The sequence below is a fragment of the Xanthomonas melonis genome (assembly GCF_020783655.1).
In the GTDB taxonomy this organism is placed as follows: Bacteria; Pseudomonadota; Gammaproteobacteria; order Xanthomonadales; family Xanthomonadaceae; genus Xanthomonas; species Xanthomonas melonis.
This window is the reverse complement of the sequence record NZ_JAJGQH010000005.1, coordinates 115,344-173,014: the sequence shown is the minus strand read 5'-3', so window position 1 is coordinate 173,014 and position 57,671 is coordinate 115,344. Positions and strand designations below refer to the sequence as shown.

At 65.6% G+C, this 57,671-nt stretch carries 47 protein-coding genes and 1 pseudogene (2 of these 48 cut by a window edge); 27 read left to right on the top strand and 21 right to left on the bottom strand.

The genetic code is table 11. The features are described 5' to 3' along the window. The 5 genes from mtnC to LL964_RS06880 form a co-directional block, all read right to left on the bottom strand. A protein-coding gene (gene mtnC / locus LL964_RS06900; protein ID WP_104588853.1) for an acireductone synthase crosses the window boundary here: on the bottom strand, positions 1-579 show its 5' portion. Its footprint begins 120 nt before the window's first position; 579 of the gene's 699 nt are visible here — the first part of the coding sequence; it begins with the start codon at positions 577-579; the stop codon falls past the left edge of the window. Between the two features lie 2 nt (positions 580-581). After that, entirely contained in the window at positions 582-1,148 is a 567-nt protein-coding gene (locus LL964_RS06895) for a 1,2-dihydroxy-3-keto-5-methylthiopentene dioxygenase (RefSeq protein ID WP_104588852.1), read from the bottom strand. Positions 1,149-1,182: 34 nt separating this feature from the next. Next, positions 1,183-1,836 (bottom strand): methylthioribulose 1-phosphate dehydratase, encoded by a 654-nt coding sequence (locus LL964_RS06890; RefSeq protein ID WP_104588851.1) that lies wholly within the window; start codon positions 1,834-1,836, stop codon positions 1,183-1,185. Positions 1,837-1,919: 83 nt separating this feature from the next. After that, the gene (locus LL964_RS06885) at positions 1,920-3,350 is read right to left on the bottom strand and encodes an amino acid permease (protein ID WP_104588850.1); all 1,431 of its coding nucleotides are present in this window, start codon (positions 3,348-3,350) and stop codon (positions 1,920-1,922) included. Between the two features lie 75 nt (positions 3,351-3,425). Then, complete coding sequence (locus LL964_RS06880) at positions 3,426-4,901, bottom strand: amino acid permease (RefSeq protein WP_167395455.1); 1,476 nt, start codon at positions 4,899-4,901, stop codon at positions 3,426-3,428. Positions 4,902-5,077: 176 nt separating this feature from the next. Between LL964_RS06880 and LL964_RS06875 the strand changes: the two genes are divergently transcribed. Then, a complete protein-coding gene (locus tag LL964_RS06875) occupies positions 5,078-5,626 on the top strand; it encodes an NUDIX hydrolase (protein ID WP_104588848.1) in 549 nt (182 codons plus the stop codon). Between the two features lie 244 nt (positions 5,627-5,870). On the opposite strand, the gene serA is transcribed toward LL964_RS06875, so the two are convergent. Next, positions 5,871-7,112: a phosphoglycerate dehydrogenase gene (gene serA, locus LL964_RS06870; RefSeq protein WP_104588847.1), complete on the bottom strand. Its 1,242-nt coding sequence runs from the start codon at positions 7,110-7,112 to the stop codon at positions 5,871-5,873. A 208-nt stretch (positions 7,113-7,320) separates the two neighbouring features. On the opposite strand from serA, the gene LL964_RS06865 reads away from it, so the two are divergent. The 3 genes from LL964_RS06865 to LL964_RS06855 are packed head-to-tail and all read left to right on the top strand — an operon-like array spanning position 7,321 to position 10,947. Next, positions 7,321-8,739, top strand: a complete 1,419-nt coding sequence (locus tag LL964_RS06865) for an FAD-binding oxidoreductase (protein WP_104588846.1) — start codon at positions 7,321-7,323, stop codon at positions 8,737-8,739. Between the two features lie 34 nt (positions 8,740-8,773). Further along, positions 8,774-9,067 (top strand): DUF2388 domain-containing protein, encoded by a 294-nt coding sequence (locus tag LL964_RS06860; RefSeq protein ID WP_104588845.1) that lies wholly within the window; start codon positions 8,774-8,776, stop codon positions 9,065-9,067. Then, a complete protein-coding gene (locus LL964_RS06855) occupies positions 9,064-10,947 on the top strand; it encodes a DUF7844 domain-containing protein (protein WP_104588844.1) in 1,884 nt (627 codons plus the stop codon). Before LL964_RS06860 ends, LL964_RS06855 begins: the two co-directional genes overlap by 4 nt. A 330-nt stretch (positions 10,948-11,277) precedes the next feature. Here the strand turns inward: LL964_RS06855 and LL964_RS06850 are convergent, their stop codons facing one another. The 5 genes from LL964_RS06850 to LL964_RS06830 form a co-directional block, all read right to left on the bottom strand. Then, the gene (locus LL964_RS06850) at positions 11,278-11,670 is read right to left on the bottom strand and encodes a hypothetical protein (RefSeq protein ID WP_104588843.1); all 393 of its coding nucleotides are present in this window, start codon (positions 11,668-11,670) and stop codon (positions 11,278-11,280) included. After that, positions 11,670-12,236, bottom strand: a complete 567-nt coding sequence (gene yeiP / locus LL964_RS06845; RefSeq protein ID WP_104588842.1) for an elongation factor P-like protein YeiP — start codon at positions 12,234-12,236, stop codon at positions 11,670-11,672. Before yeiP ends, LL964_RS06850 begins: the two co-directional genes overlap by 1 nt. Positions 12,237-12,356: 120 nt before the next feature. Beyond that, the gene (locus LL964_RS06840; RefSeq protein WP_104588841.1) at positions 12,357-13,127 is read right to left on the bottom strand and encodes an SDR family NAD(P)-dependent oxidoreductase; all 771 of its coding nucleotides are present in this window, start codon (positions 13,125-13,127) and stop codon (positions 12,357-12,359) included. Positions 13,128-13,237: 110 nt separating this feature from the next. Continuing rightward, complete coding sequence (locus LL964_RS06835) at positions 13,238-14,134, bottom strand: hydroxymethylglutaryl-CoA lyase (RefSeq protein WP_104588840.1); 897 nt, start codon at positions 14,132-14,134, stop codon at positions 13,238-13,240. 55 nt (positions 14,135-14,189) lie between these two features. Then, positions 14,190-14,987, bottom strand: a complete 798-nt coding sequence (locus LL964_RS06830) for an enoyl-CoA hydratase-related protein (protein WP_104588839.1) — start codon at positions 14,985-14,987, stop codon at positions 14,190-14,192. A gap of 116 nt (positions 14,988-15,103) precedes the next feature. Between LL964_RS06830 and LL964_RS06825 the strand changes: the two genes are divergently transcribed. The 13 genes from LL964_RS06825 to recJ all read left to right on the top strand — a co-directional run bounded on the left by LL964_RS06825 (position 15,104) and on the right by recJ (position 29,276). Further along, a complete protein-coding gene (locus LL964_RS06825) occupies positions 15,104-15,352 on the top strand; it encodes a FeoA family protein (protein WP_104588838.1) in 249 nt (82 codons plus the stop codon). After that, positions 15,349-17,208: a ferrous iron transporter B gene (feoB, locus tag LL964_RS06820; RefSeq protein ID WP_104588837.1), complete on the top strand. Its 1,860-nt coding sequence runs from the start codon at positions 15,349-15,351 to the stop codon at positions 17,206-17,208. Before LL964_RS06825 ends, feoB begins: the two co-directional genes overlap by 4 nt. Position 17,209: 1 nt before the next feature. Next, positions 17,210-17,464, top strand: a complete 255-nt coding sequence (locus tag LL964_RS06815; RefSeq protein WP_104588836.1) for a DUF6587 family protein — start codon at positions 17,210-17,212, stop codon at positions 17,462-17,464. Between the two features lie 60 nt (positions 17,465-17,524). Then, the gene (locus tag LL964_RS06810; RefSeq protein WP_104588835.1) at positions 17,525-18,025 is read left to right on the top strand and encodes a hypothetical protein; all 501 of its coding nucleotides are present in this window, start codon (positions 17,525-17,527) and stop codon (positions 18,023-18,025) included. A gap of 163 nt (positions 18,026-18,188) precedes the next feature. After that, complete coding sequence (locus tag LL964_RS06805; RefSeq protein ID WP_104588834.1) at positions 18,189-19,391, top strand: aminotransferase-like domain-containing protein; 1,203 nt, start codon at positions 18,189-18,191, stop codon at positions 19,389-19,391. Positions 19,392-19,393: 2 nt separating this feature from the next. Then, positions 19,394-20,107 (top strand): MOSC domain-containing protein, encoded by a 714-nt coding sequence (locus tag LL964_RS06800; protein WP_425478217.1) that lies wholly within the window; start codon positions 19,394-19,396, stop codon positions 20,105-20,107. A gap of 179 nt (positions 20,108-20,286) precedes the next feature. Then, positions 20,287-21,003, top strand: coding sequence for a 4-hydroxy-tetrahydrodipicolinate reductase (gene dapB, locus LL964_RS06795; RefSeq protein WP_104588832.1), 717 nt, complete (start codon positions 20,287-20,289; stop codon positions 21,001-21,003). Positions 21,004-21,241: 238 nt separating this feature from the next. Beyond that, the gene (gene carA / locus LL964_RS06790) at positions 21,242-22,462 is read left to right on the top strand and encodes a glutamine-hydrolyzing carbamoyl-phosphate synthase small subunit (protein ID WP_104588831.1); all 1,221 of its coding nucleotides are present in this window, start codon (positions 21,242-21,244) and stop codon (positions 22,460-22,462) included. Beyond that, entirely contained in the window at positions 22,462-22,887 is a 426-nt protein-coding gene (locus tag LL964_RS06785) for a four helix bundle protein (RefSeq protein WP_104588830.1), read from the top strand. The genes carA and LL964_RS06785 overlap by 1 nt, the downstream gene beginning before the upstream one ends. Positions 22,888-22,890: 3 nt before the next feature. Beyond that, entirely contained in the window at positions 22,891-26,133 is a 3,243-nt protein-coding gene (gene carB / locus LL964_RS06780) for a carbamoyl-phosphate synthase large subunit (RefSeq protein WP_104588829.1), read from the top strand. An 8-nt stretch (positions 26,134-26,141) separates the two neighbouring features. Further along, positions 26,142-26,606 carry a transcription elongation factor GreA gene (greA, locus tag LL964_RS06775; RefSeq protein ID WP_208621496.1) on the top strand — a complete coding sequence of 155 codons (465 nt, stop codon included), beginning with the start codon at positions 26,142-26,144 and terminating at the stop codon, positions 26,604-26,606. A 19-nt stretch (positions 26,607-26,625) separates the two neighbouring features. Beyond that, positions 26,626-27,546, top strand: coding sequence for a phosphoglycerate mutase (locus tag LL964_RS06770; RefSeq protein ID WP_104588827.1), 921 nt, complete (start codon positions 26,626-26,628; stop codon positions 27,544-27,546). Continuing rightward, complete coding sequence (recJ, locus tag LL964_RS06765; RefSeq protein ID WP_104588826.1) at positions 27,543-29,276, top strand: single-stranded-DNA-specific exonuclease RecJ; 1,734 nt, start codon at positions 27,543-27,545, stop codon at positions 29,274-29,276. Before LL964_RS06770 ends, recJ begins: the two co-directional genes overlap by 4 nt. Positions 29,277-29,623: 347 nt before the next feature. Here the strand turns inward: recJ and LL964_RS06760 are convergent, their stop codons facing one another. Then, positions 29,624-30,661 (bottom strand): DUF1176 domain-containing protein, encoded by a 1,038-nt coding sequence (locus tag LL964_RS06760; RefSeq protein ID WP_104588825.1) that lies wholly within the window; start codon positions 30,659-30,661, stop codon positions 29,624-29,626. 274 nt (positions 30,662-30,935) lie between these two features. After that, positions 30,936-32,144 (bottom strand): acyltransferase family protein, encoded by a 1,209-nt coding sequence (locus LL964_RS06755; RefSeq protein WP_104588824.1) that lies wholly within the window; start codon positions 32,142-32,144, stop codon positions 30,936-30,938. Between the two features lie 158 nt (positions 32,145-32,302). On the opposite strand from LL964_RS06755, the gene LL964_RS06750 reads away from it, so the two are divergent. From LL964_RS06750 to LL964_RS06730, 5 genes are all read left to right on the top strand, one after another. After that, the gene (locus tag LL964_RS06750; RefSeq protein WP_104588823.1) at positions 32,303-33,250 is read left to right on the top strand and encodes a LytTR family DNA-binding domain-containing protein; all 948 of its coding nucleotides are present in this window, start codon (positions 32,303-32,305) and stop codon (positions 33,248-33,250) included. A 290-nt stretch (positions 33,251-33,540) separates the two neighbouring features. Next, positions 33,541-34,666 (top strand): peptide chain release factor 2 gene (gene prfB / locus LL964_RS06745; RefSeq protein ID WP_104588822.1). Its coding sequence is split into 2 segments (ribosomal slippage): positions 33,541-33,615 and positions 33,617-34,666, totalling 1,125 coding nucleotides; the frame shifts between segments, so codons are not numbered across the junction. Between the two features lie 172 nt (positions 34,667-34,838). After that, complete coding sequence (gene lysS / locus LL964_RS06740) at positions 34,839-36,356, top strand: lysine--tRNA ligase (RefSeq protein WP_104588821.1); 1,518 nt, start codon at positions 34,839-34,841, stop codon at positions 36,354-36,356. A 141-nt stretch (positions 36,357-36,497) separates the two neighbouring features. Then, positions 36,498-37,634 carry a cyclic di-GMP phosphodiesterase response regulator RpfG gene (gene rpfG, locus LL964_RS06735; protein ID WP_104588820.1) on the top strand — a complete coding sequence of 379 codons (1,137 nt, stop codon included), beginning with the start codon at positions 36,498-36,500 and terminating at the stop codon, positions 37,632-37,634. Between the two features lie 2 nt (positions 37,635-37,636). Next, complete coding sequence (locus tag LL964_RS06730; protein WP_104588819.1) at positions 37,637-39,802, top strand: ATP-binding protein; 2,166 nt, start codon at positions 37,637-37,639, stop codon at positions 39,800-39,802. 55 nt (positions 39,803-39,857) lie between these two features. Here LL964_RS06730 and LL964_RS06725 read toward each other — a convergent pair whose 3' ends face one another. The 7 genes and pseudogenes from LL964_RS06725 to rpfB all read right to left on the bottom strand — a co-directional run bounded on the left by LL964_RS06725 (position 39,858) and on the right by rpfB (position 50,011). After that, positions 39,858-40,724, bottom strand: coding sequence for a crotonase/enoyl-CoA hydratase family protein (locus tag LL964_RS06725; protein ID WP_033480510.1), 867 nt, complete (start codon positions 40,722-40,724; stop codon positions 39,858-39,860). Positions 40,725-41,285: 561 nt separating this feature from the next. Beyond that, a complete protein-coding gene (locus LL964_RS06720; protein WP_104588870.1) occupies positions 41,286-41,921 on the bottom strand; it encodes a hypothetical protein in 636 nt (211 codons plus the stop codon). Between the two features lie 40 nt (positions 41,922-41,961). Then, positions 41,962-45,810 carry a hypothetical protein gene (locus LL964_RS06715; RefSeq protein ID WP_267190372.1) on the bottom strand — a complete coding sequence of 1,283 codons (3,849 nt, stop codon included), beginning with the start codon at positions 45,808-45,810 and terminating at the stop codon, positions 41,962-41,964. A gap of 114 nt (positions 45,811-45,924) precedes the next feature. Beyond that, positions 45,925-46,557: an imm11 family protein gene (locus LL964_RS06710; RefSeq protein ID WP_104588654.1), complete on the bottom strand. Its 633-nt coding sequence runs from the start codon at positions 46,555-46,557 to the stop codon at positions 45,925-45,927. 240 nt (positions 46,558-46,797) lie between these two features. After that, positions 46,798-47,427 (bottom strand): imm11 family protein, encoded by a 630-nt coding sequence (locus LL964_RS06705; protein ID WP_104588655.1) that lies wholly within the window; start codon positions 47,425-47,427, stop codon positions 46,798-46,800. 43 nt (positions 47,428-47,470) lie between these two features. Further along, positions 47,471-48,190 (bottom strand): annotated as a pseudogene (locus LL964_RS06700) (hypothetical protein); the annotation flags it as partial. Positions 48,191-48,328: 138 nt separating this feature from the next. Then, the gene (gene rpfB, locus LL964_RS06695) at positions 48,329-50,011 is read right to left on the bottom strand and encodes a fatty acyl-CoA ligase RpfB (RefSeq protein ID WP_104588579.1); all 1,683 of its coding nucleotides are present in this window, start codon (positions 50,009-50,011) and stop codon (positions 48,329-48,331) included. Positions 50,012-50,108: 97 nt separating this feature from the next. Here rpfB and LL964_RS06690 point away from each other — a divergent pair, with 97 nt between their 5' ends. Further along, on the top strand, positions 50,109-50,555 hold the full coding sequence (locus LL964_RS06690; RefSeq protein ID WP_104588580.1) for a hypothetical protein: 447 nt from the start codon (positions 50,109-50,111) through the stop codon (positions 50,553-50,555). Between the two features lie 210 nt (positions 50,556-50,765). Here LL964_RS06690 and acnA read toward each other — a convergent pair whose 3' ends face one another. Continuing rightward, on the bottom strand, positions 50,766-53,534 hold the full coding sequence (gene acnA / locus LL964_RS06685; RefSeq protein ID WP_104588581.1) for an aconitate hydratase AcnA: 2,769 nt from the start codon (positions 53,532-53,534) through the stop codon (positions 50,766-50,768). Positions 53,535-53,681: 147 nt separating this feature from the next. On the opposite strand from acnA, the gene LL964_RS06680 reads away from it, so the two are divergent. The 4 genes from LL964_RS06680 to LL964_RS06665 all read left to right on the top strand — a co-directional run. Next, positions 53,682-53,930, top strand: coding sequence for an AbrB/MazE/SpoVT family DNA-binding domain-containing protein (locus LL964_RS06680; RefSeq protein ID WP_005930012.1), 249 nt, complete (start codon positions 53,682-53,684; stop codon positions 53,928-53,930). Further along, positions 53,927-54,337: a type II toxin-antitoxin system VapC family toxin gene (locus tag LL964_RS06675; protein ID WP_104588582.1), complete on the top strand. Its 411-nt coding sequence runs from the start codon at positions 53,927-53,929 to the stop codon at positions 54,335-54,337. Before LL964_RS06680 ends, LL964_RS06675 begins: the two co-directional genes overlap by 4 nt. Positions 54,338-54,402: 65 nt before the next feature. After that, positions 54,403-56,994, top strand: coding sequence for a bifunctional aconitate hydratase 2/2-methylisocitrate dehydratase (gene acnB / locus LL964_RS06670; protein WP_104588583.1), 2,592 nt, complete (start codon positions 54,403-54,405; stop codon positions 56,992-56,994). Between the two features lie 194 nt (positions 56,995-57,188). Further along, positions 57,189-57,671, top strand: partial view of an alpha/beta fold hydrolase gene (locus LL964_RS06665; protein ID WP_104588584.1) — the 5' portion only. It continues 363 nt past the right edge of the window; only the first 483 of its 846 coding nucleotides appear in the window; its start codon is at positions 57,189-57,191; its stop codon lies beyond the right edge, outside the window.

The window sequence follows — 57,671 nt, the reverse complement described above, 5'->3', positions numbered from 1 at the left end:
GGCCGCATCCAGTTCTTCGATCACGTCCGACAGGAACAGGATATCCGCAGCCGGCACACCGATGCGTTCGGCGATACGGCGATAGCTGGCGCTCTCGCGCTTGGAGCCCACTTCGGTATCGAACCAGTCGGTGACCAGCCCGCTCAGATCGCCGGCATCGCTATGGGCGAAGAACAGCTTCTGCGCTGGCACCGAGCCGGACGAATACACGTACAGCGGAATCCCCTGCGCATGCCAGGCCTGCAACTGGATCGCTGCATCGGCATAGATGTGCGCCGTGAAGTCGGCGGTCTTGTAGCCGTCGCCCCAGATCAGCCCCTGCAATGCCTTGAGCGCGGTGTGCTTGCGATCCTCGTCGATCCAGGTCTGCAGCGTGGCGATCAACACCTCGTCCGGCACGTCCTCGCCGATCTCGTCGGCCACCTGGTTGAGCCAGTGGCGTACCTGCGGATGATTGCCGTGTTCGCGCACGTAGGCGGGCATCGCACGGCGTGCATATGGGAACAGCACGTCCTTGACGAACGAGATGCTGCTGGTCGTACCTTCGATATCGGTGAGGATCGCTTGCGGTCGTGTCATCGTCAGCTGGCCTTCTGAGGTTTCTCGGGGGCGTAGCGGGGGAATTGTTGGGCGATCTCGGTGCCGGTGAAGTGGCCGACCCAGCCGTCCGGCTCGGTGAAGAAGCGGATCGCCACGAAATGCGGCTCCGGCCCCATGTCGAACCAGTGCAAGGTGCCGTCGGGTACGGCGATCAGGTCGTCCTTGACGCACTCGATCTCGTAGACCTTGTCCTGCACGTGCAGGGTGAACAGGCCCGAGCCAGCGACGAAGAACCGCACCTCGTCTTCCTTGTGGAAATGCTCGTCGAGGAACTTGGCGCGCATCTCCTCGCGCTTGGGGTTGTCAGGCGCGATGCTCACCACGTCCACGGTCTTGAACCCGCGCTCGGCGCTGATACGGTCGATGTCGGCGCGGTAGGCCTCCATCACCTGTTCGGGCGTGGCGCCTGGCTCCACCGGCTGGCTGGCGTGCCAGCGTTCGAAGGTCACGCCGATCTTCTTCAGCTCGGTGGCGATGGCGTCGCCGTCGCGGCTGTCGAACTGGGCAGTGGCAGGATTGGTGTCGGCGAAGATTCGCAGTCTGCTCATGGCGGTCTGGCTCACGTAGGGGGACGGGCGGAACTCAGCGCGGGCCGCGCAGTTTCAGCAGTTCGAGTTCGCAGTGCAGCAGGAATTCGAAGGCCTCCAGATGACGACGTGCCTCGGCCATGTTGCGGCCCCAGGCATACAGGCCGTGTCCCTCGATGAGATACCCCCACATGCTCTGTTTGTCCAGCAGCGCCTCCACCTGCGCGGCCAGCACCTGCATGTTCTGGGTGTTGGCGAACACCGGCACGTCTACCGCGGTGTCGTGGGTGGTGTTGCCATCGAAGGCCTTGAGCAGCTCGTAGCCTTCCAGCCGGATCACCCCGCTGCCTGCATACAGGCGGGAAGCAATCGTCTGCACCGGCGAATGGGTGTGCAGGACGCAGCCAATCTCCGGAAACCGTCGATACAGCTGGGTATGCAGCAGGGTTTCCGCAGACGGGCGCAACGGGCGGCCGACGGCCTGGCCATCAAAGTCCACCACCATGATGTCTTCTTCGACCAGGCGGCCCTTGTCGCGGCCGGACACAGTGATCGCCGCGTGCTGTTCGTCCAGGCGGTGGGAAAAATTGCTGCTGGTGGCCGGTGTCCAGCCGGACTGGGCCAGCTCGCGGATGTTGCCGATCAGCAACTGCGCCAGCTCGTGCAAACGCGCGGCGCTATAGGGAAGGGGGGCAGTGGTCGCATTCATGCAGCTATTCTACTGCCCCATCCGGTTACGGCCAGATGGACGCGGGCCGGTGGTGCGCAACGGCCGGCCTGCTTAGTGCATGCTCAGCGCCGGTCGCGCAGGCGGCTGTGGCGATAGCCGTAGCCGAAGTAGACCACCAGCCCGGCGAGCGTCCACAACCCCATCAGCATCCAGTTGTGCAAAGTCATGGCCGACAGCAGCGCCAGGCAGCTCAATACGCCGGCAATGCAGATCAGCCACGCCGCCGGCATACGGAACGGGCGCGGCAGCTCCGGGTGGGTGTGGCGCAGGATCAGCACGCCGGCACACACCGCCGCGAATGCGATCAGGGTACCCATCGAGGTCAACTCGCCCAGTACATCCAGCGGAAACACCGCCGCCAGCAACGCGATGCCCACGCCGGTGATCACGGTATTGATGTGCGGCGTACGGTACTTGGGATGGATGCGGGTGAAGACCGACGGCAGCAGCCCGTCGCGCGCAATGATCATGAAGATGCGCGGTTGCCCGATCACCATCACCAGGATCACCGACGACAGGCCGATCAGCGCACCCACCTCCACCACCACGCGCAGCCAGGCCAGCTGCGGATGCGCGGCCACCGCGGTCACCACCGGCTCGTCGGTGCCCAGCAGGGTGTAGGGCACCAGGCCGGTCATCACCGCCGCCATGGCGATGTAGAGCACGGTGCAGATCAGCAGCGAAAGCATCATGCCGATCGGCAGGTCGCGTTGCGGGCGGTGCGATTCCTGCGCAGCCACCGACACCGCCTCGAAGCCGATATAGGCGAAGAACACCATCGCCGCGCCGCGCAGCACGCCCTCCATGCCGTACTTGCCGGGGCCTTCGTTGGCCGGGATGAAAGGCTGCCAATTGGCGGTATCCACGTACTTCCAGCCCACCGCGATCACCAGCAGGATCAGCCCGGTCTTCAGGATCACCATGGCCATGTTCATGGCCGAGGACTTGCGGATCCCCACGTAGCACAGCCAGGTCAGCAGCAGGACAATGCCGGCGGCGGGCAGGTTGGCGATGGCGCCGGTGGGTTGCAGCTTGCCGTCCAGGGGCGCGCTGACCAGCGCCGCCGGCAGGTGGATATCGAAATGCTCCAGCAGGCTGAGGAAGTAGCCGGTCCAGCTGACCGCCACCGCCGAAGCCGACACGCCGTATTCCAGCACCAGCATCCACCCGATGAACCAGGCGGCCAGTTCGCCGAAGGTGGCGTAGGTATAGGTGTAGGCGCTGCCGGACACCGGCACCATCGCGGCGAACTCGGCATAGGCCATGGCGCAGAATGCGCAGCAGATCGCGGCCAGCACGAACGACAGCACGATGGCCGGGCCGGCATGATCGGCCGCGGCCTGGCCGGTGATGACGAAGATGCCGCCGCCGATCACTGCGCCGATGCCCAGTGCGGTCAGCCCCCAGGGACCGAGCGCGCGTTGCAGGCCCAGCCCGTCGGCCGCCTCATGGCTGGCGTGAGGATGCTTGGTGGCCCAGAGTTGTTTGAACATGAAGCGGTTCCGGCTTGGCGCTGCGCGCGGTCGTTGAACGAGAAGACCGGCGCGCTGCGCCGGTCTGGGAAAGGATCAGGCCCGGCTGCCCAGCCGGCTGTGGCGGATGCCGTAGCCGAAATAGATCACCAGGCCGAGTACCGTCCAGCCCACGAACACCTTCCAGTGTTCCTGGAACGCCTGGAAGAACAGGAACAGGCAGGCCACGGCGCCCAGCGGGCAGATCAGCATGGCCAGCGGCACCCGGAACGGACGCGGCAGGTCGGGCTTGGTGAAGCGCAGCACCATCACGCCGGCACAGACGGTGGCGAAGGCGAGCAGGGTGCCCATTGATACCAGCTCGCCGAGCACGTTCAACGGAATCATCCCTGCCAGCAGCGCGGCGATCACGCCGACGAACAGCGTGCCGACATACGGCGTGTGGAACTTGGGATGCACCTTGCCGAACAGCTTGGGCATCAAACCGTCCTTGGCCATGGTGTAGAAGATGCGCGGCTGCGCCATCAGCATCACCAGCACCACCGAGGACAGGCCGGCGATCGCACCGATCTCCACTGCGGTCTTGAGCCAGGTCAGTTGCGGGTGCGCTTCCAGTGCGGTGGCGACCGGCTTGGCGGTGCCCAGCTGGGTGTAGGGAAGTAGCCCGGTCAGCACCGCGCAGACGATGATGTAGATGACCGTGCAGATCGCCAGCGACACCAGGATGCCGATCGGCATGTTCTTCTGCGGGTCCTTGGTTTCGCCCGCCGAGGTCGAGACCGCGTCGAAACCGATGTAGGAGAAGAACACGATGGAGGCGGCACGGAACACCCCATCCCAGCCGAACTTGCCGGGGCCGGCGTTTTCCGGGATGAAGGGATGCCAGTTGGCCGGGTCGATATAGGCGATGCCGAAGCCGACGAACAGGCAGATCACCACGACCTTGATCGCCACCACGATCGCATTGGCGAACGCCGACTGGGTGACGCCGACGTAGCACAGCATGCTCACCGCCGCGACGATCAGCACTGCCGGCAGGTTGATGAGATTGCCGGAGCTGACGAAGCCGTGCCCGTCCCATGTCAGCGGCGCACCGGCCAGTTCTGCCGGAAACGGCAGACCGAGCGTGCCGGTCAGGAAGCTGATGAGATAGGCCGACCAGCCGACGGCCACGCTGGCACCGGCGAACAGATACTCCAGCACCAGGCACCAGCCGATGAACCAGGCGATGCCCTCGCCGAGGGTGGCGTAAGAATACGAATAGGCACTGCCGGATACCGGCATCATCGCCGCGAACTCGGCGTAGCACAGGCCGGCGAAGGCGCAGGCGACGCCGGCGAAGACGAAACTCAGCATCACTGCCGGGCCGGCATGATTGGCGGCAGCCTGACCAGTCAGCACAAAGATGCCGGCGCCGATCACTGCGCCGATGCCGAGCATGATCAGGTGCTTGGCGGTGAGGGTCCGTCGCAGCGTGGCCTCGCCTTGCAGGCTGCTGCCTTCGACCGGTTCGCCCGCATCGACGTGTGCGGCGGGCTCGATCGGTTTGACCCTCAACAGAGACTTCAGCATTCGGTACATCCCCAAGTGGCAGGCGTCGGGCGCTGGCGCCCAGGCAAAGGTGTGCGCCGCGTCCCGATAGGACAGGCAAGCGGCCTACCTTGCCAAAGCTACACGCTCACGACAAGCGCAAACGCAGCATGAATGGCGATAATGGCCGTTTGGCGACGAGCGACCGAGAGCGACAGATGGCAGATGCAACCCTGCGGCAGCAACTGGCCGCCTACCGCGCGCGCTGGCCCGACGAGGCCGTGGTGGCTGATCAGTTCGCACAGTTGCTGGACGATGCCGGCGATCCGTTCGTGCGCGAGCGGGTCGAAGGTCATTTCACCGGCTCGGCCTGGGTGGTGAGCGCCGATGGCGCCCGCACCCTGCTCACGCACCACCGCAAACTGCAGCGCTGGCTGCAGCTGGGCGGGCACGCCGATGGCGACCGTGACCTGGCGCAGGTGGCCTTGCGCGAAGCCGAAGAAGAGTCCGGTCTGACCGGTTTGCGGTTGGCGGACGCCGACTTGTTCGATCTGGACCGCCACTGGATCCCCGCGCGCGGCGAGGTGGCCGGGCACTGGCATTACGACGCGCGCTATGTGGTGGTCGCGGGTGTGGATGAGACCTTCAAGGTCAGCGAAGAGTCGCTCGCTTTGGCGTGGCGGCCGATCGCCGACCTATTGGCCGAGCCTGAGCTGGATCCGTCGATGCGGCGCATGGCCGAGAAGTGGATGGCCCGAGGCGTGTGATGGGTGCTGGGCGCGCGCCCTCATCCGCCCTGCGGGCACCTTCTCCCGCAGGCGGGAGAAGGGAGTAGGCCGGAGAAGGAGCTAGCGGCAGAAGGGCGACCTGCACTGCCTTCTCCCGCAAGCGGGAGAAGGGAGTTGGACGGGGAGGGGGCTAGCGGCAGAAGGGCGACCTGCATTGCCTTCTCCCGCCTGCGGGAGAAGGTGGCGCAACGCGCCGGATGAGGGGCACTCTTGCATCAACGGATCAATACAAGATCCGCGTCCGCAAGGTCCCTTCGATCAAGGCCAAGCCTTCCTTCATCGCGGTGGCCTGCGCTTCGCTGGCGCTTACATCGATTACCACGTAGCCCACCTTGGGATCGGTGCGCAGGAACTGGCCGTCGATGTTGACGTTGTGGCGCGAGAACAGTTCGTTGATCTGCGACAGCACGCCCGGCACGTTGCGATGGATGTGCAGCAGGCGCAGGCTGTCGGCATGCTCGGGTAGCGTCACCTCGGGGAAGTTCACTGCCGATAGCGTGCTGCCGTTGTCGCTGTAGCGCACCAGTTTGGCGGCCACTTCGACGCCGATGTTGTCTTGCGCTTCCAGCGTGCTGCCGCCCACGTGCGGAGTCAGGATCACGTTGTCGTGCGCGGTCAGCGGCGACTCGAACGCGTCGCCATTGCCCTTGGGCTCGATCGGGAACACGTCCACCGCCGCGCCGCCGATCTGGCCGGAGCGCAGTGCCGCATCCAGCGCCGCGATATCGATGACGGTGCCGCGCGAGGCGTTGATCAGGTGTGCACCGGGCTTCATGCGGGCGATTTCGGCCGCGCCGATCATGTCCCTGGTGGACGGCGTTTCCGGCACGTGCAGCGTCACCACGTCTGCGCGGCCGAGCAGGTCGTCCAGGTCGATGGCCGCGCGTGCGTTGCCCAGCGACAGCTTGGTTTCGATGTCGTGGAAGATCACCTGCATGCCCAGCGACTCGGCCAGCACGCCGACCTGGGTGCCGATATGCCCGTAGCCAATGATGCCAAGCACCTTCCCGCGCGTTTCGTGACTGCCGGCGGCAGACTTGGACCAGCCGCCGCGATGGCATTCGGCATTCTTCTGCGGAATGCCGCGCAACAGCAGGATCGCTTCGGCGATGACCAGTTCGGCCACGCTGCGCGTGTTGGAGTAGGGCGCATTGAACACCGGAATGCCGGCCAGCTCGGCCGCCTCCAGGTCCACCTGGTTGGTGCCGATGCAGAAGCAGCCGATGGCGATCAGGCGCTTGGCATGCGCCAGCACCTCGGCGCTCAGCTGGGTGCGCGAGCGGATACCGACGATATGCGCTTCGGCGATGCGCGCGATCAGTTCGTCTTCCGGCAACGACTTGGCGTGCAGCTCGATCTGCGAATAACCGGCGGCGCGGAACACATCCACGGCGGTCGGGCTGATGCCTTCCAGCAACAGGACGCGAATGTCCTGTTTGGGAAACGAGGTTCTCTTCGGCGACATGGGGGAGCGCACTGCAGCAATCGGGCCGGCAACTATGCCAGATGGGGTGCCGGATTTGGCAGTCGCAGCGACCGCGCCAATGCGTTGCGGCCCTTGCGCTGCAACGGTTTCAGCTGAATCCAACACCGCGCCGGCGCAGCGCATCGCAGCTGGACGGGGCCGACGCACACTGGCACGCTGTGCGGTTCCTACCGCCGTGCCGCGCGCCATGACCGATCCCCGCATTGTTTCCTTGCAACAGGCCGTGCCCGCGTTGCGTTTGAAAACCGAGCCGGCCGACCTGGAGCACTACGGGCGCGACTGGACCCGGCGCTGGACACCCAACCCGTTGGCCATCGCGCTGCCGGGATCGGTGGACGAGGTGCAGGCTGTGATGCGCTGGGCGAATGCGCAGGACGTGGCCGTGGTGCCCTCGGGCGGCCGCACCGGTCTCTCCGGCGGCGCAGTGGCCGCCAACGGCGAGCTGGTGCTGAGCCTGGAACGCCTGAACAAGCCGCTGGACTTCAACGCGGTGGATCGCACGCTCACCGTGCAGGCGGGCATGCCGCTGGAAGCGGTGCACAACGCCGCCCGCGAACACGGGTTGATCTACCCGGTGGATTTCGCTGCCCGCGGTTCGTGTTCGATCGGCGGCAACATCGCCACCAATGCCGGCGGCATCCGGGTGATCCGCTACGGCAACACGCGCGAGTGGGTGGCCGGCCTGAAAGTGGTCACCGGTGCCGGCGAGGTGATCGAGCTCAATCACGCGCTGATCAAGAACTCCAGCGGCTACGATTTCCGGCATCTGATGATCGGCTCGGAAGGGACCCTCGGCATCGTGGTGGAAGCGACCCTGCGGCTGACCGATCCGCCGCCGCCCGGCAGTGTGATGCTGCTGGCATTGCCGTCGTTCGACGTGCTGATGCAGGTGTTCGCCGCATTCCGCGCGCAATTGCGTCTGGAGGCATTCGAGTTCTTCACCGATCGTGCGCTGGAGCATGTGCTGGCGCACGGCGCGCAGGCGCCTTTCGCGCAGGTCCATCCGTACTACGTGGTCACCGAGTTCGCTGCTGGCGACGAGGCACAGGAAGCGGCCGCGATGGCGGCCTTCGAGACCTGCATGGAGCAGGGCTGGGTCAGCGACGGGGTGATCAGCCAGAGCGATGCGCAGGCCGCGCAGTTGTGGCGGCTGCGCGAGGGCATCACCGAAGCGCTGGCGCGCTACACGCCGTACAAGAACGACGTATCGGTGCGCATTTCGGCGATGCCCGCGTTCCTGGCCGATACCCAGGCCTTGCTGGGCGAGGCGTATCCGCACTTCGACGTGGTGTGGTTCGGTCATATCGGTGACGGCAATCTGCATATCAATGTGCTCAAGCCCGATGCCACCAGCCAGGCCGACTTCGTGTCCGCCTGCGATCAGGTCACCAAGCTGCTGGCGCAGGCCCTGCAGCGCTGCGGTGGCAGTATTTCGGCCGAGCACGGCATCGGTCTGGTCAAGAAGCCGTATCTGTGGAGCACGCGCTCGGCCGCGGAAATCGCGCTGATGCGCGGCATCAAGCAGGTGCTGGACCCGCGTCTGTTGCTGAATCCAGGCAAGCTGTTCGAGATGCATGACGCGCCCGGAAGCGCGCCCGCCGGTTAGTCTTCCCGCACCTTCACATGGAAACGACATGCCGATGATGCGCTCTCTTGTGTTCTGTGCATTGACCGTGCTGCCGCTGGCAGCGTTCGCCTCCAGCCTGGCCGGCACCTCGGCTGGCGCCTCGTCGGCCGGTTCGTCCAATAGCAGCAGTTCCGGCGATGACAAGGTGGTTGCCGACGCGCGCGAAGACGCCGCCGGCTTCGTCGCCAGCAACGGCGCCATCCGTGGCGCGCGCCTGGAAGCGGCACTGCTGCAACTGCGCGCGCGCAGCGATGCGGCGCGCCTGGCCAGCGATCTGGAACTGGCGCAGTCCATCCTGGCGCAGTGAAGCGCCGCCGCTGGCGTCGGTGGCTGTGGCTGGCCGCAGTGATCGCAGCGGCGTCGCAGGTGCACGCGCAGGAGCAGCAGCGGCCCACGCTGCAACTCGTGCCGGCATCGGCCGACCTGAGTGAGGCCGAGCGCGCCGCCAGCGAGGCTCTGGTGACGCTGGTGCTGCGACGCTTGCCGCCGCAGTGGTCGCAGCGCAGCGTGGCGCCGATCCAGCTGGAATGGCGTCACGATCTGCCCGCGCGGGTGCATGGCCGCGCGATCGGCAAGCGTGTTCTGCTGGATCGGGCCTTGTTGCAGGCCTGGAGCGCGCAGCCGGCCGGCGATCGCGACGATGCGGCCATGCCGGCCACGCGCGCGGCAATGGCCGCCATGGTGCACGAGCTGGCGCATGTGCTCGACCGTGGTGCCGGCAGCGTGTTGTCGCGCGATCCGCGTCTGCGCGATCTGGCGGGCTGGCAGGTGCGGCCCTGGCGCATCGGGCGTGGCGCCAACAACTTCAGCGATCGCAGTCCCGACGACTATGAGCGGCAGAATCCGGCCGAGTTCGTCGCGGTCAATCTCGAACATTTCGTGCTGGATCCGGACTATGCCTGCCGGCGTCCTGCACTGGCGGCCTGGTTTTCGCAGCAGTTGGGGTCGCCGCAGGGAAGCGCTCGCTGCGCCGCGGCGCTACCGTACCTGCAGGCCGACAACGATGCCGGCGCGATGTCGTTGCTGATGCTGGACCCGGCGCGTGTCTATGCCGTGGACTACCTGCTTGCCGAAGGCAACCAGCAGCCGATGAGCCGCTGGGGCCACAGCATGCTGCGGCTGGTGATCTGCGCGCCCGGTCGCGCGCCGGGGCCGGCGTGCCGGCTGGACCTGCAATACCACCGGGTGCTGTCGTTCCGCGCCTTCGTCGGCGATGTGCAGATTTCCAGCTGGCGCGGGCTCACCGGCGCGTACCCCTCGCGCTTGTTCGTGCTGCCGTTGAATCAGGTGGTGGACGAATACACCAAGGTGGAACTGCGTGCCCTGTCCTCGGTGCCACTGGCGCTGACGCCTGCAGAGATCGCGGAGCTACTCGCACGCGCTGCACAGGTGCATTGGAATTACGACGGACGCTATTACTTCGTCAGCAACAACTGCGCGGTGGAAACCTACAAGCTGCTGCACGATGGCGTGCCGCGGCTGGCCGCAGCCGATCTGTCCTCGATCACGCCGCGCGGTGTGCGCAAGCGCCTGCAACGTGCGGGCATCGCCGACCTGCGCGTGCTGGACGACCGTGCGCAGGCGACGCGCCAGGGCTATTACTTCGAGTCGGCCGCCGCGCATTACCAGGCGATGTTCGATGTGCTCCGGCGCGGCTGGCCGGTGCCGCAGACGCGTGTGGCGCAGTGGCTGGATGCGTCGCCACAGGCGCGCGCGCAGTGGTTCGATCGCGGCGGCCTGCGCGCGACCGCGGCGGCACTGCTGCTGGAGCAGGCGGCCCTGCGTCGCCAGGAGTTGCTGGCACGCGATGCGCTCAAGCGTCTGCTGAGACCCGGCGCGACCGGACGTGACTCGGTGCAGGGTCAGCTGCAGTCGCTGTTCGCGCGGCAGGCCCAGCTCAGTCATCCGGCCACGCTATTGGGTAGCGCCGGCTACGGACTGCCGCAAGCAGATGAGCAGAAGGACCTGAGCGCACGCGTGGCACAGGAAACCGGCGTACTGGTCGACGGCTGGAAACAACTGCAGGCGCTGGGGCGGCAGCAACTGCCGGCCGACGTCCGCACTGGATTGGAGCAGGGCGAGGCGAATGTGCAGCGCCTGCGCGCACGCCTGCGCGAGCTAGCGCGCGGTGATGCGGCTGCCGACAAAGTGCGGTCGGATATGGGGATGCCTCTGCAGGCGCAATAGCGATTCGGACCACGCCGGGGGAGGGAGGTACCAGCCTCTCTCCCTGTGGGGCGAGAAGTCACTGCTTGCGCGCCACTGGCGCGCGTGGTTTGGAGCGCCCGCGCTGCTGGCGCGGGCCGGGGCGCGGAGCTGAGGGTACGGGGCGGGGGTCTTGTCCAGGTCGCACCGCATGAGGCTTCGCCCGCGGTCTCACCCGGCGCTTTGTGCCACCTTCTCCCGATGGGGGGAAGGAATGCGCTATCGCCTGCAGCTGTAAGTCCCAGTCCCCGGCGCTCTTGCCAGGGGCGACGCAACGCACCAACTGCTACCTATCACGGCAGCCGGCGCACCTCAGCGAGCCGGTTGCAGATCCGCCTGCACCGAATACTTGCGCAGCCAGTCGCTGACCTGCGCGTTGTTGCGATACTGCTTCACTAGCTTTGCAAGCCGTGCCGGTGCCGGCGTGCAGAACTGCGCGATCGCCACTTCGATCTCGTGGCGACGATCGGCGTCGTACGGCTCCTCGCCCGCGAAGTGCGCGCAGGTGTCGTAGTCCTCCACCAGCGTGCGCACATCCTCCGGCATGCTGCACAGGCCGGGCGGATGTTGCAGCCACTCCTCTTCCACCTTGGCATCGGTGCAGGCCGTCGGCGCAGGTGCGGGTGTGGATGTCGGCGCCGGGGCTGGTTGCGCCGTGCAGGCGCCCAGCAGCCCCAGCGTCACCACAACGACCAGCTTGCGCATCAGTCGGCGCGGCCTGCGAACTCGCCGGTGGTGGTGTTGACCAGCACGCGCTCGCCGTTGCTGATGTACTCGGGCACCATGATTTCCATGCCGGTGTTGAGCTTGGCCGGCTTCGGGCGCTTGGTGGCGGTGCCGCCCTTGAGCTCGGGCGGGGTTTCCACCACTTCCAGCGTCACCGTCTGCGGCAGCTGCACGGCCACCGGCTGGTCGTCGATCACCTGCACATAGATGCCGGTCAGGCCATCGGTGATGTAGCCGGCATCGGTGCCGATCACGTCCGCGTCCAGCGTGTATGGGGTGAAGTCTTCGTCGTCCATGAACACGAACGCCTCGCCATCCTTGTACGAGAACGTCGACTGACGGCGCAGCAGTTCGACCTCGGGCAGGTTGTCGTCGGCATCGAAGCTGGCGTCCAGCTTGGCGCCGCCGGGCACGCTGTACATGATGAAACGGAATCGCACATTGCCGCCGCGCCCCTGCGGGGAGCTACGCTCGATGTCGCGGATCTGGTAGATGCCGCCGTTGTATTCGACGACGTTGCCTTTCTTGATGTCGTTGGCTTTCATGGGTTGAGTCAGGGATTGGGGAGTGGGGATTCGGGATTGGCAAAAGCAGGATTGCAGGAGGCGGGAAGGGTGCGGGGTTCTTGCTGTGACGAATCCCAAATCCCGAATTCCCAATCCCGGCTACTTGGGCGCCAACCGCACGCCGCCATCCAGGCGAATGACCTCGCCGTTGAGGTAGCGGTTACGCAGGATGAAGGCGACGGTGTCGGCGTATTCGTCGGGTTGGCCCAGACGCGAAGGGAACGGGATCGCCGCGGACAGCGACTGCTGTACCGCTTCGGGCATGCCGTCGACCATCGGGGTCCAGAACACGCCAGGGGCAATCGTCATCACGCGGATGCCGAAGCGCGCCAGCTCGCGCGCCATCGGCAGGGTCATGCCGACCACGCCGCCCTTGCTGGCGGCATAGGCGGCCTGGCCGATCTGGCCCTCGAACGCAGCCACCGATGCGGTATTGATGATCACGCCGCGCTCGCCATCCTCGCCAGCGGGGTTGTGCTGCATCACATCGGCCGCAGCCTTGGCGACATTGAAGCTGCCGACCAGATTGACCAGCACGGTGGTACGGAAGGTCGCCAGCGGCATTGGCGCCTCCTTGCCCAGTACGCGGCCGGCGCCCAGGATGCCGGCGCAATTCACCACCAGGTTGAGTCCGCCCAGTACCTGCGCAGCCTGCGCGATATTGGCCGACACCTGCGCCTCGTCGGTGACATCGGTGGCGAAGTAGTGCGCATTGCCGGAACCGAGCAGGGCCAACGCCGCGTCGGCCTTGTCGGCATTGACGTCGAACAACGCCACCTTGCCGCCATCGGCCACGATGCGTTGCGCCACCGCCAGGCCCAGGCCGGACACGCCGCCGGTGATGACGGCAAGGACAGAAGCTGGCTGCATGGCATGGTTCCCTGTAGAAGCGTTGAGCTCGCGGATGGAGCGCGCGCGGCCGGCAATTCTAGCCGAAGCCTTTGCGCGATCGTGGTGGTGATACCTGCGCGGCGAAGACCTCAGTCAGCCGCCGCCAGCGCCTTGCCCGCTTTGCTGCCGGTCTCGCGGCCCAGCAGTTGCGCCAGCCAGCGGCCGGTGCGGGCGAGGGCAGGCAGGTCGATGCCGGTGGGCATGCCCAGGCCCTGCAGCAGGTACGCCACGTCTTCGCTGGCGACATTACCGCTGGCGCCCTTGGCGTACGGGCAGCCGCCGGCACCGGACACGGCGGCATCGACCACGCGCACGCCCTGCTCCAGGCAGGCGGCGATATTGGCCAGCGCCTGGCCGTAGGTGTCATGGAAATGCACGGCCAGTGCCTGCATCGGCACCTCCTGCGCCACGGCGGCGAGCATCTGGCGCGCCTTGCGCGGGGTGCCGACGCCGATGGTGTCGCCCAGCGAGATTTCGTAGCAGCCAAGCGCATGCAGCCGTTGCGCGACATTCACCACGTCGGCCACCGGCACCTCGCCCTGGTAGGGGCAGCCCAGCACCGTGGACACGTAGCCGCGTACCCGCACGCCGTCGATACCGGCCCGCTCCAGGATCGGCCGGAACCGTTCGATCGATTCGTCGATGCCGGCATTGGTGTTGGTGCGATTGAACGTCTCCGATGCGGCAGTGAACACCGCCACCTCGCGCGCGCCGGCGGCATGCGCACGCGTGTAACCCTGCAGATTCGGCACCAGCACCGGATAGGCGATGTCAGGCGTCTGTGCGATGCCGGCGAACACCTCGGCGGCGTCGGCCAGTTGCGGCACCCAGCGCGGGCTGACGAAGCTGGTGGCTTCGATGGTGCGCAGACCGGTGGCCGACAAGCGATCGATCAGCGCGATCTTGTCGGCGGTAGCGATCGGTTGCGCCTCGTTCTGCAGTCCATCGCGTGGGCTCACTTCGACGATGCGGACGAAGTCGCTCATGCGACCGGGTCGCCGTGCAGGTTGCCGCAGGCGAGCTCGAGATGGTCGGTTGCGCTCACGCCACGCTCTCCGGCATCCAGGCGGGAGTGCGCTTGTCGAGAAACGCGCCCAGGCCCTCCTGGCCCTCGGGCGAGACGCGCAGGCGCGCGATCCAGGCGGCGTTGGCGGCATCGACGGCATCGCGATCGGCGGCCGGCAGGACCGAACGCACCAAGGCCTTGGCACTGCTGGCGGCCAGCGGCGCAACCGCCAGCAGCAGCCGGACCTGGCGTTCCACCGCCGTGTCCAGCTGATCGGCCGCCACCAGCTGATGCAGCAGGCCCAGTTGCTGTGCGGTGCCGGCATCGAAGATTTCGGCGGTGGCGAACCAGCGCCGCGCCTGGCGCGCGCCGATGGTGGCGACCACGTAGGGCGAAATCACGGCCGGCAGCAATCCGAGCTTGCTCTCGGTCAGGCCGAAACGCGCTTCGGTGCAACCAATGGCGATATCGCAACAGGCCACCAGGCCCACGCCGCCACCGAAGGCGGCGCCGTTGACGCGCGCAATCGTGGGTTTGGCAAGTTCGTCGAGCGTGCGCATCAGGCGCGCCAGCGCCAGCGCATCGGCGGCGTTCTCCGCCTCGCTGGCGTTGGCCATGCCGCGCATCCAGTTCAGGTCTGCGCCTGCGGAGAATGCATCGCCGGCACCGGTCAGCACCACCACGCGAATCTGCGGGGCACTGCCGGCCTGCTGCAAGGCTTCGGTGAGCGCGGCGATCAGTGTCGCATCGAAGGCGTTGTGCACGGCGGGGCGATGCAACCGCAAGGTGCGGACCGGTCCCTGGTCCTCGACGATCAAGCCGGTGTCCTGCATTGCGCATGCGTCCATGAATGGGATGCGAACCATGATAACGGCACGGCTGGCCGGAGCCATGACGCGGTGCGTCGATGCTAGAATTGAGAACCATTCCTAACAATCAGGCCGTCTTTGTGACGTTGTCCGACATGCCCCTGCACCGTGCCGCCATCGTGGACTCCGTGGAGGATCGTCTCCCCAACGACACGATCGCGCGGCGCCTGCGCGAGCTCGGCTTCGTCGCCGGGGAAGAGGTCACCGTGCTGGCGACCGGACCGGTCGGTCGTGAACCCTTGTTGGTGCAGGTGGGCTACACGCGCTTCGCCCTGCGGCGCAGCGAGGCCGCTCGGGTGCAGGTGCGCGAACAAGGGGGGTCGGCATGAACGCGGCCGCGGTTCCGTTGCGCCTGGCGCTGGTGGGCAACCCCAACAGCGGCAAGACCGCATTGTTCAACCAGCTCACCGGCAGTCGGCAGAAGGTCGCCAATTACACCGGCGTCACCGTCGAACGTAAGGAAGGGCATTTTCGCGCACCGTCCGGGCGCGACTTCGCGGTACTGGATCTGCCAGGCGCCTACAGCCTGCAACCGGCCAGCCTGGACGAGGCGATCACCCGCGATCTGTGCCGCGGCTTCTACCCGGGCGAGCCCGCACCGGACGTGCTGGTGTGCGTGATGGACGCGACCAATCTGCGCCTGCACCTGCGCTTTGCGCTGGAGTTGCGCGAGTTGGGCCGGCCGATGATCGTGGCGCTGAACATGGTCGACGCCGCGCAGCGGCGCGGCATCGTCATCGATCTGCCGGCGCTGGAGCAGGCGCTGGGTGTGCCGGTGGTCGAAACCGTGGCGGTACGGCGTGGCGGCGCGAAGGCGCTGGTGGAGCGGCTGGATGCGCAGGCGAGCAGCCTGGCCGTGCCGACCGCCACCCCGCCGGCCGACGGCAATTATCACGCGCTGGTACGGCAGATACTGGATGCGGCAGTGACCATGCCCGCACGCACCTCGCGGGTGGACGACGCGCTGGATCGCTGGTTGCTGCATCCGCTCTGGGGGTTGGTGACGCTGGCGGTGGTGATGTTCCTGATCTTCCAGGCGGTGTATGCCTGGGCCACGCCGGTGATGGACCTGATCGATGCCGGCACCGCTGCGCTGGGCGAATGGGTCGGCACCACCTTGCCGGAAGGCCCGCTCAACAGCCTGCTCAAGGACGGCATCATCGCCGGCCTGGGCGGGGTGATTATTTTCCTGCCGCAGATCCTGATCCTGTTCGCCTTCATCCTGGCGCTGGAGGAATCCGGTTACCTGCCGCGTGCGGCCTTCCTGCTGGACCGCATGATGGCTGCGGCCGGGTTGTCCGGGCGTTCGTTCATTCCGCTGCTGTCGAGCTTCGCCTGCGCGGTGCCGGGCATCATGTCCACGCGCAGCATCCAGGACCCCCGCGACCGGCTCGCCACCATCATGGTCGCGCCGTTGATGACGTGCTCGGCGCGCCTGCCGGTGTACGCGCTGCTGATCGGTGCCTTCATTCCGCAGAAGACGGTATGGGGCATCTTCAACCAGCAGGGGCTGGTGCTGTTCGGGCTGTATGCCGCGGCCATCGTCAGTGCGCTGCTGGTGTCGTGGACGATGAAGAAATGGCGCCGTGACAAGAGCGAGCACCCGCTGATGCTGGAGCTGCCGTCCTACCGCGTGCCGCAGTTGCGCGATATGGCCCTGGGGCTGTGGGAGCGCGCCTGGATCTTCCTCAAGCGCGTGGGCGGCATCATCCTGGCGCTGACCATCCTGCTGTGGTTCCTGCTGTCGTTCCCGGCGGCGCCGGCCAATGCCACCTTGCCGGCGATCGACTACAGCTTCGCCGGTCGCATCGGTCACGCAATGGCGGTGTTCTTCGCGCCACTGGGCTTCAACTGGCAGATCTGCATCGCGCTGATCCCAGGCCTGGCCGCACGCGAAGTGGCAGTGGCCTCGCTGGCCACGGTGTATGCGCTGTCGGCCGCCGACGACGATGCCGCCGCGCAGGCCTTGTCGCCGTTGATCAGCGACGGTTGGTCGCTGGCCACCGCGTTGTCGCTGCTGGTCTGGTACATCTATGCGCCGATGTGCATCTCCACCCTGGCCACGATCAAGCGCGAAACCAACTCGTGGAAACAGATGACCGTCAGCGCGGTATACCTGTTCGCGCTGGCCTATATCGCCTCGCTGGTGACCTACCAGCTTGCGGTTGCGCTCGGTGCCGGCTGAGATGGAACTCTCGCTCACCCTGCAGTACCTGGTCATCGCCGTCGCGGTCCTGATCAGCGTATGGGTGGTGATGAAGAAGCAGTTCCCCGGTACGGTGCGGCGCCTGCGCGGTGCGCTCGCGCTCGCGCTGGTGCGCGAAGGGCGGCCCGCTTGGCTGCAGGCGCTTGGCCGCCGCGTCGCGCCGCCGGCCAGCCAGGGCGGTGCGTCCTGCGGTGGTTGCGACAACTGCGGCCCGACGCCGCCCCGCAAGCACTGAGCTACGCAAGCTCGGCTACACTTGCGCGGCCGCAGGACGCGGCATGACAGGGGATGGCAGATGCGTTTGCTGGTGTTGCTGGCGATCCTGGCCGCTGTGGCCGGGCTGTACAACTATGGCGGTAACTCGCTGGATGAAAAACAGGTGCGCGAGTTCTACGCCGCGCAGGACAAGGCGATGATGGGCCAGGATGGCGAGGCCCTGTGCGGGATGACGGCGCCGGAATTCGAAATGGTGGTGCTGTACCGCATGGATTCCCATCAGAAGCGCGAGACCACCAACCGCGCCAAGTACTGCAAATCCAACGGCGAATGGGCGCAGGTGCTGAGCCAGATGCGCCATGTCGCAGAGCCGGAAGAACTGATCGACTACAAGCAGACGATCACAAAGATCGAGATCGCGCCCGACGAGCGATCGGCGCTGGTGGAAACGCGCGCCACGCTCGGCCTGCCGGGCCTGCGCATGACCTTCCGCGCGCGCGACAAGCTGATCCGTCAGCGCTGGAAGACACTGATTGCGCGCAGCGAAGGCACGGCCTGGGTAGGGCCGGCCTACAACTAGCCCGGCGCGCGCGATAACCGCGCGCTCGGAGTACGCGTGACCGATCCAGGTCTGCGTCGATGGCCAGGGCCGTCGACTTCCCGATGCCATCTGCAACTGCTGCATGCAAATGCACGCTGCGGTGCACAGCGTGCACGCAATAGTGGTTGGGTATGCTTGTGCCATGACCACTTCCTTCCAGATCTCCCGACGTGCGCAGGCGCTGACCAGTTCGGCGATTCGCGAAATCCTCAAGGTGACCGAGCGGCCGGAGGTCATCTCCTTCGCCGGTGGCCTGCCATCGCCGGCGACCTTCCCGGTGGAGCGCATGCGCGCGGCCAGCGACCAGGTGCTGCGCGATGTGCCGCAGGCCGCGCTGCAATACGGCCCGACCGAAGGCTATGCGCCGCTGCGCGAATGGGTGGCCGCGCGGCTGAGCCGCGATGGCGCCAGCATCCGGCCCAGCCAGGTCTTGATCACCACTGGCTCGCAGCAGGGCCTGGATCTGCTGGGCAAGGTATTCATCGACGAAGGCAGCAAGGTGTTGGTGGAGACGCCGAGCTATCTCGGAGCCTTGCAGGCGTTCTCGCTGTTCCAGCCGAGCTTCGTCGGCATGCCCTCCGACGATGAGGGCGTGGTGGCCGAAGCGCTGGATCCGGCACTGCTGGCCGATGCGCGTTTCCTGTACTGCCTGCCGAATTTCCAGAATCCCACCGGGCGCCGCTTGCCCTTGGCGCGGCGCCAGATGCTGGTGGAGCGCGCAGCGCAGGCGGGCGTGCCCATCGTCGAAGACGACCCCTACGGCGAGCTGTACTACAGCGGGCAACCGTTGCCGAGCCTGTTGTCGATGAATCCCGAGGGCGTCGTCTACATGGGCTCGTTCTCCAAGGTGCTCGCGCCCGGTCTGCGGCTGGGCTACGTGGTCGCACCGGAAGCGGTACTGGGCAAGTTGATCCAGGCCAAGCAGGCGGCCGATCTGCACACGCCATCGTTCACTCAGCGCGTGGTGTACCAGACCCTGCAGGACGATTTTCTCCAGACCCATATCCCGCAGATCCGCGCCCTGTACGCACGCCAGTGCAGCCTGATGCTGGAAGCGCTGGACCGGCATTTCCCGGCTCAGGTGCGGTGGAACCGCCCCGAAGGCGGGATGTTCCTGTGGGTGAGCCTGCCGCCGGGGCTGGATGGCACCGCGCTGTTGGCGCGGGCGATCGCGCGCAATGTCGCGTTCGTGCCCGGCGCGCCGTTCTTCGCCACCTTGCCGCAGGCCAATACCTTGCGCCTGTCGTTCGTCACGGTACCGGGCGAGAAGATCGATGCCGGCATTCGCGTGCTGGGCGAGGTAGTGCGTGAAGCGCTGGCCGAGATGCCGGGGCAGGGCGCGTGATGGTGCAGGAGACAGTCCTGCAGGCGCCGGTCGCCACGTTGATCGACAGCGTCGCCATCGGCATCGCGCGCGATTTCACCCGTCCGGACACCCGCAGTGCGATCGACAAGCGCGTGGTGCCCGGGCCGGTGCGCGTGGATGTGAGCGGGCTGGAGGGCGACGAGCAAGGCGACCGCCGGGTGCATGGCGGGCCGGACAAGGCAATCCATCATTACCCGCGCGACCACTATGCCGCCTGGTGCGACGAACTTGGTGCGCATGCGCTGCTCGAGGCGGCCGGCGCGTTCGGCGAAAACCTCAGCAGCACCGGGTTGACCGAAGCCGACGTCTGCCTGGCCGATCGCTTCGCGCTGGGCACGGCGGTGGTGGAGGTGTCGCAATCACGCCAGCCATGCTGGAAGTTGTCCGATCGCTTCGGCGTACGCGACATGGCGCGTCGCGTGCAGGATAGCGGCCGCACCGGCTGGTACTACCGCGTGTTGCAGCCCGGCATCGTGGTTGCAGGCGACAGTTTGACCTTGCAGGCGCGTCCGTATCCGCGCTGGCCGCTGTCGCGCTTGCAACAGCTGCTCTACGCACGTGCAGTGGACGAAGCCGCCATCGCCGAGGTGCTGGCACTGCCGCTGGTGCCAGCGTGGCGTAGCCTGTTCGAACGTCGCCTGCAACGCAGCCAGATCGAAAGTTGGAGCAAGCGTCTGGACGGCCTGGAAGAATAAGCAGCACCGCTTGCCAGCGCTCACGCTCGTCGAGCCAGCAGCCCGCGCCTCGCAGTGAACGTCCCACGACCTTCTGCATCCACATACGGCTTCCGGCGTCGGCTTTTTTCGAATCCCCAATCCCGAATCCCGATTCCCGGCACCTTGTGCAACCCCCGCAGCCTCGCTAGCCTGCGGGCATGACGACGTCTCCTGTAAAAGTATTGATCCACGGCGCCTCCGGGCGGATGGGCAAGGCCTTGCTGCGTCTGGCGGCTGAAGACGATGCCCTGCAGGTCGTGGGCGCGGTGGTGGGGCGCTCTCCTGCGCAGCGCGTGGTGGAGGGCGTGCCGTTCTTCGCTGCCAGCGAGCTGGGCGGAGCGCCGGCCTTCGATGTGGCGATCGATTTCAGCCTGCCGCAGGGTTTTGCGCCGATCCTGGCCTTGTGTGCACAGCGCGGCAAACCGCTGGTATCGGGCACCACCGGGCTGGACGAGGCGCAGCGCAGTGCATTGCTGGAAGCGGCGCAACAGATTCCGCTGGTGTGGGCGTCCAACTTCAGCCTGGGTGTGGCGGTGCTTGCCGAGCTGGTCGAACGGGCCGCCGGCACCTTGCCGGGCTGGGACTGCGACATCATCGAGGCACACCACGTGCACAAGCAGGACGCGCCCTCGGGCACCGCCCTGACCCTGGGCGAAGCTGCGACCGGCAGCGGTGCGCAGCCGAGGTTTGCCAGCCTGCGTGCCGGCGACATCGTCGGCGAACACACGGTGCAGTTCACCGGGCTGGGCGAGCGGGTGGAGCTGGTACACCGCGCCACCAACCGCGATATCTTCGCGCGCGGGGCGCTGCATGCGGCCAAGCGCCTGACTGGCCGGCCGGCCGGCAGTTACCGGGTACGCGATCTGGTGTTGTAGCCACTGCGCAACCGGGCATGAACGGTTGCTGTGGCGATTGCCGTCTTCACCCGCATGTTGAGCTGCCATTGCCTCCGCTCGCACCGTGCGGACTGGCAAGCCAGGGCACTTGCCATTACAATTCTCGCTTGCCCGAACCAGCGTCGGACCGGTCCTCAGCACCGCGTCCGCGCTTTGCTGCAACCGGAATTTGGCCGGGAGCGCATCGGAGTCCCAGGCAGCCAGAGCGAGACCCCACGTGACCCAACCCGCAATCCTTGTCCTCGAAGACGGCACCGTGTTCGAGGGCGAATCCGTAGGCGCCAACGGGCTTTCCGTCGGCGAAGTGGTGTTCAACACCGCCATGACCGGTTACCAGGAAGTCCTGACCGATCCCTCCTACGCCCGCCAGATGGTCACGCTGACCTATCCGCATATCGGCAACACCGGCTTCACCGACCAGGACGACGAGGCCAGCAAGATCTGGGCCGCCGGCCTGATCGTGCGCAATGTGCCGCGCCGTCCCAGCAACTGGCGCAGCCAGGTGGCCCTGCCGGAATGGTTGCAGGCACGTGGTGTGGTGGCCATCTCCGGCATCGATACCCGCAAGCTCACCCGTCTGCTGCGCGAAAAAGGTGCGCAGAACGGCGCGCTGATGGCCGGCGAGATCGACGTCGACACCGCACTGGAAGCCGCGCGCAAGTTTCCCGGCCTGAAGGGCATGGACCTGGCCAAGGTGGTTTCGACCGAGACCAGCTACACCTGGCAGGAAGGCCAGCTGGACCTGAACTCAGGCGCCTTTCTGGGTCTCGGTGCATTGAATAGTGGAAAGTCCGCACATGGAAGTGCGGGCTCTGGCGAGGGACTCGCATTCAAAGTTGTCGCCTATGACTACGGCGTGAAGCTCAACATCCTGCGCATGCTCGCCGAGCGCGGTTGCGACGTCACCGTGGTGCCGGCACAGACCCCGGTGGCCGAGGTTCTGGCGATGAATCCAGACGGCGTGTTCCTGTCCAACGGCCCAGGCGATCCGGAGCCCTGCGATTACGCCATCGCCGCGATCAAGGAATTGGTCGCCAGGAAGGTGCCGACCTTCGGCATCTGCCTGGGGCATCAGCTGCTGGCGCTGGCCACCGGCGCCAGGACGCTCAAGATGACCACCGGCCACCACGGCGCCAATCACCCGGTGCAGGATCTGGATGGCGGTCGGGTGATGATCACCTCGCAGAACCATGGTTTCGCCGTGGACGAGAGCACGCTGCCGGCCAATGTGCGCGTGACTCACCGTTCGCTGTTCGACGGCACCAATCAGGGCATCGCGCTCACCGACGCACCGGCGTTCTCGTTCCAGGGCCACCCGGAAGCATCGCCGGGCCCGCGCGATGTGGGGCCATTGTTCGACCGGTTTACGGCGCTGATGCGGGACGCTGCACGTCGGGACCCGGGACCCGGGACCCGGGACCCGGAGAAGGCAGTTTGATGGCGGTCTCCCATTTTCGGGAGCTCGAAATGTGGCAGCTGTCGATGCAGCTCGCCGAAGATGTGTATTTGCTTACTGCATCGTTGCCGGCTGTCGAGCGTTACGGTCTGACAGCACAACTTCAGCGCTCCGCGGTGTCGATTCCTTCCAATATCGCCGAAGGCAATGCACGAGGCTTTACGCGGGATTACGCACGTTTCGTCGCGATCGCCATGGGGTCGTGCGCCGAACTGCAGACCCAGTTGCTACTCGTCGAAAGGCTTGCAATGGGCGAGCCTGCAGGACTGAACAGCGCGCTGCAGCTCTGCGAGCGTGTGAGTCAAATGCTTTCCAGATTGCAGCAGTCACTGCAGCGTCGGCTTGAATCCGGGTCCCGAGTCCCGGGTCCCGGGTCCCGCATCTCAGAGAACGTTGAGGATTACTGAAAAATGCCACGTCGTACCGACCTTAAAACCATCCTCATCATCGGCGCCGGCCCGATCGTCATCGGCCAGGCCTGCGAGTTCGATTACTCCGGCGCGCAGGCGTGCAAGGCGTTGCGCGACGAGGGCTACCGCGTGGTGCTGGTCAACAGCAACCCGGCCACGATCATGACCGACCCGAACATGGCCGACGCCGTGTACATCGAGCCGATCAACTGGCAGACGGTCGAGAAGATCATCGCCAAGGAACGGCCCGATGCGCTGCTGCCGACCATGGGCGGGCAGACCGCACTGAACTGCGCGCTGGATCTGGCCGATCACGGCGTGCTGGAGAAGTACGACGTCGAACTGATCGGCGCCAAGCGCGAAGCGATCCGCATGGCCGAAGACCGCGAGCTGTTCCGCGTGGCGATGGGCGAGATCGGCCTGGAATGTCCCAAGGCCGAAGTGGCGCACACGCTGGAAGAAGCGCTGGATATCCAGACCCGCGTCGGCTACCCGACCATCATCCGCCCCAGCTTCACCCTGGGCGGCAGTGGCGGCGGCATCGCCTATAACCGCGAAGAGCTGATCGAGATCGTCGGCCGCGGTCTGGAGCTGTCGCCGACCACCGAGGTACTGGTGGAAGAATCGGTGCTGGGCTGGAAGGAATTCGAGATGGAAGTGGTCCGCGATACCGCGGACAACTGCATCATCGTCTGTTCGATCGAGAACCTCGATCCGATGGGCGTGCACACCGGCGATTCGATCACCGTGGCACCGGCGCAGACGCTGACCGACAAGGAATACCAGCGCCTGCGCGATGCCTCGATCGCGGTGCTGCGCAAGATCGGCGTGGACACCGGCGGGTCGAACGTGCAGTTCGGCATCAGCCCGACCACCGGCCGGGTGGTGGTGATCGAAATGAATCCGCGCGTCTCGCGCTCCTCGGCGCTGGCCTCCAAGGCCACCGGCTTTCCGATCGCCAAGGTCGCGGCCAAGCTGGCGGTGGGCTATACGCTGGATGAGTTGCGCAACGAGATCACCGGTGGGCTGACCCCGGCCTCGTTCGAACCGTCGATCGACTACGTGGTCACCAAGATTCCACGCTTTGCGTTCGAGAAGTTCCCGCAGGCCGATGCGCGCCTGACCACGCAGATGAAGTCGGTCGGCGAGGTGATGGCGATGGGCCGCACGTTCTCCGAATCGCTGCAGAAGGCGCTGCGTGGCCTGGAAACCGGCAAGATCGGGCTGGATCCGACCGGCCTGGATCTGGGCAGCGAAGACGATCTGGTCGTGCTCAAGCGCGAGCTCAAGGCACCGGGCCCGGAGCGGTTGTTCTACGTGGCCGATGCCTTCCGGGCCGGCATGACGGTGGACGAGGTCTACGCGCTCTCGTTCATCGACCCCTGGTTCCTGGACCAGATCGAAGAGCTCATCGGCCACGAACAGCAACTGGCCGACGACGGCATGGCGGCGCTGGATGCAGCGCGTCTGCGCACGCTCAAGCGCGCCGGGTTCTCCGATGCGCGTCTGGCCCAGCTCACCGGCAGCAACGAGGAATCGGTGCGCACCTTGCGGCGTGCGCTCAAAGTGCGCCCGGTCTACAAGCGCGTGGACTCGTGCGCAGCCGAATTCGCTACCAGCACCGCCTACCTGTATTCGACCTACGAGGACGAATGCGAGGCGCTGCCTACCGGTCGCGACAAGATCATGATCCTCGGCGGTGGCCCCAACCGCATCGGCCAGGGCATCGAGTTCGATTACTGCTGCGTACACGCGGCCTTGGCGCTACGCGACGATGGTTTCGAGACCATCATGGTCAATTGCAACCCGGAGACCGTGTCCACCGACTACGACACCTCCGACCGCCTGTACTTCGAGCCGCTGACGCTGGAAGACGTGCTGGAGATCGTCGAGCTGGAGCAGCCCAAGGGCGTGATCGTGCAGTACGGCGGGCAGACCCCGTTGAAGCTGGCGCGTGCGCTGGAAGCCAATGGCGTGCCGGTGATCGGCACGTCGCCGGATTCGATCGACCTGGCCGAGGACCGCGAGCGCTTCCAGCAGCTGGTCGACAAGCTGGGCCTGAAGCAGCCACCGAACCGCATCGCCCGCAATGCCGAAGAGGCCCTGGTGCTGGCGCGCGAGATCGGCTACCCGCTGGTGGTGCGCCCGAGCTACGTGCTGGGCGGCCGTGCGATGGAGATCGTGTACGGCGAATCCGACCTGGCGCGCTACGTGCGCGACGCGGTCAAGGTGTCCAACGATTCGCCAGTGCTGCTGGACCGCTTCCTCGACAACGCGGTGGAAGTGGACGTGGACATCATTGCCGACAAGGACGGCAAGGTGCTGATCGGCGGGGTGATGGAACACATCGAGGAAGCCGGTGTGCATTCGGGCGATTCGTCCTGCTCGCTGCCACCGTACTCGCTCTCGCCCAAGACCCAGGCCGAACTGCGTCGCCAGGTGGTGATGCTGGCCGAAGGCCTGAATGTCGTCGGCCTGATGAACACCCAGTTCGCGGTCCAGGTCAACGATGCGGGCGACGACATCGTGTATCTGCTGGAGGTCAATCCGCGCGCATCGCGCACGGTGCCGTTCGTGTCCAAGGCCATCGGCATGCCGCTGGCCAAGATCGCCGCGCGTTGCATGGCCGGCAAGACGCTGGCCGAGCAGGGCGCCACCAAGGAAATCGTGCCGGACTACTACTCGGTGAAGGAAGCGATCTTCCCGTTCGCCAAGTTCCAGGGCGTGGACCCGATCCTCGGGCCGGAGATGCGCTCCACCGGTGAGGTGATGGGCGTGGGCCGCAGCTTCAGTGCCGCATTCGCGCGTGCGCAGGAAGCCGGTGGCATCAAGGCGCCGCCGGTGGGCAAGGCCTTCGTATCGGTGCGCGATCCGGACAAGCAGCGCGTGCTGCCGGTGGCGCAGGCGCTGGTGGAACGCGGCTTCACCCTGGTGGCCACCCGCGGTACCGGTGCCTGGCTGCAGCAGAACGGGCTGAGCTGCGAGATCGTCAACAAGGTCGCCGAGGGCCGCCCGCATATCGTCGATTCGATCAAGAACGGCGAGATCGTCTATATCGTCAACACCACCGAAGGCCGCGCCGCCATCTCCGACTCGTTCTCGATTCGGCGTGAAGCGCTGCAGCACCGGGTAACCTATTCGACCACTGTCGCCGGCGCCAAGGCGCTGGTGCATTCGCTGGAATTCCGCGGCACCGGCCCCGTCTGGTCGCTGCAGGAACTGCACAAGGAGCTACAAGCATGAGAGCACCCATCACCGCCAAAGGCGCGCAGCGGCTGCGCGAGGAACTCGATCAGCTGAAGTCGGTCAAGCGTCCGGAGGTGATCGCCGCAATCGCCGAGGCGCGCGGACATGGCGATCTGAAGGAAAACGCCGAGTATCACGCCGCGCGTGAGCAGCAGGGCTTCATCGAAGGCCGCATCAAGCAGCTGGAGAGCGAGCTCTCGCACGCGGAGATCATCGACATCACCAAGCTCGGCGCCGGCAGCAAGATCGTGTTCGGTGCCACGGTGACGCTGGCCGACGTCGAAACCGACGAAGAGAAGCGCTACCAGATCGTTGGTGACCTGGAAGCCGATATCAAGATGGGCCTGATCGCCATCTCCTCGCCGCTGGCACGCGCCCTGATCGGCAAGCTGGAAGGCGATGCGGTGACCATCGACGCGCCGGCCGGCCAGCGCGAATACGAAGTGGTCAGCGTCGCCTACCTGGATTGATTCCAGGAACGTCCACGCGATGACAACCGCCACGCTGCTGCTGCCGGAAAAACGCCGCCTGCCCGGAACCCTGGACACCGCGGCGGTGACGCGCGCGTTGGCGCGCGCCGACCGGCACGATGCCACTGCCGGCGAGGTGGCGCAGCTGCAGCGGCACTTCACGCTGACGCCCGCGCACTGGCCGGTGGCCGCGCTGACCCGGCAGCTGGACGCCGGCGATGCGGCCGGCGCGACCTGGGTACGCGCCGATCCGGCCTATGTGGTGCCGGACATGCAGGGCGCGCGGCTGATGGGCTACGGCGAAGCGCTCGGTGCCACTGCCGAAGACCTGGCGATGCTGCTGCCGATCCTCAAGCCGATGTTCGGCGATGCGGGATTCCTGCTCGATGCCCCCACGCCGTCGCGCTGGTATCTGCGGCTCTCGCCCGATGCCAAGCTGCCCGAGTTCGTGCCGCCGGATGTGGCGATCGGCGATGACCTGTTCGACCATTTGCCGGCCGGCGATCTTGGCCGGCGCTGGCGTGCGCTGTTGACCGAAGCGCAGGTGCTGCTGCACCAGCATCCCTGGAACCAGGGGCGTGTGGCCAGCGGCAAACCCGCGATCAATTCGTTGTGGTTCTGGGGTGGCGGAGTGCTGCCGCAAGCGGTGACCTCGCCGCATCGCCAGGTACGCAGCCGTGAGTCGCTGCTGCGTGCGCTGGCCCTGGCGGCCGGCGCCGATGCGCAGGGCGAACAACGCGTGGATGCGCTGGTGGATCTGCGCCATCTGCGCTCGCTGCAGCAATTCGGCGATGACGCGGTGGCTCCGCTGCTGGCGGCGATGGCGCGCGGCGAACTGGATCGGCTGGTACTGGATTTCCAGGATGGCGAAACGCTGTCGCTGACGCGCACGCAGCGCTGGCGGTTCTGGCGTTCGTCTCGGATACAGCTGGCGCAATGACGGCCAGCCCACGGATCGTCCGGCGCCCGGCGGGGCAGGCCGGTAGCTGGCCCGATGCGATGTTGCCGCTGCTGCGCCGCCTCTACGCCGCGCGCGGGGTGACCGATGCGCAGGGCGCGCAGCCGCGGCTGGGGCAGTTGCTGTCGCCGGAGCGGCTGCACAACAGCGCCGTGGCCGCCACCTTGCTGGCCGATGCGATCGCCCAGCAACGGCGCATCCTGGTGGTGGGCGATTTCGATTGCGATGGCGCCACCGCCTGTGCGGTCGGCGTGCGCGGCCTGCGTATGCTGGGCGCACTGGATGTGCATCACGCCGTGCCCAATCGCATGGTGCATGGGTATGGCCTGTCGCCTGCGTTGGTCGATGAACTGGCCGCGTTGCAGCCGGACGTGCTGGTCACCGTCGATCACGGCATCGCCTGTCATGCCGGCGTGGCCGCGGCCAAGGCGCGTGGCTGGACGGTGCTGGTCACCGACCACCATCTGCCGGGCGAGGTGTTGCCGCCGGCCGATGCGATCGTGGATCCGAATCTGGCCGTCGACGATTTCCCGAGCAAAAGCCTGGCCGGCGTGGGCGTGATCTTCTACGTGCTGCTGGCCTTGCGTGGCGTGCTGCGCGCGCGTGGCGTGTTCGCCGACCGCACCGAACCGGATCTGTCAGCGCTGCTGGATCTGGTGGCGGTCGGCACGGTGGCCGACCTGGTACCGCTGGACACCAATAACCGCGCGCTGGTATCGGCCGGCCTGCGGCGCCTGCGCGAGGGGCGCGGCTGCATCGGCCTGCGTGCCTTGATCGATGCCAGCGGCCGCGATGCGGCGCGGCTGAGCGCCAGCGATATCGGGTTCGCGCTCGGCCCACGCTTGAATGCGGCTGGCCGTCTCGAAGACATGGCGCTAGGCATCGAATTGTTGCTCTGCGAGGACTGGAACCGCGCACGCGAGATCGCAGGCACCCTGGAAGAGATCAACGCCGAACGCCGTGCGGTGCAGCAGTTGATGACCGACGATGCCGAGCAGGCGGTGGCGAAGGTGGTGCTGGACGCCGACGGCGTCTTGCCGATCGCCGCCTGCCTGTTCGACCCGGACTGGCATCCGGGCGTGATCGGTCTGGTGGCCTCCAAGCTGAAGGATCGGCTGCACCGCCCGGTGATCGCGCTGGCGCCGGCTGAGCCGGGCAGCAGCCAGTTGCGCGGCTCCGCGCGCTCGATTCCGGGCCTGCATATCCGCGATGTACTGGCGGCGGTGGATGCGCGCCATCCCGGCCTGATCCAGAAATTCGGCGGGCATGCGATGGCGGCCGGGCTGAGTATCGAACTTGCCGCGTTGCCGACCTTCGAGCAGGCGTTTCGTTCGCAGGTGCAGGCGATGGTGGACGCCTCGCTGTTGCAGGCCGAACTGCACAGCGACGGCGAACTGGCCGCGCACGAACTCGATCACCTGCATGCCGAAGCGCTGCGCGTGGCCGGCCCGTGGGGGCAGGGCTTTCCCGAGCCACTGTTCGATGGGCAGTTCGAAGTGCTGCAGCATCGCGTGCTCAAGGAGCGCCACCTCAAGCTGACGCTGCGTTGCGCCGGCCGTGCCGAGCCGCTCAATGCCATCCATTTCAACGGCTGGCAGGGTAGCGCGCCGGCGCGCGTCCTGCACATCGCCTATCGGCTGGTCAGCGACGACTACCGCGGCGGCACCGCGGTGCAGTTGATCATCGAGCATTGCGAACCGGCAACAGGCTGAGAGCTTCGCGCGCGTCGTTATCCAGGCACCGCAATCAGTATCGCTTGCCCTGACAAACCGACCATCTCGACTGGTCCTTGCCCGCCCACCGTCGCCGGACCCTTGGCGGCATGGAGGCCGCCAGGGAGCTTACAAGGACGTACTTGCAGCGTGTCCCGCGATGGTGGGCGGGCAAGGGCCCTGCAGCAAATGCGCAGCGTCGAGTGTGCGATACCCTCACCGCTCGCGGGACACGCCGTGAACCCGTCGATGGAGGCTCAATGGCGGCATCCATTCCGCCACGCGTATCCATCATCGCCATTGGTCCTCTCGCAAGCCAGCGCAGGCATGCACTGCCGGCGCTTCGATCAATGCGACGGCTTGACTTCGGTGACTACGGTCGGCAGCTCCCACGCGCCACCGGCAGAGACCAGTCGGCAGAGGCCCGAGGTGGATTCGGAGGTCTGCACGAAGCGGCGTCCATCCCAGGTCCACGCGGCGTGGCTGTAGCAATCGCCCAGCCCGCGGCCCTTGTGCGAGGCCACGATGGTGGCGCCATCCAGGTCGCTGCCCTGCAGGGTGATCAGGGTCGGCGCGAACGGCGCGCGTGCATTGACCACCCAGAAGCCGCTGCCAGCGTTATAGGCCCCCGTCCAGCATGCAGTGGAGACCAGCAGCTTGTCGCTGCTCAGGCGGGTGATGGTCAGTGGTTCCGATGCATCGCCGGGCTCCAGGCCCTTGCATTGCTCATCGGCAGGCAGGCTGGCACGCAGGGCCTGATACAGCGCCGGCGACGTGGCCAGGCGTGCGTCGCCTGCCTGCGGCGCGGCCAGCCTGGCCTCGCGGACCTGCGGTACCGGCAGCGGTGGCAGCACGGCGGATTCGTCGCGGTCGCCCTTGCGCACCAGCGCGCCGCGCGTGCCCAGCCGGCCCTGGAACTCATCCATCTTCAGCAAGACGGCCGACGCGCCCTTGTCGGACAGCTGCCAGCGGCGGCCATCGTTGCCGAGTGCGACGATCGTGCTGCTGCGCGGCAAGGCCGCCAGCAGTGCGGCGACCTGGGCGCCGCTCAGCGACGCGGTGCCGCTGTTGCCGTCCAGCGCCAGCTTGCCCAGATTGCGCTGATCGATCTGCAGGCTGAGCGAAGCCGGCAGTTTGACCTCGTCGTACTGGCCCAGCATCAGTTCTGCGGTGACCGCCTGGCCGGCACCGGCTTTACGGGTCAGTAACACCGATACGGGCAGGTGCTCGCCCTCGTCCGGCTGATAGCCGGCGGCGCGGCAGATACGGGTGTTGTCGCAGGCGATGGTCCAGTCGTCATGGGTGAAGTCGACGCTGGTGGCCGGTGCGGCCTGGGCAACCATGGAGCTGAGCAGCAATGATGCGGCAAGCAGGGCGGGGCGCATCGTGGTTCCTTGAACGCAGGTCGGGCGGGCATCTTGCGATGCCATGTGCGGTGCGTCCAGCCAGCCCGTCCATCGGTGGTGATCGTCATTCATGGTGTGGAAGCACGTCGCCTGCAGCAGCGCTGCGTGCAGGCGGTGATGGCACCCGGTCCGGTCGTGTTACACGCAGCGGCATGTTCGTATATGGATTCTCCACATCGCATCATGGCTGCTCGGCGCGATACATCGATGGAGCCAAGTCGTGCACGGACACGCGCGACTTCGCCATGCACGGCTATGCCGCCGCCGGGGTCGTTACGTGTGTGCGGGCAGCGGGCTCGCGCATCGGCATGCCGAACAACGGCCGCAACCAGCGCACGCGGCGGATCAGGGTTTCGTGCAACAGCAGGCAACCCGCCACGGTGATGAGCAGTACCAGCGCCGGCTCCAGCCAGGGACCCAACTGCAGCGGTGCCAGCCAGTACAGCGCCAGGATGATCAGGCTCTGGTGCAGGATGTACCAGGGAAACACCGCCTGGGTGCAATACGGCAGCAAGGCGAACGGGCGGTCCAGACGATGCCGTGCCCACCCCAGCAGCGCCAGCAAGGCCAGCCAGGTATAGGCCGCGCGCGCCAGCCGTTCGATCACATCCCAGCGCACGCTGGCCAGTGTCGCGCTGAGCTGGGCCGTATCCAGGGTACGGCCCAGGTGACGAATGCTCAGCTCGGTGGCGATCGCCAGCAGCGCGGCAAGCAGTGTCGGCCAGCGCAACTGCACCGCCCACGTCCAGAACCGGGCGGCGTGGGCCAGCACATACCCAAGCACGAACAGTGGGAACGATTCGGCATGCACGAACCAGTCGCCGACCAGGGCATGGCTCGGTGGATGACGTGGCAACACCCACAGCACACAGAAGGCTTCCCACACGATCGGCACCAGCAGCAGGGCAGGGACCGCCATGGAGGCGGGCAGCGGCGGCAGGGTGATCGGCAAAGCGCGGCGCAGTGCGATCATCGCCATCAACACCAAGGTGTAGGGCAGCAGATAGGCCAGGTACCACAGGTGGTTCCAGGTGATGCCATGTTCCCAGCCGTCGAAGCTGCCGGCCGGCCATGGCCGGACCTGCCAATAGCGCAGCAGGAAGCTGCCAAAGCCGGGGACCACCTTGCCGTTGCTCACGCCCTGGCAGTAGGCCTGCACCGAGACCACCACGAACATGCCGAACAGCAGGGGCGGCAGCAAGCGCCCGCAGCGCCGCCATGCGAACTGCCAGGGCGCACGTTCGGCACGTGCGAGGCCGATCGCGATGCCGGAGATCATGAACAACAGCGGCATCCGCCAGCGGTTGAGCGCAATCATCGGCGGCTGCAGCCAGTCGGTTGTGTAGGCACTCTTCAAATGGAAGTCCCAGTCGGTCACGTAGGCCATGCACACGTGATAGAGGATCAGCAGGGCGAAGGCGAAGACGCGCAGGGCATCGAGATCGTGGCGGCGTTCGGTCATGGTCGGCGGTTGCTGGAGGGGTGGACGCATCCTGCCCACCAGCCCTTGCCGCAGGTGGGGCCAGGGGTGGAAACACCGCCCGCAGTGACCAGTTGCGCCCATCCAGGGACGAATGGGGACGGCCGGGGCCGCGGTTTCGCCTTGCCGCGCGGGCCTCTATGATCGGCACCTGCCAACTGCGGACGTGTGCAATGGAATCGACCGGGTCGCGCCCGCCAATCGCCCGGGACCGGGCCGGCCGTGCAGCCACGCGCTGGGCCGTGGCGATCTGGTCGCTGGTGTTTTACCTGAGTGCGCTGGGCAACGTCTGGACCGCCTGTCTGGCTGCGCGCCGCGACGGCCAACCGATCGTGCTGTGGCAGTTGCTGAGTTGGGAACTGAGCAGCGCCACCGCCGCGCTGTTGCTGCTGCCGGCGGTGTTGTGGCTATGCGCACGCTGGCCGTTGCATACCGATGCCTGGCTGCGACGTGTGCCGCTGTACCTGGCCGCTGCCCTGGGGTGGTGGCTGGCGCATGTCGCCGGCATGGTGCTGGTGCGCAAACTGATCTACGCACTGGCCGGCGCGCACTACGATTTCGGCGGCTGGTTGCAGTGGGTGTATGAGCTATCCAAGGATCTGCGTACCTTTGCGCTATTGGTGGCGGTGCAGCACGCACTGGGCTGGTATGCACGGCGGCGGCAGGGCGAGGCGCATCTGCTCGCCGCGCCGGACGAGGGGCCGCCGGTGGAGCCGCTGGATCGCCCGGAACGCTTCCTGGTGCGCAAGCTCGGCCGCGATTTCCTGGTGGCGACGGCCGATATCGAATGGATCCAGGCCTCCGGCAACTACGTCAACCTGCACGTGCGCGGTCACGACTATCCCCTGCGCAGCACCATGGCAGCGATCGAGGCCCGACTGGACGCGGCTATCTTCGTACGGATCCACCGCAGCTATCTGGTCAATCTGGGCCAGGTCCAGGCGATCGAACCGGCCGATTCCGGCGACGCGCGCGTGCACCTGCGCGATGCGACGGTGTTGCCGTGCAGCCGCAGCCATCTGGCCGGCTTGCGCGCGCGGGCCGGCCAGGTGGTCGGCACATCCAGGCCGGACGCGGTGACTGCCTGAAGCATGCGCCCGCCAGCGGCGGTGCAGTGTTCTACACGGGCATGCCCAGGGGCGTGCAGGATCGAGGCGCCGGCGGCGTGTGATGTCGTTGGTCCCGGGGACACCGAACGACGGGTCTGGTCCTTCCCAGCGAGGCAGCCGGTGCGCGGCGTTACGCGCTGGATGGGGTTCGCACGCTGCTGGACGGTTCATGGGGTGGTGCCGGGCCGTGGTCGGACGCCATCCACTGCCGCGTTACGCGGATGCGGCCCGCTTGCTAAACTAGCGCGCTTGTTTGCCGGAAATTCGTCATGATCGAAACCAATCCGATCCGCCAGCGCATCACCGATCTCAACGATCGCGTGCTCTCGCTCAGGGGGTATCTTTGACTACGACGCCAAGAAAGAGCGTCTAGAGGAAGTCAGCCGGGAACTGGAAAGCCCGGATGTGTGGAACGACGCCGAGCGTGCCCAGGCCCTGGGGCGTGAGCGCTCCATGCTGGAGAAGACCGTCGTGGGTATTGCCGATGTGCTGGCCGGGCTGGCCGATGCCGGCGATCTGCTGGAGCTGGCCGACAGCGAGCAGGACGAAGACACGGCGGTGGCGGTGATTGCCGATCTGGACAAGTACCAGGCGCACGTGGAGAAGCTGGAATTCCAGCGCATGTTCTCCGGGCAGATGGACGGCGCCAACGCGTTCGTCGACATCCAGGCCGGCGCCGGCGGCACCGAGGCACAGGACTGGGCCGAAATTCTGCTGCGCATGTACCTGCGCTGGGCCGAGTCGCGCGGCTGGAAGACCGAGCTGATGGAAGTGTCCGGCGGCGAAGTGGCGGGCATCAAGTCGGCCACCGTGCGCATCGAAGGCGAGTACGCCTACGGTTGGCTCAAGACCGAGATCGGCGTGCACCGGCTGGTGCGCAAGTCGCCGTTCGACTCGGACAACCGCCGGCATACCAGCTTCACTTCGGTGTTCGTGTCGCCGGAAGTGGACGACAACATCGAGATCGACATCAACCCGGCCGACCTGCGCACCGACGTGTATCGCTCCTCTGGCGCCGGTGGCCAGCACGTCAACAAGACCGAATCGGCGGTGCGCATCACGCATATTCCGTCCGGCGTCGTGGTCGCCTGCCAGACCGGCCGCAGCCAGCACCAGAACCGCGATAACGCGATGAAGATGTTGGCCGCCAAGCTGTACGAACTGGAAGTGCAGAAGCGCAACGCCGAGAAGGACGCGCTGGAGGCCACCAAGTCCGACATCGGCTGGGGCAGCCAGATCCGCAACTACGTGCTCGACCAGAGCCGCATCAAGGATCTGCGCACCGGCGTCGAACGCAGCGATACGCAGAAGGTACTCGACGGCGACCTGGACGACTTCGTCGAGGCCAGCCTGAAGGCCGGCCTGGCGGCAGGCTCCAAACGCCTGGATGCCTGACCGCAGCGCCGATGCGGCGACCTGCTCGCATCGGTGACGGCCTGGCCGCCACTGGCGAGTGTCCATCGCAGCATCTGCGACACCGCCGCTGCAGTGTCGCAATCCGGCCGGCATCGCCGGCCGTCATCCCCACCGGGCCAGTGCCCGCCCCACCAGTAGACCGATTCCCGCCATGACCGAGCAGACCCCCGCGCCGCAGATCCCCGCCGACGAGAACAGCCTCATCGCCGAGCGTCGCGCGAAACTGGGCGCCTTGCGCGGCCAGGGCATCGCATACCCCAACGACTTCGTCCGTGAGCACTTCGCCGGCGATCTGCAGGCCGAGTTCGCCGATGCCGACACCTGGACGGCCGACGCGCTGGAAGCGGCCGGACGCACCGTGCGCATGGCCGGCCGCCTGATGGCCAAGCGGGTGATGGGCAAGGCCAGCTTCGCGCAGATCCAGGACGAGTCCGGGCGCGTGCAGCTGTTCCTGCAGGGCAACGTGCTGGGCGATGCCTACACCGCCTTCAAGGGCTGGGACGTGGGCGACATCGTGGCGGTGGAGGGCGGGCTGACCCGCACCAAGACCGGCGAGCTGTCGGTCAAGGCCAGTGCGTTGCGGCTGCTGACCAAATCGCTGCGCCCGCTGCCGGACAAGTGGCACGGGCTGTCGGATGTGGAGCAGCGCTACCGCCAGCGCTATGTCGACCTGATCGTGACGCCGGAGGCGCGCGAGGTCTTCATCAAGCGCTCCAAGATCATCCGCGCGCTGCGCGCGTGGCTGGATGGGCGCCGTTTCCTGGAAGTGGAGACGCCGATGATGCATTACATCCCCGGCGGCGCCACGGCCAAGCCGTTCACTACCCACCACAACGCGCTGGACCTGGACCTGTACCTGCGCGTGGCCCCGGAGCTGTATCTCAAGCGCCTGGTGGTTGGCGGGCTCGAGCGCGTGTACGAAATCAATCGCAATTTCCGCAACGAGGGGGTGTCGACCCGGCACAACCCCGAATTCACCATGCTCGAGCTCTACGAGGCCTACGCCACGTACCACGAGATCATGGACCTGACCGAACAGGTGATCCGCGACACCGCGCAGACCGTCCTGGGGACCACCCAGGTGAGCTGGGATGGCGCCGACATCGATCTGGCGCCGGCTTTCCGGCGCTGGCGCATGGACGAGGCGGTGCGCCACCACAACCCCGAGATCAGTGTGGCCGACTGCACCGACCGTGAGGCGCTGCTGCGGCATTGCGAGCGCCTGAAGATCCGGGTCAAGCCGTCCTACGGCTGGGGCAAGCTGCTGCTGGAGATCTTCGAAGCCACCGTCGAGCACACCCTGGTGCAGCCGACCTTCATCACCGACCACCCGGTCGAGGTGTCGCCGCTGGCACGTTCCAGCGACACCGAACCGGGCTACACCGATCGCTTCGAGCTCTTCATCAACGGCAAGGAGCTGGCCAACGGCTTCTCCGAGCTCAACGACCCCGAAGACCAGGCTGCGCGCTTCCAGGCCCAGGTGCAGGCCAAGGACGGCGGCGACGATGAGGCGATGCATTACGACGCCGACTATATCCGTGCGTTGGAGTACGGCATGGCGCCGACCGGCGGCCTGGGCATCGGGATCGATCGTCTGGTGATGCTGCTGACCGGCAGCACCTCGATCCGCGATGTCCTGCTTTTCCCTTACATGCGTCCGGAAGCCTGACTTTTTTTGTGCGACAGGCGTGCCGACGGCACGGATACTGCATATGCTAGGGCGGAGCCAGGCACCGCGTGCGGTGCCCGGGAGTCGACACAGGGGTCGGCATCATCGCTTTTCCGTTCTCGTGATAGAGGAGCAACGGCTATGCAGGATGTTTCAGGGAGTCCGGGCGGCATGGTGTCGGCGGATACATGGGGAAGCTGGGCGGAAAAGGCGGATCTGGGATTGAACATCGTCATTGTCGATGACCAGATGTCTGCGCGGACGATGCTGCGCCATGTCATCGAGGATATCGCTCCGGAATTGAAGGTGTTCGATTTCGGCGATCCGCTGGACGCGCTGGCCTGGTGCGAGGCCGGGCGCGTGGACCTGCTGTTGCTCGACTACCGCATGCCCGGCATGGACGGGCTGGAGTTCGCGCGGCGCCTGCGCCGGCTGCCCAGCCATCGCGACATTCCGATTATCCTGATCACCATCGTCGGCGACGAGCCGATCCGGCAGGCGGCGCTGGAAGCGGGGGTGATCGACTTCCTGGTCAAGCCGATCCGCCCGCGCGAACTGCGCGCGCGCTGCGCCAACTTGCTGCAGCTGCGCCAGCAGAGCGAGAGCGTCAAGCAACGGGCGCTGTCGCTGGAGCAGCGCCTGCTGGCCAGCATGAACGAGGTCGAGGAGCGCGAGCGCGAGACCCTGTCGCGGCTGGCGCGCGCCATCGAATACCGCGATTCGGGCACCAGTGCGTTCCTGGAGCGCATGTCGCACGTGGCCGGACTGATCGCCGAGCAGCTGGGGTTGTCCGAAGAAGAAGTGCGCATCATCGAGATGGCCGCGCCGCTGCACGACATGGGCAAGATCGCCATTCCCGACGCGGTGCTGCTCAAGCCGGGCAAGCTCACCGACGACGAGATGAGCGTGATGAAACGCCATCCGCGCATCGGCTACGAATTGCTCAGCGGTAGCCAGAACCGGTTCATCCAGGTCGGCGCGCTGATCGCACTGCGCCATCACGAGCGTTACGATGGCACCGGTTATCCGGACGGCCTGGTTGGCGAGGCGATCCCGCTGGAAGCACGCATCGTGGCGGTGGCGGACGTGTTCGACGCCCTGCTGTCGCCGCGCCCCTACAAGGAAGCATGGACCATGGATGCAGCACTGGCCTATCTGTATGCCCAGCGTGGCCGTCTGTTCGACCCGCGGTGCGTGGATGCCTTGTTGCGCGGCCGCGCCCAGCTCGATCAGATCTGCGGGGAATTCTCCACCGCATCGGCGCGACCCGGGGTGTGAGCATGTCCGGCATGCTCCGAGACGTGCGCAGCAGGCTCGCACTCCGTCAGGATAGCGAGCATGGTCAGGCGCTGATCCGCATTGCGATGGTGGCCTTGATTCTGGTGTACGAAGCACTGTTCGCCGGTCGCTGGGCACTACCGGCCACGCAGGTGTTCTATGTCATCGGACTGACCCTGCTCAGCCAGGCGCTGGCACTGGTGATCTTTGCCTGGATCGTGCTGAGGCCGCAGCGCTCGCACCCGCGTCGCATCCTCGGGATGCTGGCCGACTACGGCCTGATGTCCATGGCCATGAGCGCGATCGGAGAGCCGATGGCCTGCATCTACGTCGTGGTGATGTGGGTGACCGTAGGCAACGGCTTGCGCTTCGGCAGCCGCTATCTGTATCTGGCCGTGGCGATGGCGATGACGAGCTTTGGCATCACGTTGTTCACCAACGACTACTGGAAGCGCAATTTCGGGCTCGGTGTCGGGCTATGGCTCGGTCTGGCGGCCATTCCGTTGTACCTGTCCGGCCTGCTGAGCAAGCTCACGCGGGCGATGGCGGAGGCGCGCCGCGCCAGCGAGGCCAAGAGCCGTTTCCTGGCCAACATGAGCCACGAGTTCCGCACCCCGCTCAATGGCCTGTCCGGAATGACCGAAGTGCTGGCCACCACGCGGCTGGATGCGGAACAGCGCGAATGTCTGAACACCATCCAGGCATCGGCACGCAGCCTGCTGTCGCTGGTGGAAGAGGTGCTGGATATCTCGGCGATCGAAGCCGGCAAGGTGCGCGTTGAACGGCGCGACTTCGCTCTACGCGACCTGCTGGGCAACATCGGTCTGATCCTTCAGCCGCAGGCGCGCAATAAGGGGTTGGCGTATGCGGTCGCCATTGCCGCGGACGTTCCCGATGCATTGATCGGCGATGCCGGGCATTTGCGCCAGATCCTGCTGAATCTGGCAGGCAATGCGATCAAGTTCACCGACCAGGGACAGGTCGATGTGACGGTCGCCGCCGTGGCACGTCCGGGCGAGGGGATGGTCCGTCTGCGCTTCGACATCGTCGACACCGGAATCGGCGTGCCGAGCGAAATGCGTCCGCGCCTATTCGAGGCCTTCGAACAGGCGGACAACGGGCTGGCGCGGCGCTTCGAGGGAAGCGGGCTGGGCACGACCATCGCCAAGGGCCTGGTCGAATCGATGGATGGCCAGATCGGCTTCGAGGAAAATCCAGGCGGCGGTAGTCGCTTCTGGTTCGAGTTGCCGTTCGCGCAGGCGCTGGATTCCGGTGCAGCCTTGCCGCAGGGCGGTGAGCCGCGCGAGAGCGACAACGGCAACGTAATCGCCTTCACCGACCCGTTCCTGCGCCATCGGGCGCGGGTCCGTACGTTGCAGATCCTGGTGGCCGACGACCATGCCGCCAATCGCATGGTTCTGCAGCGACTGCTGCAGAAGGCCGGCCACAAGGTGACCTGCGTCGATGGCGGCGAGCAGGTGCTGGATACGCTTGCCGACGCCGATTTCGATGTCGCCATCGTCGACCTGCACATGCCGGGAGTGAGCGGGCTGGATCTGCTGAAGCAGCTGCGTGTGATGCAGGCGGGAAGCCAGCCCAGGACGCCGGTGGTGGTCCTCAGCGCTGACGTGACGCCGGAAGCGATCCGTAGCTGCGAGCAGGCCGGCGCATATGCCTTCCTGGCCAAGCCCGTTATCGCCATCAAGTTGCTGGACACGCTTGCGGAGATTGCCGCCCAGGGCAAACTCACCCCACTGGCTGTGCCTCCGCTACGGGTGAGTTCGGCCGCCGATGGCATTCTCGACGTCACTGTGCTCGAAGAGCTGGCCTCGCTCGGCATGGGCAAGAATTTCGAAAAGGAGTTCATTCGCCAGTGTCTGAGCGACGCTGATGCGTGCATCGCGGCGATGTCTGGCGATGCGGCGGCATCGGATTGGGAGCGTCTGCGCGAGCATGCGCATGCCACCAAGGGGGTAGCCAGCAATCTTGGTCTGGTCACCCTGGCTCAGCAGGGGGGAGAGCTGATGGGCATGTCCGATGCGCAAATCAAGTCCGAATGGCAGGCGCGCGTCAACCAGTTGCAACGCAATCTGGAGTTGGGCCGAACTGCACTCGAGTCACGGGCGAAAGAGCGTTTCGAGAAGAATTCCGGCGAAGATGTCTCGTAAAAAAGCCCGGCGCAACGCCGGGCCTGATTCCCCTTGTTGCATGCTGTCATGCTAATCAGGCAATTCCCTTTGCGGCTCGTCGCGTCTGCGCTTTCACCAGACGATCCATCGTCCTGAGAGATTTCTCTCCCAGCTGCAGCGCCGCTTCCACCCAAACCTCCGTCACGGCAAGCAATTCCTTCAGCGTGACGGGGTTGCACAGCTGCCTTGCGCGATTCATTGCCAAGTACGACTGCGGCGCACGCTGCTGCCTGGTAATCAGTTCATGCGTGGCCTGGATGCCCTGGCCGCGCGGTACCAGAATATCCACCACTCCCATCGCGTGCATTTCTTCGCTGCTGTAGACGTGGCCCTCTAGGATGATTCGCTCCGCCATCTGCGGGGTCACTCGCCTGGACAGAAACGAATACGCGCCCATGCCGGGAAACAGCCCAAACAGGACCTCGGGCAACCCCATGCCCACGCCTTCTTCGGCCACGATCGTATGACACGACAACGCCATTTCTAGGCCGCCGCCGAGCGCATCCCCCTGCAGGAGCGCAATGGTTCTGAAGTCGCCCCCCATTCCCTGATGGAACTGGAAGACGCCGCTTACGCAACTTTGCGCATAGCGTAGCAACCCCTGTCTGTCGCGTGAGCGGATCATCTGGCCGAACAGGTCCAGATCTCCGCCAAGATTGAAAGCGTTTGCGTCAGAGGCGAGGACGAGGCTGCGCAGGCCACTGGGAGCTTCCCCTGACTGCTCGGAAAGCGCGTCGAGGTGTGCATGCATGTCCCTCATTAACGAGGGGCGAAAGCATGGTCTGACTCCAGTGGATGCGTCGGCATGCATAAAAAGCCAATGGCCTGTATCGGCATGGCTCGTGTGCGTGCGAATCGTGGAATGGCTGGTGTGCTGCTGAAGTTTTTCGATCGTGTTCATGGGCGTCTTCCCGAGGAGAGCGCCCGCGGATTATGTGGCGCAGCGGGCGGTGCGGGCTCCACAAGCGGATCCTACACTGGCGCTATCTGACTGAACGAAAAGGGCTTTCCAATAGACGGGAGTGCCTTCGGTTCCGCTCGTATGAGCGTCACGCAAGGCCTCAAACGGTGCCATGCGTACACTGGCTGGCGGCGTCGGATCACCTGCCGCATAAAACCTGGAAAAGATGTGGATCGTGATCGCCGCGGCAGTCCGTTGCCAGTGTGTGCGTCGGGCCTATCTGCAGCGCATGCGGGTATTTGCATGAAAGCAGAACGCCCGCAAGGCCTGGGTAGACAATGCGGGCGCCGTCGAGGATCGCAGGCCTCTTCGCGCTGCTGGGGTAGGGGAGGCTACCCCCTTGAGCGCGTCGCGCATTTCGCGGCGCAGAATTTTCCTGACATTACGTTCACTACTTTGGCAATCTCACCGAACTTTTGGTCCGAATGCCGGGACGGCGCAGCAGCGATGACGGTAGCAAGCTGCACGCAAGCATTCAGATCAATACTTCATGACACGCCGTCACTCCGAAGCGGGCTTGCGCAGGGCGACCACCCGATACTGCCCGCGATCGCCGTAGCGCGGCCCCTTCTTTTCCAGCTCCGCACATAATCTGTCTTCGCCGCACGGCACCAGATTGGCGCGGGCAACACGCTCCAGAAAAGCGATCTCCGCACGGCGCTGCGCGGCCTCGGCCAGCACCGGCTGGGCGCTCTTAACCGCATAGAATGCGCCGCCAACGCACAGGATGCTCCCGACGATCACCGTCACGAAGCCGATCCACATGCGGCGCATGGCGGTGGTTTCCAGGGTGTGCTGTGCCTGCGCATAGCGTCGGGTGGCCTTCTCCAGTGTCTGGTCTGCATCGACCAGCTGCCTGTTGAAGCGCTCGGCCGCTGGTTGTAGCGTTTGCGTCAGTGCCTGCTGGCTCAGTTGCGTCAGGCGTGGCAGTGCGTTCTCGACCACCCGGGTGACCCGCTGATCGGCGCTGCTGGCCGTATTCTGCAGAAGCTGCAATTGCTGGCGCACCAGATCTTCCAGAACCTGTTCCCGCCGTTGCAACTGCCCGATCAGGGCTGACATGGCCTGGATCGATGCTTTCATTGCGCTTTCCGATCCGTCGTCTTCGGGCAGCGCTGAGGTCGTCTGCGTGTCCATCGTATTCTCGTGTGGGTTCAATGCGCCAAACGTACTTCGGTTATCCGCCACCGCCACCGCCACCGCCGCCTCCGTCGCCACCTCCACCGCCGTCGCCCTCTGGTCCTTGCATCGCCGGGCCCCTGGCGAACTGGGGTAGCGTCATCACCATTACCGGGCCACGGCTGGTCTGCACCTCTGTCGAGACGTCCATGTTCAACGCCTGGCGCGTGTTCGCCTGCTCTTCGGCCTCCTGCAGGGCCTGGGCATCCAGAAATTCATGGCCTTGTTTGGCCAGGGCCTGGCTGTAGGGGCTGTTGGCGACCCGCTTCAATGCCTGTTCGATTGCCAGCTCGTTCTTGCAATCGATGGCGTACAGCAACTCGTCCACATCTGGATCGCCGGTGATGTTCTTACGCCGGGGCGGCGGCCGATCTTCCTGTTCGCCAGCGGCAAGAGATTGTGGCACCGTGTCTGCTGGCGGGGCGCGTGGGGGTCTCAGCCCAGAAGGACCATCCGGATCATAGCCTTCGCGTAATTCCAGATCGGTATAAGGCTGCTCGCCTCTGTCCTTGCGCGCCTGTCGCGCCTGGAAGATACGGTTGTCTATCTCGGCATCCTGTTCGATCTGGATGCGCAGCGCCTGCATGGATAGGGTGATCTCCGCCCAGGAGTTTGGATCCACGGGCACCGGAGTGGCAGGAGAATCCTGTGCATCTGCCTCGGCCTTGGATGCCTCGGTCGCTGACGCAAGATGTGCGGATGTAGTGAGCACTGCAGGGGGATCCGGCGTTTCTTCTACGACAAGCGGTTCTGCCCGGGCCTGGGTCTGTTCGCGCTGCGCTTCGGCGATCGGTGGCGCGAGCGACTGCAAGGAGGGGGTATCCATCAACTGCACGGTGCGCGCATCGGGAGGTGTATCCGCGCCTGGCACGGACAGCTCGTCGCGAGCGACCTCCGACTGCATTGCGCTCCGTTGGCGGCGTGCTGCCAGTTCCTGCTGTTCAAGTGCCGCAGGCGCATACGCGATCGCTGCCTGCCGCTCGGCTTGGTGTGCGGGCTGTTCCTGAGCCGGTGGGTTTACCGTATGCGGCGTCAATTCTGCCGTCTGAACCTGCTCATGTCGGGCGGTCTGCAGCTGGGGCTGGTGAGTGCGGTCGTCCCAGGTGGGGCGCTGTTCCGCCTCGCGCTGCGCGATGTCCTGTGCGTGGAGCGCTGATGGCGCGCGCGCAATGGCATCGAATGGCTGGTCCGCTGCTGGCTCGCGTCGCGCAGCCTCCGGGCCTTGCACGAGCGGCTGCTCCGTCAACTGCGTGTCCTGGGTCTGGATGCGTTGTCGTTCGCCGTGCTGTGCTTCCAAGGCGCGGCGGGTTTCCTGCTCCCGCTGCTGGGTCTGCTCGGTCTGTTGCGGTATCTGTTCGTGCCGCTGCGTGTCGTGTGCCTCCCGCTGCTCCTGCTCACGCTCTCGGCTCGTTTGTGCCTGTTGCTGGGCCTGCTCACGTTGCTGTGTGTCCTGGGTCTGACGTTCCTGCTGCTCCAGTCGCTGTGCTTGCTGTTGCTGCAGTTCCAGCACGGCGTGCAGTTGTAGTGCCTGGGCGGCCTGGGCCCGAACGTCGTGCGACGCCTGCGCCTGCAGCGCGTGGGCGCGTGCCTGCGCCAGCTGTTGCTCTTGTGCCTGCTGGTCCTGCTGCTGTTGCTTGCGTGCCTCCACAGCGCTGGCCGCCGCCTGGACCTGCGCGTGTCCGTCGAGCGCATGCTGGTTGGAGGGGGGCGATGCCGACGTATCGGAGTCCGTCGTGCCATCGGAGGCACGGGCGTTTGCGGCCAGCAGCTGCCCAGGTGCAGTGGGCTGTTGCCGGGCCTGTACCTGTTGCAACGCCTGGCGGATGTCCTCGGTGCTGGTGACCGCTGCAATGCGCTCCACGCCATCGGCTCCACGTTGCAGATGCGCAATCGGACTATCGGCGCCGAACTGGCCGCCCGGGCCGCGCTGCAACTGCATCGCGCCATCGCCCACGAGTCCCTCCGCCTCGCGCGTGCGTTGAGTCGCCAGCTCGATCGCTTCGCGCCATTGCGGCTGCAACTCGGTGCCAATGATGCGATAGCGATACTGCGTTTGCTCGCGCTGCAGATCCTGCGCTGACGGCGGCGTTTCCCGGATGGCGGCAATCGCCTGCGCCTGCTCAGCCAGTGCGGGTTGCAGCAGTGCGCGCGTGGTCTCCAGTTCCAGCACGCGGTTGCCATCAGGTGGGGCACCGTTGCTGGTCCACCGGCCCTCCATATCGCGGTAGTAGCGGTGCCCGTCTGAAGCGGTCAACGCATCCGGATCGGGCAGCGCCTGCCGCACCGCTGGTGACATCGGCAGGCCATCGGCCGCCCAACCGCTACGGTGATGCGCCAGTTCGTAGCGCGCGGCGATCGCGCCGGGACTGTTGGCGATGTTGCGGGCGATGACGTCCTGCGCTTGCGCCTCCAGCTCGGCTGCGCGTCGCTGCGAGGCGGTTTCCTGCACGTAGCTGCCGCGATCGTTGGCGCCGGAGACATCGGTCTTGACCAGCCGATGCCACTGACCGTCCGCTGCGTCACGTCGCCAGTCGGCGCTGCTCAGGCTGGGACGGTCAGTGGCATTGGCCGGCTGGCGATACGGATCCTGCGGTGCGGGCGCATCCCTCAATGCCAATGCAGCAGCGGCATTGGTGGCCTGGTAGTTGAGCTCGCGGGCCTTTTGATAGCTGGCGACGATGGGCGTGGCGGTAGGGTTGTCGATGCCGTCGTTGCTGGTGTCGGCCCTGCCGTCGCGCGCCCAGGCGGTGCCGTTGAACGACCACTGCGTGCCATCGCGATCGGTCTGGGTGTAGATGGCGCGGTTGTCGAGCAGCGCGGCGGCCTTCTCGCCAGCGGTGCTCAAGAAATAGGCATCGGCTGCGATCAGCACCATCGGCCCCGCGCCCGAGCTCCCCAGCGCGTAGGCAGCGGCGGTGCCGCCGGCCCAGCCACCGACGTTGCGGCCGGCAAAGTGCGCAAGCTCGGATTGTGCGGCGAGCGGGTTGTCCTGGCCCAGCAAGCGTGTGGCGCGCTGGCCGGTCATCACCGTGTCGGCGGCGGTGGCGAACAGGCCGGCAGTGCGCAGCGCCTGGCCTGCAGATAGGTCGCCTGCGAGCAGCTCGGCGTCGGCGAAGCCGCGTTGCGAGACTGGTGTGTACGGCGGATGTGGTGTAGCGGCTGCGCCTTGGCGAATGCTGCGCGCAGCACCGCCGATGGTTGTCGGTGTGTCATCCAATACCTGCTGGACCAAGGCCGCATTGGAATCGGACAGCGTGATTCGGCCTTCATGCTCGGCATGCGCGATCGCCATGCGCAATTCTTCGCGGCCGGCGATCTCGCGGATAACAGCATCGCGTTCATTCGGGACAGCGACCAGATTCTTGCCCGTCGTGCGTGCGTCATCGATCACCTTTGCGATCCGCTGCTCGGAATGGGTGATCGCGGCCCATTCGGCTTCGACGTTGCTCATCGAGCGTAGCGTCTTCAACTGGGCGGCATGGACTGTGCGGTATTGCTCGTACTCGGAAAGAGTACTGCGGTTTTGGGCGTTGGCCTCGGCCTTGGTCAGGCGATCCGGGGTGGTTGCGAATATATCGCCATTGATCAAGGCGACTTTGAGGGTGTCCTGCAGGTCGTGGACCTGGGAGGCGACGCGCTTCAATGCAGCGGCGTCGTTGCGCACGGCAGCGCGGCCGTCTGGGGATCTACTGAGATTGTCAAGATGATCCACAATCGCATCCGTATAAGACCTTCGCGTGCGTCCTCGGTGGGGCGATGTTTCGATTTCATCCGCCAGCTTGCCATCTACCGGAAGATAGAGGCGATTGGTCGATACGTCCTTGTCGATCAAGCCATGCTCAAGCATTTTTTTGAGCAATTCGTGATCGCGAAAGACGGTATTTTCAATGACATGATGACTTTCGAGGATGACGTTGCTGGCCGGCATCTGCTTTACTCCAAAATCCATGCAAAGAAATTTTTATCCGTAACTTGCGGCGTCGATTAGCCGAACGCCACGCTTCTTGGGCGATTTGCCAAATCCCTGGGAAATCAAGGCATCGCGCAAGAACCGATCGCAAAAGGCATCTGCCGTATGCGGTGTTCTGAAGACATGCGCCGCCCCGATCACGTCTTGCCTGAATGCCAACTCGGCTCCCCCAACAAGGCTGTAGTACTTGCCATTTGGATACCCGGTCAGCACCTTGACGGTGGATGCCTCCTCGTCGATCGCATCGATAATTCGCACCACCTCGCAAAGATAGTGCGGTGCGCCGCGCGTACCGTCCTCCAATCGGAAGTCGCATAGCGCGAAAGCAAAGCCCTCCGGGTCCGCAGCTTCGAAGATCTGCTTCAGCGGCTCTGAGATCAGCCAGTAGCTCTTGAATCCACTGTGCATGTCATCGGGCATATCGCCGATGCGGCTGTCGTAGCGCAGGCGCGGGGTCTCCTTCAATGAAGCCAGCCCCGCATCCTCTCCGGGCAGGCTGTCAGCAATCGAAAACGGCACCGCATCTTCGTTCTCGAACTCCACGCCATGCCCGCGACCGCCACCCCCCATATCGGACCTGAGGATGTAGAACTCGCCTTTCCTGGGTGCATTCTGATTAGACACTCTTTTCTCCAAGACACTCTTTCGATCAAGCGTAGCAAACTGCACGCATTAAATAGCGGGACGTGCAGTCACTGCCAGAAGCGTCACTCGGCCCGCGCTGCAATTGCGTCGCATCGCCCGCAGGTCCCTCGGCTTCGCGCGTGCGCTGTGCCGCCAGCTCAATGGCTTGGCGCCAGATGTCGATGACGTTACTGGCCGGCATCTGCTTTCACTCCATCAAGCGCTCGAAGATTTCATCGCTCAGCAACCGAAAGCGTCTATCAACCAGACGCCGCGTGTCCTGGGCGATTTGCCAAACCCCTGCGAAATCAAGGTATCGCGCAAGAACCGATCGCAGAAGGCATCTGATGTATAAGGTGTCCTGAAGACATGCGCGTCCCCGATCACGTCTTTCTTGAATGCAAAATCAGCACCACCCGCAACACTGTAGTGCTTGCCATTACGGTATCCGGTCAAGACCTTGACGGTGGATGCCTCCTCGTCGATGGCATCGATAATCCGCACCACCTCGCAAAGGTAATGCGGCGCCCCGGGCGTACCGTCTTCCAGTCGGAAGTCGCATAGAGCGAAGGCGAAGCCCTCAGGGTCCGCAGCTTCAAGGACCTGCTTGAGCGGCTCGGAGATCAGCCAGTAGCTCTTGAATCCACTATGCATATCATTGGGTATATCGCCGATGCAGCTGTCGTAGCGCAGGCGCGGGGTCTCTTTCAATGAAGCCAGCCCCGCATCCTCTCCGGGCAGGCTGTCGGCGAGGGAAAATGGCACCGCATCTTCGTTCTCGAACTCCACGCCATGCCCGCGACCACCGCCACGCACGTCGGACCTTAGGAGATAGAACTCGCCTTTCTTGGGTTTATTCTCTGTAGACACCTTCTGCTCCAAGACGCTTTATCGATCAAGCGTAGCAAACTGTTCGCTTGAGATGGCTGGGCTGGCTATCGGCGCCGGACTGGCCGCCCGGGCGGCGCTGCAACTGCATCGCGCCATCGCCCGCAAGTCCCTCCGCCTCGCGCGTGCTTTGAGTCGCCAGCTCGATCGCTTCGCGCCATTGCGGCTGCAACTCGGTGCCAATGATGCGATAGCGATACTGCGTTTGCTCGCGCTGCAGATCCTGCGCTGACGGCGGCGTTTCCCGGATGGCGGCAATCGCCTGCGCCTGCTCAGCCAGTGCGGGTTGCAGCAGTGCGCGCGTGCTCTCCAGTTCCAGCACGCGGTTGCCATCGGGTGGAGCGCCGTTGCTGGTCCACTGGCCTTCGATGTTGCGGTAGTAGCGCTGGCCGTCTGAAGCGGTCAACGCATCCGGATCGGGCAGCGCCTGCCGCACCGCTGGTGACATCGGCAGGCCATCGGCCGCCCAACCGCTACGGTGATGCGCCAGTTCGTAGCGCGCGGCGATCGCGCCGGGACTGTTGGCGATGTTGCGGGCGATGACGTCCTGCGCTTGCGCCTCCAGCTCGGCTGCGCGTCGCTGCGAGGCGGTTTCCTGCACATAGCTGCCGCGATCGTTGGCGCCGGAGATCTCGATCTTGACCATGCGATGCCATTGGCCGTCCGCTGCGTCGCGTTGCCAGTCGGCGCTGCTCAGGCTGGGACGGTCAGTGGCATTGGCCGGCTGGCGATACGGAATTTTCGGCGTTGCCAAATTCAGCCAGAAAATACAAAGCGGTGCGATCTGAGTTCGCGTCGCGAAATAAGAACGCCCGCAAGGCCTGGCGGCAGTGCGGGCGTCGGATGACAGCCGGGAGGCTGGCGATCTGGTGGCGCTGGTGGATTACCCCTTGGGCGCGTCGCGCAGTTCGCGGCGCAGGATCTTGCCGACGTTGGTCTTGGGAAGCTCCTTGCGGAATTCGACCAGGCGCGGCTGCTTGTAGCCGGTCAGGTTGGCACGGCAGTGCGCCTTGACGTCGTCGGCGGTCAGGGCCGGGTCCTTCTTGACGATCACCACCTTGACGATCTCGCCGGACTTTTCGTCCGGCACGCCGACCGCCGCCACTTCCAGTACGCCAGGCATGGTGGCGACCACGTCTTCGATCTCGTTCGGATACACGTTGAAGCCCGAGACCAGGATCATGTCCTTCTTGCGATCGACGATGTAGACGAAACCCTGCTCGTCCATCCGCGCGATGTCGCCGGTGTGCAGCCAGCCATCGGCATCCATCACCTTCTCGGTTTCGTCGGGCTTCTTCCAGTAGCCCTTCATGACCTGCGGCCCCTTGATGCACAGCTCGCCGATCTCGCCGATCGGCAGGGCGGTGCCGGCGTCGTCCTTGATGCAGGCATCGGTGGACGGAATCGGCAGACCGATCGACCCGTTGTAGTCCTTCAGGTCCATCGGGTTGATGCAGGCGGCCGGCGAGGTTTCGGTCAGGCCGTAGGCCTCGACCAGGGTCCGCCCGGTGACCTTCTTCCAGCGCTCGGCCACCGAACGCTGCACGGCCATGCCGCCGCCCAGGGTCATCTTGAGCGAGGAGAAATCGATCTGGTCGAAGCCGGGCGTGTTGAGCAGGCCGTTGAAGAGCGTGTTGACGCCGGTGAACGCGGTGAAGCGGGTCTTCTTCAGCTCCTTGACGAAGCCGGGCATGTCGCGCGGATTGCTGATCAGGTGATTGCAGCCGCCGATCTTCATGAAGACCAGGCCGTTGGCCGTGAGTGCGAAGATGTGATACAGCGGCAGCGCGGTGATCACCACCTCGGCGCCTTCCTCCAGCTCGCCGGTGCCGGCCAGCCACTGGTGCGCCTGCTGCATGTTGGCGACCAGGTTGCGGTGGGTCAGCATCGCGCCCTTGGCCACGCCGGTGGTGCCGCCGGTGTATTGCAGGAAGGCGATGTCGTCCGATTCCACCTGTACCGTGGGCAGGGTGTGCTTGCTGCCGAGCGCCAGCGCTTCGCGGAAACGGATCGCGCCATTGATGCGATAGTCGGGTACCAACTTCTTGATGTACTTGACCACGAAGTTGATCAGCGGCCCCTTGGGGAAACCGAGCATGTCGCCAAGCCCGGTGGTGACGACCTGCCTGACCGGGGTGTCGGCGATGACCTGCTGCACGGTGGTGCCGAAATTGTCGATGACCACCAGCACGCTGGCACCGGAATCGATCAGCTGGTGCTTGAGTTCGCGCGGCGTGTACAGCGGGTTGACGTTGACCACGGTCAGGCCGGCGCGCAGGATGCCGAACGTGGCGATCGGATACTGCAGGCAGTTGGGCATCATCAGGGCGACGCGATCGCCTTTTTTCAACTGCAGCTCGCCCAGCAGATAGCCGGCGAACTGGTCGACCAGCCGGTCCACCTCACGATAGGTGATGGTCTTGCCGAAGCTGTGATATGCGGGACGATCGGCGAAGCGTTTGACCGAGGTGGCGAAGACCTCGGCAACGGTACGAAACTGCTCCAGATCGATCTCGGCGGCCACGCGGGCCGGATAGCTTTGCAACCAAGGACGTGCCTGATTCATCTGCCCCCCTCCAGGGTAATCGGTACGTGACGCGGAGTGTTCCACGGCACTCAAACAGCTGGCAGCATACCGTCCTGAATGGAAAAGGCGAAGCGTGATGCAGCGCAATATTCGTTGGCGGTGGCAGGGATTCGTGTGGCTGTGGATGGCGCTGCTTGTCGCCTGCGGGCGTCCGGCGCCGGAGCAGCGCCTGCGGCAGACGGTTGCGCAGATGCAGGCGGCGATCGAGGCGCGCGATGTGGGCGCGGCGATGCAGCCGGTGGCCGTCGATTTCGTGGGCGAACAAGGCCTGGATGCCGACGGCCTGCGCCGTTTGCTGCAGTTGCAGCGATTGGGCAATCGCCGGCTTGGGATCACCCTGGGGCCGATGGAGGTGCAACTGCACGGCGCGACCGCCACGGCCAGGTTCACCGCGCTGGCCACCGGCGGCGACGGTCGCTGGCTGCCGGAACAGGCACAGACCTACCAACTGATCACCGCATGGCGGCTGCACGACGGCGACTGGCAGCTGTATCACGCGCAATGGGCGCCCATGGGCCAGTGAGGAGAGCCGGCCGAAACATGGCGGCGAGCAGGGGGCGCTTGCGTAGCGTCGGATTGCGCATGACGCGAGTGCCGCACCGGGGATGGCGCTGGCACGTCGGTGCCGCGCGCGGCACTGCCTGCCGGCCGGGGAGCCGCTGAGCTTGCCTGTTCCGGAAACGACATTCCCGCCAGTTGGCGGGAATGTCGGCAGCAACACCCGCTGCTGCGGTTACGCGGCCTTGCGGCCAGCCAGTTGGCGCAGCACGTACTGCAGCAGGCCCCCGTGCTTGAAGTACTCCACTTCCTTGGGCGTCAGCAGCAGCACCTTGACCTGGAACTGCTTGACGCTGCCGTCGGGTTTTTTCGCATCCACGGTGGCGCGCCGGCTGGCGCCGTCCTGCAGGCCGGTGATGTCCAGCACTTCCGAGCCGTCCAGGCCGAGCGTCTGCGCGTTTTCGTTGTCCAGGAATTGCAGCGGCAGCACGCCCATGCCGACCAGGTTGGAGCGATGGATGCGCTCGAAGCTTTCGGCGATCACCGCCTTGACCCCGAGCAGGTTGGTGCCCTTGGCTGCCCAGTCGCGCGAGGAGCCGGTGCCGTATTCCTTGCCGGCCAGCACCACCAGCGGTACGCCATCGGCCTTGTACTTCATCGCAGCGTCGTATATCGCCAGCTTTTGCGGCTGGCCGCCGTCGGCCGGGTAGTACAGCGTATTGCCACCTTCTTCGCCGCCGAACATCAGGTTCTTGATGCGGATGTTGGCGAAGGTGCCGCGCACCATCACATCGTCGTTGCCGCGACGGCTGCCGTAACTGTTGAAGTCGGCCGGCTGCACGCCGCGTTCCTGCAGGAAACGGCCTGCCGGCGAGTCCTTCTTGATGTTGCCGGCCGGAGAGATGTGGTCGGTGGTGATCGAGTCGCCGAACAGCCCCATCACACGCGCGCCGTGCACGTCGTCGACGCTGCCCACCTGCATGGTCATGCCGTCGAAGTAGGGCGGGTTCTTGATGTAGGTCGAATCCGCATCCCACGCATACAGCGCGCCATCGGGCGAGGCGATGGTGTTCCAGCGCGTATCGCCCTTGAACACGTCGGCGTAGTTCTGCTTGAACATCTCCGGGCCGACGGTGGCGGCGATGGTGTCGCCGATTTCCTTGTTGCTCGGCCAGATGTCGCGCAGGTACACCGGCTGCCCGTCGCTGCCGGTGCCCAGCGGCTCGGTGGTGAGGTCGATGTCGGTGGTGCCGGCGATGGCGTAGGCCACCACCAGCGGCGGCGAGGCGAGGTAGTTCATCTTGACCTCGGGATGCACGCGGCCTTCGAAGTTGCGGTTGCCCGACAGCACCGAGGTCACCACCAGATCGTCCTTGGCGATCGCCGCGGAAACGTCTTCGGGCAGTGGCCCGGAGTTGCCGATGCAGGTGGTGCAGCCGTAGCCGACCACGTAGAACCCGAGCTTCTCGAGGTCGGCGAGCACGCCGGCCTTGTCGAGATAGTCGGTGACCACGCGCGAGCCCGGCCCGAGCGAGGTCTTCACCCACGGCTGCGCCTTCAGGCCCCTGGCCGCCGCGTTGCGTGCGAGCAGGCCGGCGCCCAGCATCACCGCAGGGTTGGAGGTGTTGGTGCACGAGGTGATCGCAGCGATCACCACCGAGCCGTCGCGCAGCTGCCAGCCGGCACCGCTGTCGGCAGCGCCTTCGGCCTGCGCGGCCTTGGCGCCCACGGCGGTGCCGCCACCTCCCTCGTTCTTCAGGCGATCTTCCTGCTTGAGATCGGCCAGCTTCTTGCTGCGCGCCTCGGCGAACGGCTTGAGGCTTTCGCGGTAGTTGGCCTGCATGTCTTCCAGCAGCACGCGGTCCTGCGGACGCTTGGGGCCGGCCAGCGACGGCTTGACCTGGCCCATGTCCAGCTCCAGCGTGGCGCTGTACTGCGCGTGCGGGGTACTGGCGTCGTGCCACAGCCCCTGCGCCTTGGCATAGGCTTCCACCAGCGCGATCTGTTCCTCGCTGCGGCCGGACAGGCGCAGATAGGTCAGCGATTCCTCATCGACCGGGAAGATGCCGCAGGTGGCGCCATATTCCGGGGCCATGTTGCCGATGGTGGCGCGGTCGGCCAGTGGCAGGTGCTGCAGGCCTTCGCCATAGAATTCGACGAACTTGCCCACCACGCCCAGCTTGCGCAGCATCTGGGTGACGGTGAGCACCAGATCGGTGGCGGTGGCGCCTTCGGGCAGCTTGCCGGTGAGCTTGAAGCCGACCACCTGCGGAATCAGCATCGACGAGGGCTGGCCCAGCATCGCGGCCTCGGCCTCGATGCCGCCCACGCCCCAGCCCAGCACACCGATGCCGTTGATCATGGTGGTATGGCTGTCGGTGCCGAACACGGTGTCGGGATAGGCGAGCAGGGCGCCGTCCTTGTCGGCGCTCATCACCACGCGCGCCAGGTTCTCCAGGTTCACCTGGTGGACGATGCCGGTATTGGGTGGCACCACCTTGAAGTTCTCGAACGCCTTCTGGCCCCAGCGAAGGAACCCGTAGCGTTCCTGGTTGCGCTGAAATTCGATCTTGCCGTTGAGGTCGAGCGCGTCGGGTTTGCCGAACACGTCCACCTGCACCGAGTGGTCGATGACCAGTTCGGACGGAATCTGCGGATTGATCTGGTCGGCCTGGCCGCCCAGCTTGACCACCGCATCGCGCATCGCGGCCAGGTCGACCACGCAGGGCACGCCGGTGAAGTCCTGCAGCACCACGCGCGCGGGCATGAAGGCGATTTCGGTCTCGGGTTCGGCCGCCGGTTCCCACTTGGCGACCGCTTCGATGTGATCCTTGCCGACGGTGACGCCGCCGTCTTCGTGCCGGAGCAGGTTCTCCAGCAGGATCTTCATCGAGTAGGGCAGGCGGCCGATATCGAAACGTTCGCCCAGCTTCGGCAGGCTGTAGTAGTCGTAGCGTTTGCCGTGGACCTCGAGCGAGGTGCGGGTGGAAAAGGAATCGCTCATGCGTCACTCCTATGGCGTCGTAGGCTTTAGGTAGGCGCCCAGTCTGAGCGATTCAGTGTGTACATAGGGTGTGTCGGCAGCGCTCAGTCAGCTTGAGTACGGCGACGTGAGTACGTATCATGTGTGCATACTTTCTGGAGCATGCTCATGGAAGCCACCGTTGCCGAACGCGGACAGATCACCCTGCCCAAGGCCGTGCGCGATGCCCTGGGCCTGACCAAGGGCACCACCCTCAAGATCGAACTCGATGGTGGCCGCATCATCCTGCGCAAGGATGTCAGCGAGGCGCTGCGCAAGGTGCGCGGCAAGTTCAAGCTGGTCGATGGCCTGACCAGCACCGACCAGGCCATGCGTGTCATCCGTGGTCGCGCGCCCGGGGATCCGTTCGACCCATGATCGCCCTGGACTCTTCGGTATTGCTCGACATCCTCATCGGCGACCCGGTCTACGGCGAGGTGTCGGAGATCTGCATCGGCGATGCGCTGGCACGCGACGAGGTGGTGGTCTGCGATGCGGTGGTGGCCGAAGTCCTGGCCATGCTGGATACCCAGGTCGACCTGATGGAAACGCTGGCCTCGATCGGCGTGCGTTACGAAGCCACCGAGGAAGCGGCTGCGGTGCGCGCCGGCCATATGAACAAGCGCTTCCGCGCGCGCGGCGGCAAGCGCGAGCGGGTGGTCGCCGATTTCCTGATCGGTGCCCACGCGATGCTCCAGTGCGATGGCCTGATCACCCGCGACGAGGGCTTTTTCCGCGACTACTTCAAGGGCTTGAAGATCACCGTGCCCAAGCCCGTTGCCTGATCCACGTCTTCTGCATCACGTCTGACGTTCTTACACATTCACCGCTGTCTTTTTGGAGAACCCGCATGTTGGAAGCCTACCGCCACCACGTTGCAGAGCGCGCCGCGCTCGGTATCCCGCCGCTGCCGCTGACCGCGCAGCAGACCGCCGAGGTCATCGAGCTGTTGAAGGCTCCGCCGGCCGGCGAAGAGGAGTTCCTGGTCGAACTGCTGAGCCAGCGCGTGCCGGCCGGCGTGGACGATGCCGCCAAGGTCAAGGCCTCGTACCTGGCCGCGGTGGCGTTCGGCACCGAGACCACCGCGCTGATCAGCCCCACGCGCGCCACCGAGCTGCTGGGCACCATGCTGGGCGGCTACAACATCCAGCCGCTGATCGACCTGCTGGACAATGCCGAGCTGGGCGCCACGGCCGCCGATGCGCTCAAGCACACCTTGCTGGTGTTCGATGCATTCCATGACGTGCAGGAAAAGGCCGAGGCCGGCAACGCGCACGCCAAGGCCGTGCTGCAGAGCTGGGCCGATGCCGAGTGGTTCACCAGCAAGCCGGAAGTGCCGCAGAGCCTGACCGTCACCGTGTTCAAGGTGCCGGGCGAGACCAATACCGACGACCTGTCGCCGGCGCCGGATGCGACCACCCGCCCGGACATCCCGCTGCACGCGCTGGCGATGCTGAAGAACAAGCGCGACGGCGCGGCGTTCGAGCCGGAAGAAGACGGCAAGCGCGGCCCGATCCAGGCCATTGCCGACCTCAAGGACAAGGGCCAACTGGTGGCCTATGTCGGCGACGTGGTCGGCACCGGTTCCTCGCGCAAGTCGGCCACCAACTCGGTGCTGTGGTGGACCGGCGAAGACATCCCGTACATTCCCAACAAGCGCTTCGGCGGCGTGTGCCTGGGTTCGAAGATCGCCCCGATCTTCTACAACACGATGGAAGACGCCGGCGCGTTGCCGATCGAGCTGGACGTGTCGCAGATGGAGCACGGCGATGTGGTCGAGCTGCGTCCGTATGACGGCAAGGCGCTGAAGAACGGGCAGGTGATCGCCGAGTTCGCGATGAAGTCGGATGTACTGTTCGACGAAGTGCGCGCCGGTGGCCGCATTCCGTTGATCGTCGGCCGTGGCCTGACCGCCAAGGCACGCGAATTCCTCGGTCTGCCGGCCTCGGACCTGTTCCGTCTGCCGATGGATCCGCCGGACACCGGCAAGGGGTTCTCGCTGGCGCAGAAGATGGTCGGCCGCGCCTGCGGTCTGCCGGAAGGCCAGGGCATGCGCCCGGGCACCTACTGCGAACCGAAGATGACCTCGGTGGGCTCGCAGGACACCACCGGCCCGATGACCCGCGACGAGCTGAAGGACCTGGCCTGCCTGGGCTTCTCGTCCGACCTGGTGATGCAGTCGTTCTGCCATACGGCTGCTTATCCGAAGCCGGTCGACGTCAAGACCCACCACACCTTGCCGGAGTTCATCTCCACCCGCGGAGGCGTCTCGCTGCGTCCGGGCGACGGCGTGATCCACAGCTGGCTCAACCGCATGCTGCTGCCCGACACCGTGGGCACCGGCGGCGACTCACACACCCGTTTCCCGATCGGCATTTCGTTCCCGGCCGGTTCCGGCCTGGTGGCTTTCGCGGCCGCCACCGGGGTGATGCCGCTGGACATGCCCGAGAGCGTGCTGGTGCGCTTCAAGGGTGAGATGCAGCCGGGCGTGACCCTGCGCGACCTGGTCAATGCAATCCCGCTGTACGCGATCAAGGACGGTCTGCTGACCGTGGCCAAGCAGGGCAAGAAGAACATCTTCTCCGGCCGCATCCTGGAAATCGAGGGCCTGCCGCATCTGAAGGTGGAGCAGGCGTTCGAACTGTCCGATGCCTCGGCCGAGCGGTCGGCGGCCGGCTGCACGGTGCGCCTGGACAAGGCGCCGATCATCGAATACCTGACCAGCAACATCACCCTGCTGCGCTGGATGATCGCCGAAGGCTATGCCGACGCGCGCACCCTGGGCCGCCGCATCAAGAAGATGGAAGAGTGGCTGGCCGACCCGCAGTTGCTGGAGCCCGATGCCGATGCCGAATACGCGGCAGTCATCGAGATCGACCTGGCCGACATCCACGAGCCGATCGTGGCGTGCCCGAACGACCCGGACGACGTCAAGACGCTGTCCGATGTGGCCGGCGCGGCGATCGACGAAGTGTTCATCGGTTCGTGCATGACCAACATCGGTCACTTCCGTGCCGCGGCCAAGCTGCTGGAAGGCAAGCGCGACATTCCGACCCGCCTGTGGGTGGCACCGCCGACCAAGATGGACGCCTCCGAGCTGACCAAGGAAGGCCATTACGGCACCTTCGGCGCGGCCGGCGCACGCATGGAAATGCCGGGCTGCTCGCTGTGCATGGGCAATCAGGCGCAGGCACGCGAGGGCGCCACGGTGTTCTCCACCTCCACGCGTAACTTCCCCAACCGCCTGGGCCGCAACACCAACGTTTACCTGGGATCGGCCGAACTGGCGGCGATCTGCTCGCGTCTGGGCCGCATCCCGACCAAGGAGGAGTACATGGCCGACGTGGGCGTGATCAAGACCAGCGGCGAGCAGATCTATCGCTACATGAACTTCGATCAGATCCAGGAGTACCAGGACGTGGCAGAGACCGTCGCTGCCTGATCCAGCTGGTTGCTCACCTGTTCGAAAACGCCCGGCGATGCCGGGCGTTTTCGTTATTCGGGCGATGACTTCGTTTTAGCCGCGCAATGCCGGACATTAGGGCAATCGCAGTTAACTCGTCTGTCGCATTGCAACAAAAATCTGAAGTCGACAGCTCTAGAGTGGCGCCGCTCCCATCGCTCTCATGATCTCCAATGCCTACTTGCACGATCGCTGGTCAAACGCTGCATTACGCACAATACGGTCAAGGTTTTCCGGTGTTGCTTGGCCACAGTTATCTCTGGGACGCGGCCATGTGGGAACCGCAGATCCAGGCGCTGGCACCGCATTACCAGGTCATCGTTCCCGAACTGTGGGGGCATGGGCAGTCGGGTCCGTTGCCGCAGGGTACGCAGCAGATCGGCGATCTCGCCAGGCAGATGCTGGCGCTGCTGGACGCGCTGGTGTTGCCGCAGTGCGCGGTGATCGGCCTGTCGGTCGGTGGCATGTGGGGTGCGGAGCTGGCGCTGCTGGCGCCGGAACGCGTGCGCAGCCTGGTCTTGATGGACACCTTCCTGGGCGCCGAGCCGGAGGCGACGCGGACGCGCTATTTCGGCCTGCTCGATGCGATCGAGGCGGCGGGGCAGGTGACGCCCGCATTGATCGAGGCGATCGTGCCGATCTTCTTCCGTCCAGGC

Bases quoted from the DNA above. Each gene is read 5' to 3' on its own strand.
- LL964_RS06755 (WP_104588824.1), bottom strand. From the start codon at position 32,144: ATGACCGAACGCCGCCACGATCTCGATGCCCTGCGCGTCTTCGCCTTC.
- LL964_RS06835 (WP_104588840.1), bottom strand. From the start codon at position 14,134: ATGAGCGACTTCGTCCGCATCGTCGAAGTGAGCCCACGCGATGGACTG.
- recJ (WP_104588826.1), top strand. From the start codon at position 27,543: ATGACGGCCAGCCCACGGATCGTCCGGCGCCCGGCGGGGCAGGCCGGT.
- LL964_RS06880 (WP_167395455.1), bottom strand. From the start codon at position 4,901: ATGCTGAAGTCTCTGTTGAGGGTCAAACCGATCGAGCCCGCCGCACAC.
- LL964_RS06730 (WP_104588819.1), top strand. From the start codon at position 37,637: ATGTCCGGCATGCTCCGAGACGTGCGCAGCAGGCTCGCACTCCGTCAG.
- LL964_RS06830 (WP_104588839.1), bottom strand. From the start codon at position 14,987: ATGCAGGACACCGGCTTGATCGTCGAGGACCAGGGACCGGTCCGCACC.
- LL964_RS06760 (WP_104588825.1), bottom strand. From the start codon at position 30,661: ATGCGCCCCGCCCTGCTTGCCGCATCATTGCTGCTCAGCTCCATGGTT.
- acnA (WP_104588581.1), bottom strand. From the start codon at position 53,534: ATGAGCGATTCCTTTTCCACCCGCACCTCGCTCGAGGTCCACGGCAAA.
- LL964_RS06675 (WP_104588582.1), top strand. From the start codon at position 53,927: ATGATCGCCCTGGACTCTTCGGTATTGCTCGACATCCTCATCGGCGAC.
- LL964_RS06715 (WP_267190372.1), bottom strand. From the start codon at position 45,810: ATGCTTGAGCATGGCTTGATCGACAAGGACGTATCGACCAATCGCCTC.
- LL964_RS06885 (WP_104588850.1), bottom strand. From the start codon at position 3,350: ATGTTCAAACAACTCTGGGCCACCAAGCATCCTCACGCCAGCCATGAG.
- LL964_RS06720 (WP_104588870.1), bottom strand. From the start codon at position 41,921: ATGGACACGCAGACGACCTCAGCGCTGCCCGAAGACGACGGATCGGAA.
- carB (WP_104588829.1), top strand. From the start codon at position 22,891: ATGCCACGTCGTACCGACCTTAAAACCATCCTCATCATCGGCGCCGGC.
- LL964_RS06895 (WP_104588852.1), bottom strand. From the start codon at position 1,148: ATGAGCAGACTGCGAATCTTCGCCGACACCAATCCTGCCACTGCCCAG.
- feoB (WP_104588837.1), top strand. From the start codon at position 15,349: ATGAACGCGGCCGCGGTTCCGTTGCGCCTGGCGCTGGTGGGCAACCCC.
- LL964_RS06875 (WP_104588848.1), top strand. From the start codon at position 5,078: ATGGCAGATGCAACCCTGCGGCAGCAACTGGCCGCCTACCGCGCGCGC.
- LL964_RS06840 (WP_104588841.1), bottom strand. From the start codon at position 13,127: ATGCAGCCAGCTTCTGTCCTTGCCGTCATCACCGGCGGCGTGTCCGGC.
- acnB (WP_104588583.1), top strand. From the start codon at position 54,403: ATGTTGGAAGCCTACCGCCACCACGTTGCAGAGCGCGCCGCGCTCGGT.
- dapB (WP_104588832.1), top strand. From the start codon at position 20,287: ATGACGACGTCTCCTGTAAAAGTATTGATCCACGGCGCCTCCGGGCGG.
- lysS (WP_104588821.1), top strand. From the start codon at position 34,839: ATGACCGAGCAGACCCCCGCGCCGCAGATCCCCGCCGACGAGAACAGC.
- LL964_RS06860 (WP_104588845.1), top strand. From the start codon at position 8,774: ATGATGCGCTCTCTTGTGTTCTGTGCATTGACCGTGCTGCCGCTGGCA.
- LL964_RS06805 (WP_104588834.1), top strand. From the start codon at position 18,189: ATGACCACTTCCTTCCAGATCTCCCGACGTGCGCAGGCGCTGACCAGT.
- yeiP (WP_104588842.1), bottom strand. From the start codon at position 12,236: ATGAAAGCCAACGACATCAAGAAAGGCAACGTCGTCGAATACAACGGC.
- LL964_RS06810 (WP_104588835.1), top strand. From the start codon at position 17,525: ATGCGTTTGCTGGTGTTGCTGGCGATCCTGGCCGCTGTGGCCGGGCTG.
- rpfB (WP_104588579.1), bottom strand. From the start codon at position 50,011: ATGAATCAGGCACGTCCTTGGTTGCAAAGCTATCCGGCCCGCGTGGCC.
- serA (WP_104588847.1), bottom strand. From the start codon at position 7,112: ATGTCGCCGAAGAGAACCTCGTTTCCCAAACAGGACATTCGCGTCCTG.
- LL964_RS06815 (WP_104588836.1), top strand. From the start codon at position 17,210: ATGGAACTCTCGCTCACCCTGCAGTACCTGGTCATCGCCGTCGCGGTC.
- rpfG (WP_104588820.1), top strand. From the start codon at position 36,498: ATGCAGGATGTTTCAGGGAGTCCGGGCGGCATGGTGTCGGCGGATACA.
- LL964_RS06690 (WP_104588580.1), top strand. From the start codon at position 50,109: ATGCAGCGCAATATTCGTTGGCGGTGGCAGGGATTCGTGTGGCTGTGG.
- LL964_RS06890 (WP_104588851.1), bottom strand. From the start codon at position 1,836: ATGAATGCGACCACTGCCCCCCTTCCCTATAGCGCCGCGCGTTTGCAC.
- LL964_RS06785 (WP_104588830.1), top strand. From the start codon at position 22,462: ATGGCGGTCTCCCATTTTCGGGAGCTCGAAATGTGGCAGCTGTCGATG.
- LL964_RS06750 (WP_104588823.1), top strand. From the start codon at position 32,303: ATGATCGGCACCTGCCAACTGCGGACGTGTGCAATGGAATCGACCGGG.
- LL964_RS06865 (WP_104588846.1), top strand. From the start codon at position 7,321: ATGACCGATCCCCGCATTGTTTCCTTGCAACAGGCCGTGCCCGCGTTG.
- LL964_RS06725 (WP_033480510.1), bottom strand. From the start codon at position 40,724: ATGAACACGATCGAAAAACTTCAGCAGCACACCAGCCATTCCACGATT.
- LL964_RS06770 (WP_104588827.1), top strand. From the start codon at position 26,626: ATGACAACCGCCACGCTGCTGCTGCCGGAAAAACGCCGCCTGCCCGGA.
- LL964_RS06850 (WP_104588843.1), bottom strand. From the start codon at position 11,670: ATGCGCAAGCTGGTCGTTGTGGTGACGCTGGGGCTGCTGGGCGCCTGC.
- LL964_RS06680 (WP_005930012.1), top strand. From the start codon at position 53,682: ATGGAAGCCACCGTTGCCGAACGCGGACAGATCACCCTGCCCAAGGCC.